This window comes from Stenotrophomonas sp. Steno-C18 (assembly GCF_056393195.1).
Map to the genome: position 1 here is coordinate 110,471 of NZ_JBWJOX010000006.1, position 54,300 is coordinate 164,770.

The following is a 54,300-nucleotide window of genomic DNA, read 5'->3' on the forward strand; positions in this document are numbered from 1 at the left end:
CGAGGAAGCGCCGGTACGTCAGGCCGCGCCGGCGGTTCCGGTGGCCCCGATCGCGCCAGCGCGCCCGAGCGGAATCGAGATCGCCCCGGCCGCCAGGCCGGCGGCCACCGGCGGTGGGCGCGCGCTGGACAGCGCCGAACAATGGCTGGACCTGATCGTCGACAGCGGCCTGTCCGGCCCGTCGCGCGAACTGGCGGCCAACGCGGCGTTCGTCAGCTTCCAGAACGGTGTGCTGAAGCTGGCGCTGCTGCCGGGCTTTGAGTACCTGCAGTCCGAGCGCGCGTTGGCGACGCTGGCGCAGGCCTTGTCGCAGGCCTTGGGCAGCACCCCGAAGATCGTGATTGAAACCGGCAACGTCCAGGCCGAGACGTTGCACGAGCGCGCTGATCGCCAGCGCGGTGAGCAGCAAACCGCGGCCGAAGCCGTTTTCATGGCCGACCCCCAGGTGCAGCAGCTGATCCAGCAGGGCGCCCGGGTCGTGGCCGACTCCATCCGTCCCTTCAAAGAGTAAGAACCATGCGCGGCAATATCGCCCAAATGATGCAGCAGGCCCAGAAGATGCAGGAGAACCTGCAGAAGGCCCAGGAAGAAATCGCCAAGCTGGAAGTCACCGGCAGCGCCGGTGGTGGCATGGTCAGCGTGACGCTGACCGGCACCAAGGAGTGCCGCAAGGTGCGCATCGATCCGTCGGTGCTGTCCGACCAGGAGATGGTGGAAGACCTGATCGCCGCCGCCTTCAATGATGCCTCCAACAAGATCGACGCAGAATCGCAGAGCCGCATGGGCTCGGCCACGGCCGGCATGAAGCTGCCGCCGGGCATGAAGCTGCCGTTCTGATGATGCTGGCGCCGGCCGGGCCGGCATCTGCGTTACCCGCGTCGCGAAGCCTCCGGGCTTCGCGCGCTTGTTTTGAAGAGAGCCTGTCGCGATGAGCCTGCCGCTGCTGGAACAACTGATCGAAGCCTTCCGTGTGTTGCCGGGCGTCGGCCAGAAGACGGCCCAGCGCATGGCTTACCACGTGCTGGAGCGCGCACGCGACGGCGGCCAGCGCTTGTCCGAGGTGCTGGCCGAGGCCATCGAGAAGATCGGCCACTGCGAGCAGTGCCGGGATTTCAGCGAAACCCCGGTGTGTGCGGTCTGCGCCAGCAGCAGTCGCGAGCGGCAGACGCTGTGCGTGGTTGAATCACCGGCCGATCGCCTGGCGATCGAACACGCCACCAGCTATCGCGGCGTGTACTACGTGCTGCAGGGGCGGCTGTCGCCGCTGGACGGCATTGGCCCGCGCGAGCTGGGGCTGGACAAGCTCGAAGCCCGGTTGGCGCAAGGCGAGGTCACCGAGCTGATCATCGCCACCAATTCCACCGTCGAAGGCGAGGCCACCGCGCACTACCTGGCGCAGCTGGCGCGCCGCAACAAGGTGCGGCCCAGCCGCCTGGCGCAGGGCCTGCCGCTGGGGGGCGAGCTGGAGTACGTGGACCGCGGCACCTTGTCGCACGCCTTTGGCAGCCGCAGCGAAATCAGCGAATAAGCCACGGCGGGGCGGTAAGCTGTAGGCCGTTCAACGCCAGTGAGCCGTCGCATGACCGATACGATTTTCGGCAAGATCATCCGTCGCGAGATTCCCGCCAACATCGTCTATGAAGATGACGAGGTGCTGGGCTTCAAGGACATCGCCCCGCAGGCGCCGGTGCATGTCCTGTTCATTCCCAAGAACGACGTCATCCCGACCCTGGATGACCTGCAGCCCTCGCAGGCGCACCTAGTGGGCAAGCTGGCCCTGGCTGCTGCCGAGTACGCGCGCAGTGAAGGCTTCGCGCAGAACGGCTACCGCATCGTCATGAACTGCCGCGAAGATGCCGGCCAGACGGTGTTCCACATCCACCTGCATCTGCTGGCCGGCGCGCCGCTGGGGCATTTCGGCGCGGCGTAAGCAGACATCGGGTGGGTTTGACGACGCGCGGAACACGGTTCCGCCATGAGGGGGTGTTCGGTGGCTGGAGGCATCTGCAGGCGCATTGGCCTGCTGTTCGTGTTGTTCCCGTCGGCAGCATTCGCACAGGGCTTGCCGGAGGCATCCGTCGCCAGCGCGGCCTTCCAGCGCATGCAGCAGCTGTGTACGGCCGATGATGGCAAGACCTGGGGCGTGAGCCTGTGCGGGCCGGTGCTGTTGGCCGATCCGGCCAGCCGCCAGTTCATTGCCAACATGGACGGCGTGGATGCCGCGCTGGAGCGCGAGGGCGCACTCTTCCGTGGCCGCTTGCCCGACAAGGTGCCGGTGGCCAACACCGCGGTGGATTGGAATGGGCGTACCTGGACGATGTTGATGCTGCCGCTGCCGGAAGATCCGGTGGCGCAGTCCATCCTCTTCATGCACGAGGCCTGGCACCGCATCCAGGCGCAGATCGGCCTGCCGGCCACCCATGCCGATCAGGACCAGCTGGAGACGGCGCAGGGGCGTACGGCGCTGCGGCTGGAGCTGCGTGCGTTGCGTGCCGCAATGGAGGCAACGGACGCGGCGCAGCGGCAACGGGCCAGCCGTGATGCCTTGACCTTCCGGGGCTGGCGGCAGGCGCGTTTCCCGGAGGCGCGTGCAGCCGAGGATGCGATGGAGCGCCATGAGGGCATCGCCGAGTACACCGGCCGCATCCTCGCGCAGGATGCGGCGCGGGAAGCGCACCTTGCCGAACACCTGCGCCGCGGCGACGGCGTGACCGCCTATGCCCGTTCCTTCGCCTACTACACCGGGCCTGCCTACGGTGTCCTGCTGGACCGGGCCGCGCTGGATTGGCGCATCCGTTGGAACCGGAAGGACGGATTGCCACAGCTGCTTGCGGTCGGCCTGGGGGTACCCATCGACGCCGATGAGGCCGCGTTCCGGCGTGCTGGCGCGCGCCATGGTCTGGCCGAGGTCGAGGCCGAGGAGGCCGCCCGTGCCAGGCAGCAGGCTGAGGTGGTGGCGGCCCTGCGCGCGCGGCTGGTCGATGGCCCGGTGCTGGGCGTACCGGTGAACGGTGCCAGCTTCAGTTTCGATCCGAACCGGGTGACGCCGTTGCCACCACAGGGTGCGGTGTACGGGGTGATTCGCGCGGCAGCCGAATGGGGCGTGCTGGACGTGCGTGGTGATGGGCTGTTGTCCAGCGACTGGAAGCGGCTGTCGGTGGCCCATGCCGGGGCACGGCAAACGGCCGAGGGCTGGGCGGGCGAGGGATGGGCGCTCACCCTCAAGCCTGGCTGGGTGCTGCGGCCTGATGCCCGCGAGGGCGACTGGACGATCCGCCGGCAGGAGTGAGTTCTCCTGCCGCCACGAAAAACGCCGCCCGGAGGCGGCGTTTCCTGTTTGCCGTGAGCGCTGGGCGTCTTACCACCAGCCGCCGCGCCAACCCCAGCCCCAGCCGGGACCCCAACCCGGGCCCCACGGGCCGTACGGGTAGGCAGGCACCACCTCCACCTCACGCTGCACCGGCCACAGGTAGACCACGTCGGCGTTGATCTTCGGCAGCGGGTAGTCGTACTCGCCGATCTTGGTGGTCTGGTAACCATCGATGCGGCCGATGAAGGTCACGTCGCGGCCTGGCTCGAATACCGCCGGGTCGTAGAAGCCGGCGCGGCAGGCGATGAAGCGGCCGTCGCTGGCGTCGGAGGAGGTGCTGCTCGGGCGACCGGTACCGGTGAGCGGACGGGCGATCATCTGGAAGCAGGTCTCGCCCTGGCTCGGCAGGGTTTCAATGATGCGACCACCCCAGCGCACCGGCGTACCGGTCTGCTTCTGCGCCACCGAATCACGCGGGGAAACCGTGCTGAACTGCCCCTGCAGCGGCTTGGGAGCGGTGGCACAGGCGGCCAGCGTGAGGCTGGCGGCGACAATCAGGGCAATGCGGGTGTTCATGGTGATGCTCCGGGTTTCGGGCGGTGCCTGCGCAGGTCCCGCAATAATGAAACGTGGTCGGACAGGACGCCAGCGTAGCGTGCGTCGGCGAAACGTTTGCTGAGTGCCATCAGACCGCTGCCCGGGTAGCGGAGTTCCACCCGGCGCGCCCAATCGCCGGCCGGCTCGTGGGGCTCGCGGGCCAGGCCGAGGCGGGCATAGCGCCGGCCCAGCCGGTGCCAGGCGCGCAGCAGCGGGTCGCGCTGGCGCTCGCCGCGTGCCAGCAGCCAGGCCATGGCCCCCACCGCGATCACGGCGAAGCCGGCGAACAGTACGACCAACTGCGAGGGCGACAGCTCTCCGACGCCGAAGGGGCTGAGCAGGCGTTGCTGGCGCTTGGCATCGAAGGAGAGGAAGGCGGTGTTCCAGCCACGGCGCATCCAGTCACCGAACTGCACGATGCTGTCCCAGCGGCCGGCCAGGTCCAGCCCACCGGCGGCGGTGCCGCCCTGCTGGGCAAGCCGGTCTTCCAGGGTGTCATAGATGCGCTCCGGGGCGACCGCTGCGGTGGGGTCCACCCGCACCCAGCCGCGTTCGGGCAGCCACACTTCGGCCCACGCATGGGCATCCATCCGCCGGACCACCCAGTAGTCGCCGAAGCGGTTGCGCACGCCGCCCGCGTAGCCGGTGACCACGCGGGCCGGGATGCCGGCACCGCGCATCAGCACGACGAATGCGGAGCTGAAGTGCTCGCAGAAGCCTTCCTTCTGGTCGAACAGGAACTCGTCGGCACCATGGCGACCGGGCAGGGGCGTGGACAGCGTGTAGGCGAACTCGCGGTGGATCCAGTCCAGGCTGCGTTGGACGATGGCCGCGTCGTCCGTGCCGGCCTCGCTGCGCCACTTCCGGGCCAGGGCAAGGGTGCGCGGGTTGAAGCCGTCGGGGAGCTGCAGGGCCTGTTGACGGAGTGCAGGGGGCAGCTCCAGCTGGAATCGTTGCGGCGCAGCCGACTGCATCCGCCAACGTGTCAACGCGGTCAATGGCTGTGGGCTGAGCAGGGAGTAGTCGGCATCGAGGAACGTGCCAGGTGGGTTGTTCAGCGGCAGGTCCAGTGAGACCAGCTGGCGATCGTCGGTGGGCTCGTACTCGATCTGGTAGTCCCATTGGGCCGCGCCTGGTTCGAAGTGGGGGCGCGGCGTGGTGCGCTGGTAGTCCAGCCGGGTCCAGCGCCGGCCGTCGAAACGGGTGAGCACCGGGCCGCGCCAGTAACGCTGGTTCTGCGCTGGCGGCGGGCCAAAGAACTGCACGCGCAGCGCGGGGCTGTCGTCCACCATCAGGTCCAGCCATTGGCCGGCCTGCATGCTGTCGGACAGGCCGGGCCGCCCGATGGCCCGTTCCGGGATCCCCCACAGTGGACTTCCCAGGCGCGGCACCAGCCAGAACGCAGCCATGGCCAAGGGCAAGGCCAGCAGCATCAGGCGTCCGACGGTGCGTAGTTGCAGGCCGACAGCCAGTGGCCGGATGCCGGCGTCCTCGTCGGCGATCCGCTGGAGTGCGAGCAGCGCGCAGATCACCGCCGCGGCGGCCAGCAGCAGGGTGGTTGGACCCTGGTCGAGCAGGAACGCGGCAAAGGGCGCGAACAGGGCGAAGCCAATCAGGCTGCGCGCATCGCGCAGGCTGCGTAGTTCGCTGGACTTGATCGCCAGCATTGCCGCCAGCAATGCACAGCCGGTGTCGCGTCCGGGATGGGCTCCCATCTGCCAGTAGATGGCGGCCAACATGACGGCGACGAGCAACAGCCGCAGTGGCATCGACGGCACCTTCCGCCAGGAAAGCAGTGCGACCAGCATGGCGGCCGCGGCGATCATGCCTGCCAGCACGCCAGGCAACTGCAGCAACAGTGGCAACAGGGCCAGGGCGGTGGTCAGCATCGCCCCGCTGCGTGCGGTGTTGCTGGCGTCAGGAGCGTTGTCGCGCTTCATGCGGGCGGTAGCAGGGCAAGGGCGCGCAGGCACAGGTGGCGATGGGCATCGCCGCTGGCCGGGCCGATCGGTGGGGTGCCGGGCAGGCGCAACTGGTAACGGCGGCCCTCGCGTTCGGCATCGTCCACCCAGCGCGCGAGGCGGGAGATGCGGCGCTCATGGGGCAGTGCGTGCAGCTGTTGCCAGTCCAGTACCAGTTCGGTGCCGGCCGGGCGCTCGTACTCGCGCACCAGCAGCGTGTCGCGGCGTGCGGAGTGCTTCCAGGCGATGGTCCGGCGTGCATCACCGGCACGATAGGGCCGCAACTGCTGCAGTTCGTCGCCTAGTGGATGCACCCGGGTACGCGTGGAATGGCTGCCGGTATCCGGCAGGGGCGGCGGGTTGGCTTCGGGCGTGGGATAGACCAGCAGCGGTGCTTCCGGCCAGAACCAGCTCCACGCACGTACCAGGCCAAGCGGTTGGGTGGTGGAGACGCGGATGCGCGACAGGTCCATCCAGCCGCGCGCGGTGGTGGGCAGCCACAGGTCGGCCTCGGCCTGGCTGTCCTGGGCCAGGCTGGCGTTGCCGTGGACCTGTTCGTGGTCGAGCTGCAGCGCACGTCGGCTGCGGCTGTCGCTGCGTGACAGCGCGAGCCGCAACTGGATGGGGGTGCCGGCCGCCACCGGCTCGGCGGACATCGCCTCCAGGCGGAGGCCGGACAACTGCAGGTGGGCGTACACGGCACTGGCCATGGCGGTGGTGGCCAGCACCAGGGCCAGCAGCAACGCGGGGTTGTTGTTGTAGTTCAGTGCGCCCAGCAGCATCACCGCCAGCAGTGCGGCCAGGAACAATCCGAAGCGGGTCGGCAGCACGTAGATGCGGCGCCGGTCCAGTTGCACCGGCAGCGCTTCGGGGTGGCGTGGGCGCGCCAGCCATTGCAGTGACTGCAGGCGTTGCCGCAGGCGGTCGATCATTCAATCGACCTTGACGCTGTGCAGGATGGCGCGTGCCAAGGTCGGGCCGGACGAGGACTCGGCCTCGGCGACCAGCCGGTGCCCGGCCACGGCGATGAACAAGGCCTGCACATCCTCGGGCACCACATGCCTGCGGCCCAGCAGCAGCGCATGCGCCTTGGCCGCGCGCAACAACGCGATGCCGGCGCGCGGCGACAGGCCGACCTTCACCCCCGGATGCTGGCGACTGCGGGTCAGCAGCGCCTGCACGTAGTCGATCAGTGCGTCGCTGGCGTGCACCTGTTCCACCGCCTCGCGCAGTTGCAGGATGTCCTGGTCGGACAGGCGGGGCGTGGTGCGCGCGATCAGGTCACGGCGGCTGCCGCCACTGAGCAGCGCGCGTTCGGCCTGGGCATTCGGGTAGCCCAGGGTCAGGCGCAGCAGGAAGCGGTCCAACTGCGAGTCGGGCAGCGGGAAGGTGCCGGACAGGTCCACCGGGTTCTGCGTGGCGATCACGAAGAAGGGATCCGGCAATGCATGCGTGACGCCGTCCAGGGTGACCTGCTGCTCGGCCATCGCTTCGAGCAGCGCGCTCTGGGTGCGCGGCGGCGCGCGATTGATCTCATCGGCCAGCAGGACGTTGCAGAACACCGGCCCGGGATGGAACTGGAAGCTGCGGCTCTGCGCGTCGTAGACCGAGATGCCCAGCACGTCGGCCGGCAGCAGGTCCGAGGTGAACTGCACGCGCTGGAACTGCAGGCCGAGCGTGGAGGCCATGGCGTGGGCCAGCGTGGTCTTGCCGAGCCCGGGCAGATCCTCGATCAGCAGGTGTCCCCCGGACAACAGGGCGACAAACGCCAGCCGTACTTCCTGCGCCTTGCCCAGCAGCAGGGCGTTGACCTGTTCCTGCGCCTTGTGCAGGGAGGGCAACGTGACATCGGTTAGCATTCCAGGTGTGGCCAGACTCATGGTCATCTCTCGATTCTTGCAACTTTGAGGAAGTGTAAGTGCCTATCAGGGGGGAGCGCCGCGCCTACATCATGTTCCTGACGTTGTGGGTGTTGGCCACGGCGGTCAAGGTCCTGGTGGCGTCACGGTTGCCGTTGTTCGTCGACGAAGCGTTCTATTGGCAGGAAGGCCAGCATCTTGCGGCGGCCTATTCGGACCTGCCGGGGTTGACGGCCTGGTTGACGCGACTGGGCGTGGAAGTGGCCGGCGGGCATCGTCTCGGCGTGCGCCTGCCATTCCTGGCGCTGGGTGCATTGCTGCCGTGGATGGTGGCGTGGATCACCGGGCGTTGGTTCGGCGGGCGGATCGGCTGGCAGGCCGGTTGCCTGGCGTTGCTGATGCCGATGTCGGCCACGCTGGGCATCCTGGCGGTGCCGGACGTGCCGATGGCCATCGCGGCATTGCTCTGCCTCGGGGCGGGTGCACGGCTGTTGCGCGGCGTGGATGCCGGCGGTGCGCTGCTGCTCGCGCTGGGCCTGGTGGTGGGGGCCCTGAGCCACTATCGGTTCCTCGGCGTGATCATCGTGGGATTCATTGCCCTGGTGCTGTTGCCGGAAGGGCGGCGTGTATTGCGTGATCCCCGGATCTGGATCGCGCTGGCCACCGGCATCGTGGCATGGCTGCCATTGATGGCGTGGAACCTGGAAAACCAGGACGCTGGCCTGAAGTTCCAGATCATCGAGCGCCACCCTTGGGTGTTCAGCAGCGAGGGTCTGCTGTTCCTGCTGATACAGCCGCTGATGGTCACGCCGGTGCTGTTCGTGGCCATGGTGATGGTGGGCATCAGCGGCGTACGCAAGGCTGCGGGTGGGTTCCATCACGTGCAGTGGCGCTACTTCGCGTTGGTGGGCGCCGCCTCGACGGCGTTGATCTTCCTGCTGGGCTTCTTCACCGATGCCGAGCGGATCAGCTTCCATTGGCCGCTGCCCGGATATCTGGCCCTGCTGGTCGGGGTGCCGGTGCTGCTGACGCATTGGCCGAAGGCATGGCGGCGCGCGGTATGGGTGACGGCGGCGATCGGCCTGGTCGTCGCGCTGGGGTATTACCTGGTCGTGTCCATGCCCGGCCTGCGCCAGGAGATGGCGGGCAGCAAGTACTACCCGCGCAATTTCGCCGGCTGGTCACCGCTGGCCGCGGCCGTGCGCGAAGAGTTGCAGCACATGCCGGCCGACACCACGGTCCTGGCCGGCAGTTTCAAGGTGGGTTCCGAGCTGGGGTTCCGCCTGGACGATCCGTCCGTCCAGGTGCTGCCGCATCCGCTCAATGATCGTCATGGGCGTACCGCGCAGCTGGCCCTGTGGGGCCTGGTCAGCGATGGTCATCGCGACAACCCGCAATTGCTGGTGCTGGCTCCCAGTGACCAGCGCTACCGCGACCTGCTGGCCCGCTATCACGCGGTCTGCGAACTGGTCGGGCCGCTGCCGCCGCCTCGGGTGGTGTCGTTGGACCATGGTTTCCAGCGGTTCCTGCTGTTCCGGCTACCGGCAACCCGGCAGGAGGGGCCGTGCGTCACCCCGGCGATGGCCTGGGTGGATGTGCCGGCGGCCGGTGCGTCGGTCGCGCGCGGCGTGGTCGACGTGCAGGGGTGGGCATTCAAGGACGGTGTCGGGCTGGACCGCGTGGAGCTGCTGGTGGACGGGCACAGTGTCGGTGATGCCGTCTATGGACGGGTCTTCGACATCCGCCAGGCGTGGCCGGGCACGAATGACCCGCACCATCCGGCGGTGGGCTTCGACGCCAGGGTGGATACCCGCGCGCTGGCGCCGGGCCGGCATTGGCTGGGCATGCGCCTGCACGGCAAGGACGGCAGCGTCGAGGAGTGGGCCGAACAGCCGTTCGTGGTGGAGTAGGGCGCTCTCCCGGGTGCTTGCGCTGCCGGCGATCAGGGCAGCGCGTAGCCGGCGCGCCGCAGCAACTGTGACAGGGCGATCAGCGGCAGGCCGACCAGTGCGGTCGGGTCGCTGCAATGGATGGCCTCGAACAGGCTGATGCCCAATCCCTCGCACTTGAAGCTGCCGGCACAGTCCAATGGTTGCTCGGCGTCGACGTAGCGGCGGATTTCCTCGCGGTTCAAGGCACGGAACCGGACCCGGGTGACGTCCATGGCCTGCAGTTGCTCGCGGCCATTGTCCAGGCACAGCGCGGTATGGAAGCGCGCCTCCTGGCCGGACATGGCGGCCAGTTGCGCGCAGGCGGCTTCGACGGTGCCCGGCTTGCCCAGCGGCGCCCCATTCAGTTCGGCGACCTGGTCCGAGCCGATCACCCAGTCGCCCGGGTGTCCGGCCGCCACGGCCTGCGCCTTGGCCGCCGCCAGACGGGCGGCCAGCGCAGCCGGCGCCTCCCCGGCCAGCGGGGCTTCATCGACCTGGGGGGCGATGGAGCTGAACGGCAGCCGCAGCCGGGACAGCAATTCGGCCCGGTAGCGGGAAGTGGAGGCGAGGATCAGGTCGGTCATGTGGGAAAATGGCGGATCCGGGCGTGGCAGTCTGCTGCGACCAGCCCGTGGTGACAATGATTCCTTGCCACCGGGTTTGACAGCGGCGGGCCTGGTCCTTAACATTCTGCAGCTTATGTCCGCGAACGTGCCCGAATTGCTGGATGCTTGGCGGATGGTCGCAGCACGCAGGTGCTTCGACGGCCAGGTGCCCTTGTCCGATTTGCCCCGCCTGCAGGGCCTTGTTGCCGATGCCGAAGGGCAGTGCCATTACGCACTGGAATTTGGGCGCGACGAGGTGTTGAAGGTAGCCTATGTCGAGTTGACCATCGATACCGAGCTGCCGCTGATCTGTCAGCGCAGCATGCAGCGTTTCCTGCTGCCGGTGGCGATCCGCCAGCGACTGGGCCTGATCCGCGACGAGGAAGAGGAATCGGCGCTTCCGCCGGATTACGAAGCGCTGCTGGTGCCGGAAGATGGCAACCTGCAGCCGCTGGAACTGGTCGAGGATGAATTGGTGTTGGCGGTGCCGGTGGTGGCGCTGGCACCGGGGAGCGAGGCGGTCGAACGTGACTGGCCGGCGACCGAAGAGGAACAGAGCAAGGCCAATCCGTTCGCGGCATTGGCGGCGCTGAAGAAACAATAGCGGCCGGTTATCGTCGGCGGCTGCGGCGAAAGCGAGTAGTGCAGGACGCTGGCGTCCCGTGCAATTAAACGACGAAGCAAACGAACCGAGTTTGGAGCAATCCCATGGCTGTGCAGAAATCCCGTGTTACCCCGTCCCGCCGCGGCCAGCGTCGTGCGCACGACGCCCTGAGCGCCAAGCAGCTGTCCACCGACCCGACCACGGGTGAAGTGCACCTGCGCCACCACATCACCGCCGACGGTTTCTACCGTGGCAAGAAGGTGATCACGACCAAGTCGTCCTCGGTCGTCGAAGAAGATTGATTCGTGACTGCCGCCACGTGCGCGTGGCGGCGGTTGCACCGATTCTTCCGGGGCCGCCTTCGGGCGGCTTCGCGCAACAGGAAACAGCATGAGCAAGCGGATCTACTCGAGGATCGCGGGCACTGGTAGTTACTTGCCCGAGAAAGTGTTGACCAACGACGATCTGACCAAGATCGTGGACACGACCGATGAGTGGATTCAGTCGCGAACGGGTATCCGTGAGCGACATATCGCTGCCGAAGGCGAAACCACCAGCGATCTCGGCTATCACGCCGCGGTACGTGCGCTGGAGGCGGCCGGCATCGAGGCTTCGCAGCTGGACATGATCGTCGTGGGGACCACCACGCCGGACATCATTTTCCCGTCCACCGCCTGCCTGATCCAGGCGCGCCTCGGCGCGGCCGGCTCGGCGGCGTTTGACGTCAATGCGGCATGTTCGGGCTTCCTGTTTGCCCTGAGCGTGGCCGATAAATTCATCCGCAGCGGCGACGCCAGGCATGTGCTGGTGATCGGTGCGGAAACCCTGACCCGCATCGTCGACTGGAACGACCGCACCACCTGCGTGTTGTTCGGCGATGGCGCGGGCGCCGTCGTGCTCAAGGCCGACGAAGACACCGGTATTCTCAGCACCCACCTGCATGCCGACGGCAGCAAGAAGGAGCTGCTGTGGAACCCGATCGGCGTGTCGGTCGGCCTGGACAAGCCCGGCAAGATCAACATGAAGGGCAACGACGTGTTCAAGTACGCCGTCAAGGCGCTGGACTCGGTCGTCGATGAAACCCTACAGGCCAACGGCCTGGACAAGTCCGACCTGGACTGGCTGATCCCGCACCAGGCCAACCTGCGCATCATCGAAGCCACGGCCAGGCGCCTGGACATGTCGATGGATCAGGTGGTGGTGACCGTGGACAAGCATGGCAACACCTCGGCCGGCTCGGTGCCGCTGGCACTGGATGCGGCGATCCGCTCCGGCCGGGTCGAGCGTGGCCAGCTGCTGCTGCTGGAAGCCTTCGGCGGCGGCTTCACCTGGGGTTCGGCGTTGCTGCGTTACTGATCACGGTTTGTGTGCCGGCCGCGGCGTGAGGCGGCGGCACGGGTGATCCGGGAGGTTGCGTCATGGCAGAAGCCATTCTTATCGAGGGCCAGCGTGCATGGCTCAAGTACTACGGTGAAGGCAGCCGGGCATTCGCCCTTGGCCTGCTGGACCTTGTCGCCCATCGTTTCGGCATGGACGCGTTGCGGCCGCCGCCGCACCGGGGTGGCGAGCAGGCGCGTGACATCGAGGCGCGCCGCCTGGCCGAGTTGCGCGAGCAGGGCGTGAACGTCCCGGCCGTCATCGGCGAGGGGCGGGCGGCCCTGTTGCTGGAGCATACCGGCGACTCCTTCAACCAATGCATGCGCGATGCCGATGATGCCGGCCGCGACCGGCTGGTGAAGGCGGCCATGGCCACCCTTGCCGACGCGCATGCGCGCGGGGCCTACCTGGGCCAGCCGCTGCCGCGCAACATGACCTGGGACGGCGAGAACGTCGGTTTCCTCGATTTCGAGGAGGACCCGCTGGAAGTGATGGACCTGCCCACGGCGCAGGCGCGCGACTGGCTGATGTTCGGCTACGGAGTGGCCAAGTACTACGACCACCGCGGCGAGGTCCTGCAGGACCTGCTGATCGAGGCGATGGAGCGGGCGCAGGGGCCGGTGGTCGAGCAGGCCAACGAGGTGACCACGCGGCTGCAGTCACTGGCGCGCCTGTTGAAGCGGGCGGGCCGGTCCGGCCGGGTGCTGGCGCAGGCCATTTTCGCCCTGCACGCGGCCACTTCGCTGGGCCTGGTGCTGCTGACGGTGGTCTGCGTGGACTGGCTGATCGACGGCCAGGTCGACCTGCTGGGCATGCTCGGCTGAGCGCCCTGCATACGCTTCAGTACAGACGAGCGGGCAGGTTCGCGCTTATGATGCCCCGCTTCGAAGTGCAGCAGATGACCGCGTGACTGATTCCCGACTCGCTTTCGTGTTCCCCGGCCAGGGCTCCCAGTCCCTGGGCATGTTGGCCGAACTGGCTGAATTGCACCCGCAGATCCGCGAAACCTTCGCCGAGGCGTCCGATGGCGCCGGCGTGGACCTGTGGGCGTTGTCGCAGGGCGGCCCGGAAGAGCAGCTCAACCGCACCGAGTTCACCCAGCCGGCACTGCTGGCGGCGAGCATCGCGGTGTGGCGCCTGTGGAACGCACAGGGCGGTGCCAAGCCGGCCGTGCTGGCCGGGCACAGCCTGGGTGAATACACCGCGCTGGTCGCTGCCGGTGCCTTGTCGCTGCGTGAAGGCGCACACCTGGTGCGTCTGCGCGGCCAGCTGATGCAGGACGCGGCCCCGGCCGGCGTCGGCGCCATGGCGGCCGTGCTCGGTGCCGAGGACGCTATGGTGCTGGAGGTCTGTGCCGAAGCGGCGGGCAGCCAGGTCGTGGTACCGGCCAATTTCAATTCCCCGGGCCAGATCGTCATTGGTGGCGATGCCGACGCGGTCGACCGCGCGCTGGCGCTGCTGGCCGAGAAGGGCGTGCGCAAGGCGGTGAAGCTGGCCGTCAGCGTGCCCTCGCACACCCCCTTGATGCGCGAAGCCGCCAACCGCCTGGCTGAAGTGATGGCTGGGCTGGACTGGCGCGCGCCGCAGCTGCCGGTGGTGCAGAACGTCGATGCCAAGGTGCATGACGGCGTGGATGCCATCCGCCAGGCGCTGGTGCAGCAGCTGTACCAGCCGGTGCAGTGGACCGGTTGCGTGCAGGCGCTGGCCGCCCGTGGCGTGAGCCGCGTGGCCGAGTGCGGCCCGGGCAAGGTGCTGACCGGCCTGGTCAAGCGCATCGACAAGACCATCGAAGGCCGCTCGCTGGCGACCCCGGCCGATTTCGCCGGTGCGCTGGAAGAGTGGGCCAACTGATCCCATGGGCATGAGGGCGGGCGCAACCTGCGTCCGGCCGTGAACGGCTGCCGCCACCGCGGCGCCGCCTGAAGAAGAGAGAAACCGCATGAGCAAGCCATTGCAGGGTGAAATCGCGCTCGTCACCGGCGCCAGCCGCGGCATCGGTGCCGCCATCGCCGACGAACTGGCCGCCCAGGGCGCCACCGTCATCGGCACCGCCACCACCGAGTCCGGCGCCGCCGCCATCGGCGAACGCCTGGCCGCGCAGGGCGGCCACGGCCGCGCCCTGAACGTGACCGAGCCCGGCGCGGTGGACGCGCTGATCGAGGCGGTCAGCAAGGAGTTCGGCGCCATCACCATCCTGGTGAACAACGCCGGCATCACCCGCGACAACCTGCTGATGCGCATGAAGGACGAGGACTGGCAGGCCATCCTCGACACCAACCTGACCAGCGTCTACCGCACCTCCAAGGCGGTGATGCGCGGCATGATGAAGGCGCGCAAGGGCCGCATCATCAACATCGCCTCGGTGATCGGCGTGACCGGCAATGCCGGCCAGGCCAACTACGCCGCGGCCAAGGCCGGCATCATTGCCTTCTCCAAGTCGCTGGCCAAGGAAATCGGCAGCCGTGGCGTGACCGTGAACGTGGTCGCCCCGGGCTTCATCGATACCGACATGACCAAGGACCTGCCCGAGGACGCCAAGGCGGCGATGCTCGGCCAGGTCGCGCTGGGCCGCCTCGGCGAGCCGGCGGACATCGCCAAGGCGGTGGGCTTCCTGGCCGGCCCGTCGGCCAGCTACATCACCGGCGAAACCCTCCACGTCAACGGCGGGCTGTACATGCCGTAAGCGTGTGGTGCAGGGACTGCACCCAAGTGGTTGATCGCCGGGGTTTTTTGCCAGAATGCATCGGCCCGGCGCTTTCCACTACACTATCCCACGGCCATCACCACGTGGTGGCGTCTTTTGAACCACTACTCCATCTGGAGCGATATCCAATGAGCACCATCGAAGAACGCGTCAAGAAGATTGTTGTCGAGCAGCTTGGCGTCAAGGAAGAAGAAGTCACCAACAGCGCATCGTTCGTCGATGACCTGGGTGCAGACTCGCTGGACACCGTCGAGCTGGTGATGGCGCTGGAAGAAGAGTTCGAGTGCGAAATCCCGGACGAGGAAGCCGAGAAGATCGGTACCGTCCAGGCTGCCATCGACTACGTCAAGGCGCACGTCAAGGCGTAATCCACGCCTGACAGAACGCGGCCGGCATGAACTTCCGCCCGCGTTGCAAATCCATGGGGCCGCGGATGCGGCCCTGTGCTTTTCACCGCTTCAACCCCCGCCCCCGTGAACGGGGCCAGGAGAATCCGCAATGAGTCGTCGCGTCGTCGTTACCGGCATGGGCATGGTGTCGCCGCTGGGCAATGATCTGGCCAGCAGCTGGGAAGGCATCATCAATGGCCGCTCGGGCATTGGCCCGCTGACGAACGTTGCAGATGCCTATCTGGAACGTTTCACCACCAAGATCGCAGGTGAGGTCAAGGATTTCGACATCACCGCCGACAACCCGTTGTTCGGCAAGTTCAGGGTCAGTGGCAAGGATGCCAAGAAGATGGACCCGTTCATCCACTACGGCCTGGGTGCCGCCTTCATGGCGCTGCATGACTCGGGCCTGGAAATCACCGAGGCCAATGCCGAGCGCATCGGCGCCATCGTCGGCGCCGGCATCGGTGGCCTGCTGGGCATCGAGGAACAGACCATCGAGTTCCACGAGGGCAAGAAGATCTCGCCCTTCTACGTGCCCAAGACCATCATCAACATGCTGCCGGGCCAGCTGAGCATCATCACCGGCCTGAAGGGACCGTCGTTCTCGGCGGTGTCGGCCTGCGCCACGTCCAACCATTCCATCGGCACGGCGATGCGCATGATCCAGTACGGTGATGCCGACGTGATGGTCGCAGGTGGCGCCGAGCGGGGTTCCTCGCCGACCGCCCTGGGCGGCTTCTGCGCGATGAAGGCCATGTCCACCCGCAACGACGCGCCGGAAAAGGCCTCGCGCCCGTGGGACAAGGAGCGCGACGGCTTCGTGCTGGGCGACGGTGCCGGCATCCTGATCCTGGAAGAGTACGAGCACGCCAAGGCGCGCGGCGCACGCATCTACTGCGAGCTGGCCGGCTTCGGCGCAAGCTCCGACGCGTACCACATGACTGCGCCGAGCGAGAACGGCGAAGGCGCCGCCCGCTGCATGGTCGCGGCGATGAAGGACGCCGGCGTCACCCCGGAGCAGGTGGGCTACCTCAACGCGCACGGCACCTCCACGCCGCTGGGCGACCTGGGCGAGACCATGGCGATGAAGACCGCCTTCGGCGAGCATGCCTACAAGCTGCTGGTGAGCTCGACCAAGTCGATGACCGGCCACCTGCTCGGCGCGGCCGGCGGCGTGGAAGCCATCTTCTCGGTGATGGCGCTGGAGACCGGCATCATCCCGCCGACGATCAATCTGGAAGATCCGAGCGAAGGCTGCGACCTGGATTACGTGCCGAACGTGGCCCGCAAGGCACAGGTGGACGTGGTGATGTCCAACGGCTTCGGCTTCGGCGGCACCAACGGCACGCTGGTGTTCAAGCGCATCTAAGCTTTAAGCCCCTCTCCCGCAAGCGGGAGAGAGGTTGGGGTGAGGGCGGCTTTTTTAAGGGCTTTAGCAGCTCCCCCTCATCCGCCCTCCGGGCACCTTCTCCCGCAGACGGGAGAAGGGAACAGCCTGCATTTCTGACATTTCGGGCCCACGATGCACATCCTCCCCCTGCACGCCGACACCGACCTGCTGGGGCTGCATCGGCTCGCGCCGCATCGCTATCCCGTCCTGCTGGAATCCACCGCTGCCGGCAAGCAGGGCCAGTGGGACATGCTGCTGATCGCCGACGGCGGGCAGCTGCGGCTGGAGGCCGATGGCCAGGTGCATCGTGAAGACGGCAGCGTACTGGCCGGCACCTTCCTCGACGTCCTCGACCAGCACTGGCAGGCGCTGCGCACCGCACGCGCGCCGTTGTTCGCTGAATTCCCGTTCCGCGGCGGCTGGGCGCTGCTGCTGGATTACGAACTGGCCGGGCAGGTCGAGCCGGTCCTGAACCTGCCGGCGCGCGCCGATGGCCTGCCGTCCGCCGTGGCCCTGCGTTGCCCCGCCGCGATCCTGCGCGAGCGCGACAGCGGTCGCTGCGTGGCGGTGGCCGAGGAGGACCATGCCGGGCTGCTGGCCGACCTGCAGCAGCACCTGCAGGACGCCACCGCGCTGGCGCCGCTGCCGCGCTGGCAGGCCCCGGCGGACATCACCGAAGACGCCGGCCAGCGTTTCACCGATGGCGTGGGCCGGGTGATCGATTACCTGCATGCCGGTGACGTGTTCCAGGTGAACCTGTCGCGGCGCTGGCAGGCGCACTTCGACGCGGCACTGCCGCCGGAGGCGCTGTATGCGCGCCTGCGCACCGCCAACCCGGCGCCATTCGCCGGGCTGTTCGTCGCCGCCGGGCGGGCGGTGGTCAGCTCCTCGCCGGAGCGCCTGGTATCGGTGAGCGGTGACGTGGTGCAGACCCGGCCGATCGCCGGCACCCGCCCGCGGTTCGCCGGGGACGACGATGCCGCGCGCATCCAGGAGCTGGTCGGCCACCCGAAGGAACGTGCCGAGCACGTGATGCTGATCGACCTGGAGCGCAACGACTTGGGTCGCATCGCCGCGGCCGGCAGCGTCGAGGTCGATGAACTGATGACGGTGGAAAGCTACGCCCATGTCCACCACATCGTCAGCAACGTGCGCGCCCGCCTGCGTCCGGAGGTGACGCCGGGCGAGGTGATCGCCGCCACTTTCCCGGGCGGCACCATCACTGGCTGCCCGAAGGTGCGCTGCATGGAGATCATCGCCGAGCTGGAACAGACCGCGCGTGGGGCCTACACCGGTGCCTTCGGCTGGCTGAACCGGGACGGCGACATGGACCTGAACATCCTGATCCGCACCGCCGAGGTGCAGGGCGCGGTGGCGACGTTCCGCACCGGCGCCGGCATCGTGGTCGATTCGGACCCGGCCAAGGAACTGGACGAGACCCGGGCCAAGGCACGCGGCCTGCTGCGGGCGCTGGATCCGGTCGAATGAAGGCTGCCTTTGGCCGGCGTTGCCGGCCACGCGGTATCCTGCGCACCGGATTGAATTGATCGGGGTGACCATGGCGGGTGCCAAGCGCGGATGTCTGGCAGTGCTGGCGGTGGTGGTATTGCTGGTGGCACTGGCCGGCGCTGCGGGTGTAGCGCTGGTGTGGGTGCGGCAGGTGGATTTCGCCGTGACCCCGGTGACCCCGAGCCAGCCCAGCGTGGTGGTCGCTTCCGGCGATTCGTTCAGTACCGTGCTCGGCAAGCTGCGCGCGGCCGGCATCGACGAAGGCCATGACCTGCAATGGCAGTGGCTGGCGCGGGAGCTGGATGCGGCCGGCAAGATCAAGGTCGGCGAGTACGCACTGGAACCGGCGCCCACCCCGGAGGCCCTGCTGCGCAACATGCGCCAGGGCAAGGTGCTGCAGTACCGGGTGACCATCGTCGAGGGTTGGAACATCCGCCAGCTGCGCGCCGCGCTCAACCGCGCCGACCCGCTGCGGCACACCACCACCGAGATGAGCGACAGCGAGCTGATGGCGGCGCTGGGCTTCCCGGACCAGCACCCGGAAGGGCGCTTCCTGCCGGAAACCTACGTCTACCAGCGCGGTGACACCGACGTGGACGTGCTCAAGCGCGCCCATGCCGCGATGGAGAAGGAACTGGCCGCGGCCTGGGCCGACCGTGCCGATGACCTGCCGCTCAGCTCGCCGTACGAGCTGCTGACGCTGGCATCGATCATCGAGAAGGAAACCGGCCTGGCCAGCGAGCGCCCGCAGATTGCCGGGGTGTTCGCCCGTCGCCTGAAGATGGGCATGCGCCTGCAGACCGACCCGAGCGTGATCTACGGCATCGGCAGCGCCTATGACGGCAACATCCGCAAGGTGCACCTGACCACCGACACGCCCTACAACACCTACACGCGCGCCGGCCTGACGCCGACGCCGATCGCGATGCCGGGCCGTGATGCCCTGCACGCCGCCGCCCGGCCGGCGGCAGGGGATGCGCTGTACTTCGTCGCCGTGGGCGACGGCAGTGGCGCGCATGCGTTCTCGGCCACCTATGCCGAGCACAACGCCGCGGTCGCACGCTACCTGCAGCGGCTGCGCGGGAAGAACAACGAGGCAGTACAACAATGAACCAAGCGTTGCTCCGGCATCCGCGTTTCGTCAGCCTGGAAGGCGGCGAGGGTGCCGGCAAGACCACGGCGATCAACGCCATCCGCGACCTGCTGCGGGCACAGGGCCATGAAGTGGTGTTGACCCGCGAGCCGGGCGGCACGCCGTTGGCCGAGCGCATCCGCGGGCTGGTGCTGACGCCGGATGCGGAGATCGCCGGCGAGCCGCTGTCGCCGGAAGCCGAGCTGCTGCTGGTGTTCGCCGCGCGCGCCCAGCATGTGCGGCAGGTGATCCGGCCAGCCCTGCAACGCGGCGCGTTCGTGGTCAGCGACCGCTTCACCGATTCCAGCTACGCCTACCAGGGCGCCGGCCGCGGCCTGGACCCGCAATGGATCGCCGACCTGGAAAAGCGCGCCGTTGGCCTGCAGCCGGGGCTGACCCTGCTGCTGGACGTGGACGTGGCCGTCGGCCGCGCCCGCGCCAATGGCCGCGACCTGTGGCCGGACCGCATCGAGACCGAGCAGGACGACTTCTTCCAACGCGTGCGTGCGCAGTTCCGCCAGCGCGCCCAGAACGACCCGCAGCGTTTCAGCCTGATCGACGCCAGCCAGGACCAGGCCGGCGTCGCCGCCCAGGTGCGCGGCGCGGTCAGCCACTGGCTTGAACAGGAGCGCGTGCATGAGTGAGCCCTTCGCCCCCTGGCAGCAACGTGCCTATGACCAGACCGTGGCCGCGCTCGACGCCGGGCGGCTGGGCCATGGCCTGCTGATGTGCGGGCCGGCGGGCATGGGCAAGCGCGCGGTGGCCTTGAAGCTGGCCGAGCACGTGCTTGGGCATGGCGTCGATGTCGCCGCCCGGCAGCGCAATGCCCAGCTCATTGCCGCCGGCACCCACCCGGACCTGCAGCTGACCTCGTTCATCCCGAACAAGACCGGCGACAAGCTGCGCACCGAGATCGTCATCGAGCAGATCCGCGAGATCTCGCAGAAGCTGGCGCTGACCCCGCAATACGGGGTGGCGCAGGTGGTGATCGTCGACCCGGCCGATGCAATCAACCGCGCCGCCTGCAACGCCCTGCTCAAGACGCTGGAAGAGCCGGCGCCCGGCCGTTACCTGTGGCTGGTGAGCGCCGACCCGGCGCGGCTGCCGCAGACCATCCGCAGCCGCTGCCAGCGGCTGGAGTTCCGCCTGCCGCCGCGCGAGGAAGCGCTGGCCTGGCTGCAGGCACGGGGCTACACCGAGGGCGTCTCGCGCGAGGCGCTGGATGCCGCGCGCGGCCACCCGGCGCTGGCCGACCGGTGGCTGCAGGGCGAGGGCATGGCCCTGCGCCGGCAGGTGGCCAGCGAGCTGGAACAGCTGTCGTTGGGCAAGCTGGGCAGCGTCGAGCTGGCCCAGCGCTGGACCGGCGATGAGCACGCCGATCTGCGCCTGCGCCATGCCGCCGACCTGGCCCTGAAGAAGGCTGCCGACGGCTTGACCGATCCGGCGCGATTGAACAAGCTGGCCGCCTGGTTTGATGCGGCCAACCGCACCCGCGACCTGCTGCGCACCACGGTGCGCGCCGACCTCGCCGTGGTGGAGCTGCTGCTGGCGTGGAACGCGGCCAACCAGATGCAATCCAAGGGGACCAATCGATGAGTGCGATGAACGCACGCCAGGGCATCCTGTCGCTGGCAGTGAAGGACAAGGCCGCGCTGTACAGCGCCTACATGCCGTTCGTGAAGAACGGCGGCGTGTTCGTGCCCACGCCCAAGCGCTACTTCCTGGGCGACGAGGTGTTCCTGCTGCTGACCCTGCCGGACTCCAGCGAGCGCCTGCCGGTGGCCGGCAAGGTGGTCTGGGTGACCCCGCTGGGCGCGCAGGGCAACCGCCAGGCCGGCATCGGCGTGCAGCTGGCCGACGGCGTGGACGGCGAGGGCATCCGCAACAAGATTGAGACGCTGCTGGCCGGCACCTCGGGCTCGGACAAGCCCACGCAGACGATGTGAAGATTGTTTGTGAAAACCGTTGACGTGCTCGCTCAAGCCCCTATAATGAGCGGCTCGCAACACGGGCGGTTAGCTCAGCGGTAGAGCATTGCCTTCACACGGCAAGGGTCACAGGTTCGATCCCTGTACCGCCCACCAATAGAAACAACATGTTGCGGCCACTTTCGGTGTGTACAGCCCGGAAATGTGTACAAAAATGTTTACAGTGGTTTTGATTCCATCACTGTTCCACTGCGTCAAATCCTGATTCTGATTTCTAGCCTGGTCGATTGTTCGGCCAGGCTTCCGCGTGCATGGGAAGAACCCACAGCACGACGTCAGTGTAGCCGTCGTCCAGGCTCTCGTTGAACTTCTTGAATCGCCTTTTCAGAACGCGGCCTTGCTTGCATGCGGATGCGAGAAGGGATCCCGCGCTTTTGGAGTCGATGCCCGTTTCGATGCAGACTTCGGCCGTTGTGGCCGGTCCGTCAGCAAGCACGGCAAGACATGTTGCAGTTCTTCCGCCAGCGGCTTGCATCAGGCTTCCCCCGCGCCGTGGCTGGTGCTCAGTTGCTGCGCTTGTTCTGGAGTTGCTACTTCGAAATGCGGATGCTTCTGACCGTCTTCGGTGATGACTTCCAGCCTGTGAACCTGGAAGAGGCCGCCAAAGGTCCAGTTGCAGGGCTGACCGTCAGGTTCTTTGCGCGCGCTCCCGGCCCCGGTGAAGCGCCCGACACAAGAGAACCCGAGATAGCGCTGCACGCTATCGAAGTCAGTGCCGGCACCAGCGTCGATCAGGCTTCGCGTCGATTGCACTGTTCGGCACAGCGGACAGACGAATGCTGCATCGATGCGCTCAACACCCTGGGCGTGAACGGCGGCCTGGAATTCAGCAAGGCTCATGGTGATCACGACCCCACCTCGGCGCTGGTGGCCTGCAGGGCGGCGTCGATCAGGTCCAGCGCATCGCATGACAGGTTCAGATAGTCGTCTCCCATCGTGTCGCTGTTGATCTGCGTCAGAATTTCGCGCAGTCGTGGGATAAGGTCGATCCTCGGCGCTGCGGGGGTGCTGTCAGCGAACGCTAGTGGACGAACAGTTCCCGCGTTTGCCAAGGCCATGTTTTCGGCTGCGGCCTTGTCGAAAGTCAAACCCTGTTCGACGCGGCCGTCGATCATGTACGCGACAGCCGGCGCAGCTGGGGGGCGCGGCATCACCGGTTCAATGGTGCCACTCCACACCAGCATCAGCGGGTACGGTCCCGTTTCGTCCGCGACCTCGCAGACGTCCATCCCTGCATGCTTGATGGCCGCCTCCAGTTCGGGCGCCAGGCGTGAATCGACCGGCGCTGCGGTTGGCCGTGCAGCCGCGAACAACGGCTCGATGGTGCGGCCGAGCTGGCGCCAGTGGTCGACGGTATCGGGATCCAGCGTGACGCCCGGTCGGCTCCCGTCCTTCGGCGTTCCGATCCACGCCCGGGGTTGTGTGGCAATCACTGCGCACCCCCGGCCTGGTACATGGGTTGCGAGTTCACGAAGCGGCGCAGCTCGTCAGCTGCAATGATCGTGCGGCCGCCGATCTTCCGGGCTGCGAGCTTCTTTTCGCCGAGCAGGCTGTAAAGGCCACCACGGGAAATTCCGATGGCTTTGGCCGCGTCGGCGACGCTGTAGGCGATGGGTTGTTGATCGGTAGACATGCGGACCCTGGCGGTGATTGGTCCGCAAATGATCCGTCAGTATTTGACGTTAGTCAACACCTTTCATCACCTATCAGCACCGAACCGGGGGGGTAAACAAAAACCCCGCACGGGCGGGGTTTTGCTTCTTCTGTCACCCCTGCTGCTGAATCAGCATCGTGGCCCAGGTTCGCGCGCGCTGTAGATCGGCGTCGCTCAACTTGTCGCAGGCCGCCGACACATTGCTGACGTCGGATGCGTCCGCATCCTTGTGCCCGGCAGCGACGATGATTCCTCGCCACGCGCAAGCCTGGATACGCTCATCCAGCGAGCCCTTGCCCAGTATGTAGGCAGCATTTCTTTGCGCCTGGTAATCACCGCGCTTGGCGGCGACCAGCAGTTCCTCCAGGTTGGCCCGCTCATCGTCGGCCGGCTCATCATGCAGGGCGCTGTTGACTTCCGGCGCGGGCGCAGCCACAGGAGGTGGCGGAGCGGCAGCCGTCACCGGTTCGGCGGCCGGCTTGGGCTTGTCTGGCAGCACCATGCCAAGTACGGCCAGGGCGACAAAGATGCCGCCGGCAATCATGATCTTCGTGTTGCTGTTCAAGGTCGGAATCTGGACTGTAGGACGGTGGCAACCTATCAAATTGCCGGGCGCAAGGCCAACGGCTACAGCTCTACGCCCACCTGTTCCGACTCGCTGGCCTTTGCGCCGCTGGCGGCCTTCACGCCCTCCGCGCTATTCGGCTGCTCGCATTCGATCCTGGTGCGGTAGCCGTCGGGGCCGATGTAGTGTTCGGCGCGCGTCACAAGCCATTCGCCATTCACGCCCTCGCGGAACCCCTGCATGGTCACGATGGCTTCTGCCATGATCTCCGGGCGGCCGGGGAGGGTATAGACAAGCTGTCGCGTCTGCCGCGCGCGCTCGCGATGCCGGGCCTTTGCGGCGGCTTCTGCTGAAACGCGGTCGGCGTAGGCCATGCGCAGCCGCGTGACGGGCTCACCGGTGCCGACCTTGACTTCCTGTCGCGCGGCGGCCTTCATGTCGCGGTAGTACGCAACGGTCGTGCCGGCGTCATCGCGGGCGGCAATCGTGACCCGGTAGTCGCTGCCGTCGGCTGGCGTGAGGGTCACGCCCGGGATTGCCTGGCCGCTCGCAGTCGACGAATCGCCGCGCTTCACAAACAGCAGCTTGCCGCCGCCAGGCTTCGCGATCGCATCGTACTGCTTGCCGAGTCTCAGCAGTAGGTTCATGTCCGACTCTTGCGACTGCGTGGTCAGCGGCAGGGTGATCCCGGAAAGCGATTGCGACACGCCAGGCTGCAGGCCGTGTTCGCCCGCCATTCGCCTCACCATTTCGCCGATGGTCGTGCCCTTCTTCCACGACCGCGTTTTCTGAGATTGCAGGTCGTTCTTCCCGCCCTTGCTTGTCTCAAACGGCGCCGACCGTGCGCGTATGGTCATGCTGCAGGGGTATCCGGCGATTTCGATTTCGTCGCAGATGTACAGGCCCATCCGCCGTACGGCGCCATCGTAGCCGATGAATGCCTCCAGCTCGGCGCCCACTGGGGGCAACTTGATGGGGTCAGCGGAGTCATGGTCGGCCAGGTCAAGCTCCAGGGTGTCGGCCTGGTCGCCGGTTTCGTCGGTGATGCGCATCGACTTGAACCTGGTTCGCACCTTGTCCGTGATGTCCTGACTGTTCGCGACAACTCGCCAGGCGGGGGCGACACTCAGTCCCATAGTGCCAGCCCTGCATTCGTGGTGGCCGGCTTCTGTATTTCCGGCAGGTTGATCGTGACGCCCACGGGCAACACCGCGCCGCGCGCAGCTAAGCCCGGGTTAGCTTCGAATACGGCGCGCACGATGTCCGGTGATTGCTCGCCATAGTGTTCGAATGCGATGCGGTCGACGACATCGCCTTCGCGGGTGTTATACGTTCGCGCCATCGCTGAATTTCCGAATGGAGACAATGAACTCTTGCTTTCGCGGCTTGCCGTCCGGCGTGAACTCGCTTGCGGTTTCGTCGATCTTCTCGATTACCCACATTCCCAAGTTTGCCCCGCCGCCGGTCACAAGGCGCAACGGCTTGCCCTGCAGGCCAAGCGCGCGGAGCTGGTCAAGCTGGCCGACCCCGCCGCGAAACTCCGGGTAGATGACCCCGGGTAGAGCCACGCGCGGATTCTCCGGGCCGGTGTACTGCAGGGCATCCAGCTGGCCCACGCGCTCTTGCGCGCGCCACCGATAAGAGTCTGCGCGCTCGACACGCTGGAAAACTGCGGTATTCAGGCTGAACTTGAAGCCGCCAAGGGACAGGAACACGGGCATATTGCCCGTGTTGGTGCCAGTGAAGCGCGTCAGCAGCTTGTCGGCCATGCCGGTTGCAAATTCCCGCTGCATACTTACTTGTCCCCCAGGCCGCTACGTCCCGCGATAGCTTGACGTCGCTGCAGCTCGTCGGCAGTGCGGCGCGCAAGGGACTCGCTCGATTCGCCCGGCTGCTGGTGAATGACGATATGGTTTGTCTGCGACTGCTGGACCGGGCCGGCGCCGCTGCGCGCTACCGGCGCCGGAATTGCTGGCGCTGGGCGGCCGGATACGGGCGCCGGGAGCATCGGCGCCGCGAAGGAGGCGGCGCCGGTCAACACAGCCTGCTGCGCCCCGATGATCTTGCTAGCAGCGAATCCGAGACCGCCGCCGACCTTGTCCATCAGCCAGCCGATGCCGTCCAGCAAGGGCTGCAGCTTTGCCATGATCCAGTCGATCGCCGCGCCGGCCGGTCCTTTCACTTTGTCCCACACACTGCCAAGGCTGGTGACGATCCAGCCCGCTGCGGTGCCCAGGGCCTCGCCCAGCCAGACAACAGCCTTGATGACGGCGCCAATGACCTGAATGCCGATACGGAAGTTCACGAACAGCGATTGACCGACCAGCTTGCCGATTGCGGCCACGTTCGCCAGCTCGGCCCCGCTGTACTTCGCCGGCCCGATCAGATTGGACAGCCAACCCCATGCTTCCCGCAGCAGGCCGCCGACGGCCTCCCACGCCGGGCGCAACGGTTCGACCGCTGCAAGAAGTTCGCCCATTGCGACGCCCCCGGCCTCGGTCAGACCCTCCCAAACTCCACCCAGGAATGCCTTGATGGGTTCCCAATACTTGCGCACGACAAAGGCCGCAGCCGTGATTGCTGCAACTGCGATTGCGATCGGACCGCCACCAATTGCGGCGACGGCCACGCCGACCGTGCGGAACAGCGACGCCAGCCGAAGGGCAACCGGGCCGAACCGGCCGAGCTGCGCCATGATGGTTCCGGCGCGGAATGAGTGAAACAGCTTCATCGCGCCCAGGATCGGCCCACGAACGAAGGTCCACGCGAAGCGCAAGCCCAGGACCGCAGTGCGCATTGCGAGCATGCCGACGACAAGCTTTGTCGTGGTGGCGACCAGCTTCGGGTTCTCCTGCACGAACACGGTCATGCGGTCCATCATGCCGGCAAGACTGCCGGCCAGGCTCCCGATAGCCGGCGAAAGAGCGGTCCCGAACGCCTTTGAGAGATTGTCGGCCGCGATCTTCGCCGCCTTCATCTTCTCCGCGTCGGTTTCCATCATCAAAGCGAAATCACGGTCGGTAGTACCGGCCGACTGGTTCAGCGCCTTGTCCTTGATGCGCTGATACTCGTCCCAGTTCTGCATCATGGGGCGAAGGAAGTTCTGGACCTGCATGTCCTGGAACAGCTCGCCGATGGCCTTCTGATCGCCCTTCGTCGCTTCCATGATGGACGTCATTGCGGCCTCGAACGGATTTCCGCCCTTCGTCTGCGCGTCCTTGATGACCGTATACAGGTCCAGGCCGAATTTGCTTTCGGCCTTTTTCAGCGTTTCCGGCGATAGCACCTTCGCCAGAAAATTCTTCATGTTGTTGGCAGCTTCGTCCGGGTCGGCAGCGCCCTTGCGTGCGATCTCCAGCGCGGCGCCCATCGTGGCGGCAGCTTCGCGACCCTCCATTTTCAGCGCCACGAACGACGAACCGAGAACGGGCAGAACCTTCGCCATGTCCTTCAGCTCGACGTTTCCTTCCTTGCCCGCTACGGCCAGGATGTCCAGCGCCCCCTGCAGGTCGCCGGGCTTGATCTTGAAGGCGTCCTGCAGCGTGAAGGCGGCGCGCGACAGGTCTTCAATGTCGGCGCCGGCGGCAGTCGTGGTTCGGCCAATCGTGCGAATGCTGGCCTGGGCGGTCTGCGCATCCATGCCGGCAGCGACAAGGAACCCGATTGCACGCTGCAGCTCGTTCGACGCTTGATTCGTGACGCGCGATTCAGTGAGGATCGTCTTGCCAAGGGCTGCGACCTGCTGGCGTGTCATGTCGGCGGTGTTGCCGATCAGCTGGTTCTCGCGGTTGAACGCGGCTGCATTTCCGACCGTGCGGGACAGGGCGTAGCCGGTGCCGATCAGGGCGCCGACCGAGCCCATCAGCGCGCCACCAATATCGCGACGATTCGCCAGGTTGGCGGCGCGGGCCTTCTCGATACGGTCCAGCTGCGCATAGCTGTGCCGCAGGCGGTCCAGCTGCACGCCCAGCTGGGCATACTGCTGGCGCAGCTGGTCGATGTTCTTGACGCGCATCCCGCTGAACGACGCCAGGGTGCTGCCCAGCGCGCGTTGCTTCCGGGTCAGGTCGCCAATTGTGCTGCCAATGCGCTGCAGCCCGGTCTGCGTATCCAGTAGGCCGGATTTCAGCGACGACGAGATCGCGCCGCCAATAATCAGTGAAGCTTTGAGAATCTTACTCGCCATGCACCGGCAATCCCTGGATCCACCAGATGAACTTAGACACGCGCAGCGCGTGAATTTCCGCCAGCGACCAGCCGGTGTGACCGGCTAGTGCTAGCGTTCCCTGCCGAATCTGCGGCAGGGTCAGGTAGTAAAAAGCTGTGCTGCGGCCTGCATCCGGTGGTAGTCCCGCAGCGGGAACTTGCGCAGGTCGTCCGGGCTGATTTCGCACAGATTGGCAATCAGCGCGATCTCCCTGGACGAGTCGCTGCCCTTGCCATCCTGGTGGCGCTCCATGTCCTCGACGGTCGGTTCGCGCATGCGGACGACGGCCTGGTCGACGCCATCCAGCTTGCGCGGACGGGACAGGGTGATCTCGACATAGCCGTCACGCTCGGTGACGTAATCGGCGGGGGTCTTCTTCTCGGTCATGCTGAAATTCCGGCAATTGGGTGGGTTGTGCACAAAGTTTGGGGGCGCAATGCGCCCCCTTGAATTGCAGTCGTGTCGGGGCGCTTACAGGCCGAGCGCGCTACGGATCGGCGCAAGCATGTCGACGCCGTTCTGCTTTGCGACCATATTCACGACGTCGAGTTCCTGGACGACCGTCCCGCCGTGGGTCAGCTTGTAGTAGTTCAGCGAGAGCGACAGTTTGATCGTGGCCTTCTCGCCCGCCTTCGTTTCGCCGCGGTCGATCTCCTTCACCTTCCCGCGCATGTTGTGCACGACCGGGGTCACGGTCCCGTCGCCCGACTCCAGGGCTTCGCGCGCGGTGAACGGATACTCCTTCCCCTCCACGACGTTGAACTTACCCATCACCTCCGGGTCGTCGGAGATGAACACCATTTCAGCGTTCAGCTTTTCATGGCCGAAGGTGATTTCGGTCGGCGCGAACATGCCGCCGGCCTGGAAGTCTTCCGTTTTCAGGGTCAGCTTCGGGGCGGTGAAGGATTCCACGTTGCCGGCAAATCCCTTGCCGTCGACGTAGACATTGAAATTCTTGCGAACGTTCCGGGTACTGGACACGGTTAGATAACCTCTGCGATGTAGTCGTCGACCATGTGCATGCGGAACTGGAGCTGTTCGCCCGGATAGGTCGGAGTGAAGTCAAAGTCCCAATAGAACTTGCCCAGCGCGACATTGGCCGGCGTGTTCAGTTCCTTGTCGATCCAGCAGTCACCACCGAGGATGGCGCCCTGCGTTACCAGGCCGCGCAGGAATGCTGCGACGCCTTCGCGAACGTCATCAACGTAGGTTTTGGTGATGCCCCGGTCGACGGCCCACAGGTGCGCAGCTTCCAGGCTGTCGGCGATGATGTCGGCGGTCCGCAGCACGCACAGGAACTTCCACTTCGGATCAGTGCTGCAGGTACGGTTGCCCCACAGGAGGAAGCCGCCCTCACGCACGATGGTTGCGACGTTGGCCTGGTTCAGCAGGTTTGCGCGGCAGGTCGGGTCCGACAGGCCGAAGTCCACCGGTCGTGCCGTTCCCAGGACGCCGAACAGTTCCAGATTCGACGGAGACGCCCACCAGCCGTTCTCATTGTCGCTTCTGGCGATGGCGCCAGCCACGGCAGCGGATGCGTAACGGGTGACGATAGCAGCGCCCTCCTGGACCAAGACGGCGGGGTCCACGACGAAAACGCGCTTGCCGTAGTCCTTCGCGTCAGCGATGGCCGCTGCGTCGGTCGTGTTGGGGCCATCCTTGACGATGCACGCACGCAGCTTTTCCGCGATGCCTTCCAGTTCGGCGACTACCGGATTCTTCAGCGTGTCGTCGGGGGACTGGGGGTCGTTCGGGCGCTGATGGGTAAAGCCCGGCGCGATGAGGATGCGCGGCTTCAACCCGACAACCGATTTCGCCGCGAGAAGCGCGTGGACGCCCTCATACGCGCCGGTGTTCGCGTTGACGCCGCCCAGCACGTTGGCGATGGTCGCGTCGGCGGTTTCGCCTTCCTCGACGCGCAGCACGACGACGACGGCGCCGGCCTGGTCGAAGATCGAATCCAGTGCACCGGGCAGGGTGCCCACGGTCTTGCCGGCGGACGGGGGAACCGACGACAGCTTCGCAACCTGCGAACGAGACGTCACGACGGTCGGCGTGTTGATCGGGAAGGCAGCCGGGTCGGCAAGCGAGGCAGTTCCCACGATGCCGATGACGCTCGTTGAGGCGACGGCAATCGAACGGGAACCGGTATCGACGTTGACGACCTGCACGCCATGCAGGAATTCGGCCATGCGGTATTTGGTCCTTGGAGGGTGGTTTTGACCCGCACGCGCGGGGTACTCGCATGGTCGCGCCGGGGGCGTGGCTCGGTAATTGCAGCCGTGACGGCAGCGCCCCTTAGATGCCGAACGCCTCTGCCGAGAAACTGCACGTCGTCGTCGTGACGTTGCCCGTGCTGGTTCGGCGCAATCTGCAGGTGATCTCAGCCCGCGCGGAGTTTGGGCCATTGTTAATCATGAAGGCGGTAAGTCCGACGCTCCGCGAAGTTGTGGCGGCGACGTAGGAAGCCGCATCGTTGCTGACTGAACCACCTTCGCCGCCCGTTGCCAGAAACTGCACCTGGTAGTCGGATGCGGCGACCCCGGCGGGAAGCCATGATCCCGATGCAACAAGGGTTTCGGTGGTCAGCCTGATGCTGTAGATGTACCAGTTTCCGTCCTGCGAGATGGTCAGCTTTACGCCGCCAGAACGCGAGCCGCTTCCCGAGTAGCTCCCGCCCTGGAAGCCAAGCGAGTAGGTCGCCGTCCCCTTCGCCGCCCACAGGTTCGACAAGTCCAGCCCTGCGCTGGTGCGAAACTCCACGTTGGGGGCTTTGATCCCGAATGACAGCATCTCGTAACGGCGGGACAAGTCCACGCCGCTGGCATCCTTGAACCCGCTGTTCGGGGCAAATTGCCCCGATTTGTTCAGATCGAAGATGTCGTCGAAATCAGCGCCCGCGCGGTTGCGGTGGTTAGCAGCCATGACTCAGAGCCCCGCGATCTTCACGCGGTCCAGCAAATCGTCGATCTGCTGTTGCTGTTGTTGGATGACGTCAGCAAGCTGCTGGATGGACCTGGTGTGCACCGCCGACATCATATCGAGGGAGTAGGACGGGAACGTCTCCATCACCTCCCTGCCTTCAGCATCCAGCACGCGTTCGCCTTCAGCATCCAACACCGGCAGCTGCACGCCCGTGGGGTCCATCAGCTCGGGCATCACTTCGCCAACATTCTCGGCGATGTGGAAGATGCGAACCTTGCCGCCGCCGCCGTACTGTGGCTTGTAACGCCCAATGACAGTCTTCAAACGCATCACGTCATCCAGCCCATAGGGGTTTTCGCCGTCGATGTCCTTCAGACGGATGGACGAACCGGGCTGGAAGCCGTTTACGGCGAACGCAGTTCCAGTGAGGTAGCTGTTGCCATCGCTGCCGAAGCGCAGCATCCAGATGTTATTGCTCGAATCGTAGATACCGACGTTTGGGCTGATGTTGCTCACGAAGCGGACGTTCTTCACGCCAGCGACCGTTGATGAGATGTTGTAGGAATGCTCGTTTCCAGCGCCCTGCAAGAAGTAGTTGACCCGGGCAGTGACGCCCCCGTCGCTGGTGATGCTTGCGCCGCTTCGCGTGGATACGTTCTCGTAGAACGAGAACCCGCCACCTGCCGACATGATCGTTTGGTACGTTCCGGACACCATGCGCTGTATCAGCAGACCACCATCGACGGTATCGCTCACGTTGCTGTAGAAGCGATACGCGTTGGTGATGGACGGCGAAGTCAGTGCGAGAACCGGACCATTCTTGCTGATGAGAAAGTCGCCAGTCATCGTGTCGCCGGCCTTATTGACCTTGCTGCCCGGATCGAAGTTTCCGGCAGTCCAGATCGTGCCGCTAGACCCAAGGCGCGCGGTGAAATTGCCCTGTGGGTTTGCGAACGTGAAGTTGTCGCCGGCCTTGTAAATGTATGCATCCCCTGAACCGAAGTACACAATGCCATCCGTCGCAGTGCTGCCCCAGCCGGAAACGCGCAGGGACTGACTGCTAATCGTGACTGCACCGGTGAACGTCGCACCGGACAGGCTCGCCTTCGTATCCGGGTTGAAGTTTCCTGCGTTCCACAGAGTGCGGCCATTCCAACTGACGCCGGCTGTGGTTACCACCAGCTCGCCGGTGGTCGACGCTGCCCCGTCCGGCCGCAGCATCACCGTCCCGTTTCTGGCGCTCGGACTCAGAACCGCGTAGGCGTCCCCGCCGTAAAAGTGGTTTCCGCGCGCGGTCACGCCAGCTGCGGAAACGTCACCGGAGAACGATGCGCCGGTCAGGTCGGCCTTGGCATTCAGGGCACCCTGCAGGCCAGTCACGTCGCTGATTGCATGCTTGTGCCCGGCGGTCGCGAAGTCTCCGGCAAGCGCAAATTCTGATGCGTGCTTGCCATCCAGCATATCGGCGTCCAGTCCGTTGCCGTGGCCCATGTCTTTCAGCGCCGCGCCCTTGACGCCCAGGGCAGCGCGGAAGGCAATGTCGGTTGCGATTGCCAGAAGGTTCTTCGCGAACGTGGTCGGCGCACTGGCACCGAACCGCTTGTCGATGAACGCACGCAGGCCGCGCGGGGTTACGACCCGCTGCGAGTCGTTGCCATCCTCCGATTCGGCGGTCGTTGCCAGCTCCACGACGCCGCGCGTCTCGGTCGTGGCCGGTGGGTTCAGGAATTCAGTGCTTCCGAACTGGATCAGCGCCGTATCCACGTCCGCGAACTGAGCGTCAGCGGCAAGCAGCAGCATCGAAACGGCCGCCTTCGACATGATGGCGTCAGCTTGTCCGTAAGCTGCAAAAAGGGTTCCGTCGGCGAGATACAGACCGAACCCGCGCAGCTGGTAATCGTCGGCACTGTCGTCGCGAATTGTGACATGGATCGTGTCATCGCCCACGGCCTTGCCGCCAACGGTGTCCATCCGCTTGAACTCGCCCGGCAGCGACGTCATGGCCGACGTAGCCGTGAAGGCGGTGGGCGTCAAGCCGACATGCGTCACAAGTACGGAGTTCGTGCCGGTATTGGAGGCGTTCACCAGTGCGGCGCGCCCGGCGTTGGTCAGTTTCAATTTCATGCTTTCGGTTACTCTCCGGTCATCTGCAAGCGGCGATAGGTCGCGACGCGCGCGGCTGCGACCGTTGCGATAACCGCGTCGGCCTGCATGCCCTGGGTAAATGTGAAATGCGATCGCACGGGCTTCGTGCGGGAGATTTCGCCGATCACGTCATTGACGAACTCGGCCGTTGCTTGCTGCCCACCTTGGCCGGCAACGGTCATCACGACGTCGAAGGTGTGCGGTGCACCCCTTGGGGATGTCTCCCACCACTCGCGCACCAACAGCGAGCCGCCGAACGCGGCCACGACTTCGCGCACGCTGCCGACGGTGCCCTTTCGGCGCTGGATCGCGATTGCGGCCCCTACTCGGGCGCGCTTTACCGACTCCGGCCAGTAGGGCTTCCAGTCGTCCAGCGACAGCGCCCATGCGAGCCACGGCAGCAGGTCAGCCGGGCAGGTGTCTGCGTTCCATAGCGACGTGATGTCTACGGGCAGTGGGCGAACCGATACGGCCTCGACGAGCGCGCGTTCGCCGACCGTGGAGTTTGGCGGCAGCAGCCGCGCGTTACTCTGCGATGCCGCCATAGTTCAACGTCACGGATTGGCAATAGGTGGCCTGCGTGCGATCGACGACGACGTCGGCCTCAGGGCTCGCCAGCTCGACGCGCTGGATTCCTTCGGCGTGTAGGGCGGCGAACAGGCCTGATCGGGTGACGTCACGACCCAACCGGTGCGACTCTGCGATGTAGCGGTCCAGGCGTGCGCGAGCTTCCGCCATCACCACCTGCGAATCGGGGCCTGCGTAGCTGTACGCAGTGGCTTCAACGACGAATGGGACAATGTCGGCCGACTGCACGATCACTTCGTCTGTAAGGGGGCGGACGTTGTCGGCGTTGAGCTTTGCGGAGACTGCAGCAAGCAGGTCGGCCGGGGCCGTGCCGTCCCCCAGGCGCGACAGGACGGACACAACGACCTGCCCGGGTGTGGGGCTGGTGGCGCTTGCGTCCAGGGCGCGGGGATCGGCGCCAAGGGTGTGGAAGATGTACGCGCCTTCCGGGCCAGCAACGCTGAATCCCTCGGGCGCCAGCTGGATCCGGCGCCGGAAATCTTCGTCACCCTCGCGAGTGGGCGCGACTCCTTCTTCCGGCTTGCCCGGGTCCAGAATCAGACGCTCAACGCCGAAGATGGCGCCTAGGTGGTCCAGGTCGGAACCAACCGCGTAGGCCAGCATGACGCCGCGCGCAGCATCGTTTACGCGCTGCCGGTCCAGCTGGCGGAAGTACGTGCAAACTTCCAGAATCTTGTAGGCTGGATCAGACGGCAGCAGGGCGGAGAACGACGGGTCGATCTGCTGCAGGCGGGCCAGCATTTCGTCGAACATGACTTCGAAGTCGATCACTTCGACGATTGCCGGGGCCGGCAGCTGGGAGAGGTTGACGCTGGTAAACGAACCGGACACGGACTATCGAACCTCGATTCCGGCGATGGTGATTGCCTGGCCGTCTGGCAGGTAGATGCCAGTGACCGACAGAAGAACAACGCCAGGGGCGGGGATGGAAACGTCGATTTGCTCGACGTGTATGCGTGGCTCCCAGCGCGCAAGCGCGTCGACGGTCGCGGCGATCAGGTCCATGCGCAGCGACAGGTTTGTCGGCGCATCGACGAGTTCGAACAGGCGCGAACCGTACTCACGACGCAGCACCCGGGAGCCGATGGGCGTGGTCAGTACGTCGCGCACCGACTGACGCAGATGGTCGACGCCATCCAGAGCCTTGCCGGTGTTTGCATCCGTTCCACGCATGCCCGAAATCGTCGCGAAAACGACGTTTCGGGGTCACTGCAGACGTGTCGGATTCTCTACGCTTGCGCCGGGGTCGTCGGCGCGGTCGCACCCTGCGCGGTGTGCTTGTGGGCCTTCAATCCGATTCCTCCGGCCTTCACCTCGGCGGGCGTCGTGATGTCCGCGCCGGCCTCGATCTTGCCGTCGACCTTTAGGTCGCCCGTTGCGTGGGTGCGTGGCGTGTCGATCGTGACCGAATCGGTTGCGTGCACTTCGGCCGTCGCGCAGTTCACGACGACCCTTCCTGCGCCAACGTTGACCATCAAGGTGGTGGCCTCCCGGTCATACTCTACGACGCTGCCGTCGGCGTACTCGGTTCTGTGCACGGCCTTGGCGGTGGCAGGGGCTGGATATTGGTCGCGGTAGATGCTGCCGATAACGACGGCCTGCGCTGGATCGCCATAGGGGCAAGCGATGACAACCTGCTCGCCGACTTCGGGCGCGGACCAGGTGCGCACGCCTGGCCCTGCGCGACGCTCAGCCCAAGGTATCCAGTCCGTCAGCATGCCGTCGGCATCAACGCGCACCCGGGCTTCTGCCTCGTCCAGTTCAACCACCACACCGAGCATCACCAGGTTGGCAATCAGTCGGGAGTTTTCGGCGCTCACGTATCGTCACCGATCTGCCGATAGTCAGGTTCATGCGCGGCGCCGATCTTTGGGTCGAAGCTGTAGAGGGCTTCATTCACGATTGCGCCGTCGTTGGACCAGGCATCGACGCCGAGTAGGCCCGGCACCACCCATTCAACGCGCCACGCGCGGAACCCACCATGCGCGGGTAGCCAGTCGTCGGGCACTACCCCGACCACTTGAATTGAATCGGTGATCGCCCCGGGGAACCGCCCAAGCTGGTGCAGGAACGTCGCGAAAGCCGTCGCACACTTGCGCAACTCCATGGCCGCTCGCCGGTCGCGCACCTGCATGATGATGCGCGCTTCGAAGCGCAGAAGCGCCGGCAGTTTGCCGTTGCCGCCATCAGAGACCTCGCCCTGGGCGGGCTCGCATTCGGTCATCTCCAGCAGACAGGCGGGGGTCGGCATGCGCTCCGACTCGTCGTCGCGGTAGAACTCGACGGTGAGGAAGTCGGGGAAGTGCTTCCGTATCGCCCGCTCGGTCGCGTCATGCAGCACTTCAATCGTCAGGTCAGTGTTCGCGTCCGCCATTTCAGTTCGTGTTCCAAGGTCTTGAAGAATTGCGTATCAAACTCGGGCGATCCGACCAGGTTGTCTTCGATGTACGTCTGCGCCTTGTCGGCGATGTCGATCTGAACTTCATTGATCGGGAGTCGACCCTGTCCTGTCCGTTTAAACACCTTTCGACGCCCACCGCGCTCGACAATGAAAGCGCCCTCGAAGTACCTGCCGCCGTCGGTTCGAACGCCCTTTCCAGACTTGCGCGGCCGCAGGTGCGAAGCCATGATCGGGCGGAGGCCAAACCAAACCTTCGCCGCCCCGCCGCCATCAATCCCGTGCTGCATCCGGAAGTGCTGAACTCGTCGCCGTAGAATCTTCTGCTGGATGCCTACGGCTGGCGCCAGGCCGCGCACGGCGCGCGTCCTCGCCCACCGGCCCATCTTTGCGTAGGTCGACCGCATGGCGGCCTGCAGCTGGGCTTCGGTGGCGCCGACTTCGGCCTGCATCGCGCGCAAGCCGCTTTCGTCGATGTCAATCCAGATTCCACGCGCCACGGGTCAGAAGTCCTCGGCGAATTCCAGCACGCACCAGCCGGTGCCATCGGGTCGCGGGTCGTGCATCAGGGTGAAGTTGCGACCATCGACGACGGCCGCGTCACGCCGCCTGACCATTGCAACGGACGCATAAGTGCAGGTGAATCGCGGCACGCCTGCGGCCATTTCGTATTCGCCGGTCTGCTCGTTCATCACGGCATCGTCGAAGATGCCGGGCACGTCGCCGATAACCCGACCGTCGGCGAGGGTGAACGTGGCCGTGGTGCCGAAATCATCGGCCGACAGGAAGTCGGCCGGGTTCTCCCAGGCGGGGGCGGGCATTGGCTACTGCGCCTCGCGAATGAATGCTCCGCCAACCAATGCTGCCGGGGCGGTGCACGGTGGCTGACTCTCGGGCGGCGTGGCGGCATGGCTGCCGGCGCCGGTGTGACCGGGCGCCGAGTTCGCTGGCCTCTGCGCCGGCCGCGTGCTGCCGACAGCGCCAATGCGCGTGACGGGGGATTCGATCACTCCTGCACCTTTGCAGAGTTCGGCGGACGGCCGCGACGCTTCGGCGGCTCCGCTGGCGCTTCGGTGGCATCAGTCACGGCTGCAGCATCGGCGACCACGCCACCAGCATCACCCTCGCCATCGCCATCGCGATCGGCGTCGGCGTCGGCTGCGGCTGCGGCTGCGGCCTGGTCCTGCTGGAACTGCTCGATGGCAGGGTGCAGCGGGGCCGGCTGGGCTGCCGTTGCGGTCGCGACGGGCATGTCCGCCTCGCCTTTCACAGCGGTTGCCTTTCCGCGCCGCGTCAGGTCGCGCGCCTCGCTCGGGGTCACTTCCACCAGGTCGCCAGCACGGACGATCACCCCACCGACGACGAATGCGCTGTTTACTTTCAGCAGTTGCACTTTCATGCGATTTCCTTGGTTCTTGTGAAGATGGCCGCCGTCTGGCGGCCATCTTTGTGCCTAACCGCTTGACTTACGGGCCGGCCTTCTTGCCCAGCGCGAAGGACTCGACGCGGCGATGGGCGAAGTCGACGTCCTGGAACGCGGTCAGGCGGATGCGGCCGCGACGACTGTGCGTGTACGGATCGACCGCCAGTTCCAGGCCGCCCCACATGCCGACGATGGTGTCGCCGAAGTTGCCGAAGAAGACGTCGCCGTCCTTGATCTGGTTGGTGATCTCGGTGCGGTAGCCGTTGACCGTGTTGCCCGGCTCCCAAATGGTGCCGGCGACGCCTTCATGCTTCAGGGCGGTCTTGGCATAGCCGCGGAAGCGTGCGTTTGCCACCAGCGCCATCGAGTTCACGTCGGCGTTGCCTGCTGCGATCTCGGTTTCCATCTGCACCAGCTCGGCAAACGTCGGCTTGCCTTCGATGCCGAACGGCACCGCATGGATACCGGTCACGTTTGCGAGGCCCAGCGGCTGGCCGTTGGCGCCCGAGCCGTAGTAGCCGGCCAGGTCGATGCCCAGGCCCGCAGCGATTGCGAGATCGGCGCGCACCAGGGCTTCGGCGTCCAGGCTGGTCTGCATCAGCAGCTTGCGGGTGATCTCGCTGAACGAACCGATGGTCTTCGGCGACAGGGAAATCTGATCCAGGCCGATGCCGGTTTCATCCAGTTCCGCATCTTCCGAGCCCAGCCAGAACGACTGCGCGGCGGCGATCTGCCTGGGGATGTCGACATTGCCGACCAGGCCGCCCAGGATGCGCGACAGGGACAGGAAGGTCGAACGATTGCGCAGGATTTCGATGTACGACTGCGAGTGCAGGTCGGTCGCGATCGAGTAGCCGCCGGTTGCGGCGCCGCCGGTCTTGCCTGCGCTGAACGGTGCGCGCTCGCCGCCGTACACCGACTGGCGCAGGATATCGGTCGGGATCACGGCGCGGTCGGTGTCCTTGCCATAGGCCTGGCGCGCAGCGTGCGACACTTCCATTTCGAACGCCGCCGCCTTCTGCGCAGCCTTGTCGGTCGGGTCCAGCTGGGCGCGGACCAGGCGAAGCACGGAGTACTGGCGCTGTTCGCCTTCGCTCAGGCCGATGTCGTTGCGGGCGACCTGCTCGGCAATCGGCTTGCTGGCGCGTTCGTTCAACGCGGTCAACAGCGAACGCTGGAAGGCCGCTGCACTGGTGCCGCCGGCCAGTGCATCACGCAGCATGGTTTCGGCGCCATCGACGTTCGCGCCGTACTGGTTCGCCAGGTCGGTCAGCTCACGGACGCGGGTGCGCTCGGCGTTCTCGCCATTGCGGGTGGCCTGGGTGACGGCGTCACCGGCACGCTCCAGGACTTCCATGACTTCGACGATGGCACCGTCATCGTCCACCTTTGCGCGGACGAGATTGCCCGACGCGTCGCGCAGAATTTTCACGTTCATGCGGGTTGTGTTTTCCTCGGGGTTATTGATCTGCGCCCGCACGCGCGGGACATTCGCAGTTTGTTGCGCGTCGCCGATGGCGGTAATTGCAGTTGTGGCGGATTCGGGGAAGGCGGTGCGACCGATACCGACGGACGTGTCGGCCGGAACCGACACGATGCTGATTTCGTATGGCTCCCACGAAGTGACGGTGTACACGTCCACGCCGTCGTCGCGTTCCTCGGTCAGCTTCACTGCGCGGATGAAATAGCCGACGGAAACATGCCGCTTGATCTTGTCGGCGATGTCCACCAACAGCTCTTCGCCGGCGGGGTTCTTCGAAATCCGAACCAGGGCGCGCCCCTTGCCGTCGGTGTCGATCCACGCGCGCTCAACAACGCCGCGCTGGTCTTCCCAGATATGGTTCCACAGCAATGCGGCGCCATCGTTCAGGCGATTCAGGTCGCAGGCGCCCGGGGCGTGCGAGAGGACTTCGACGCCAAACCAGCGGGATACCTCGGCATCGCTGGAGAATGCCAGCTCGACTGTGCGAGCCTCCATGTCCACCGTGACGACTTCGGCGCTACGACGCAGCACGCCTTCGGCGCCACGCTCGGCGATGCCGCGCAGGACGTCGGCCGCACGCTGCTGTGCGGTCTTCTTTGCCTTTTGACTCACTCGGTTTTGCCCTCAGTGGCTTTTTCTTTCGTGGCCGCTGCCGGAGCCGGCGGCCGGCCCATCGATGCGGCAATCACTTCCAGCGGGATGCCGGCGTCCTGCATCGCCTTGATGTCCTGGCCGATCTCGGCGAAGACCTGGTCGGGGTCGCGCCCTTCCTCGCGGATCAGCTGCGATGGCGATTCCAGCAGGTTGTTCTTCCACTTCTCTGCGGCATTGACATCCGACTGGGGGTCAATCCACGTCCAGCGACGCGGCTGCCAGCGGCATGCCATCAGCGAATCACGGCGCGATGCCGGAAGCGCCATGCCCTTGTCATCCTTCACCAGTCCGGCCAACAGAAGGCGAGGGAACACCACTTCATGCACTCGTTCGTGGAAGCCCTCACGCATCCATTCCTGGCGTTCCTTGAATCCCTCGCGTTCTTCCAGGGTTCCATGCCGGATGCTGGAGAAGTTGACGCCCTCCAGGTCGCCAGAGACGCTGTGATACGACACGCCGCCGCCAGTGGCGAAGCTGCGGTGCATATGCTTGGTGAATGGCGCGAACTCGCCCTGGGGGTACTGAGGGTCAAACTTGTTCAGCTTTGCGCCGGATGGAAGGACCGGGAATGCGCCAGCTTCGGCATCAATGAAAAGATCGTCATCTTCTTCGTAGTCGGGGCCCTCGCCAGGGGCGAACTCGATAAACCCCATCTTCGCGGCGCCCATACGGGCGTTCACTACCGCCGCGTCTTCCATCGCCTGGGTATGCTTTGCGCGATACAGACCAGTAGCAGCCCAGGGCAGGCCGCGCTTTTGGTCGGGGAATTCCTGAACGAACAGGTGCACGATGTCGGCGGCTGCGATCTTGGTGTACTTCCGTCCGCCCAGGCTGTACCCGTACTCGCTGCTCTGCGCATCGTCGTCGACAAAGTGATAAGCCAACGGCTTGCCGTACCGGTTGAACTCGATTCCCTGTCGAATGAAACGGCCGTCCGGCAAGTCCTTGCGGTTGTACTCGACCGGGCAACGTTGCGGATCGATCATGCGGAGGGCGACGCCGGCCGGGCCTGCGTCTGCGCCGAAGACGAACTGGACGAATACTTCGCCGTCGCGGACCACCGTGTCGATCACTGCGCGCTGCATGTTCAGCCAGGACAGCTTGCCAGACACGTCGCAGTTTTCCTTGCGACTCCACCATTTCCATGCAGCGTTGACCGCTGCGCGCGCTCGCGTGTCCGGCTTGCCGGCCTGCAGCGCCTGCGAATAGAACTGGATTCCCTCAGGGCCGACGATGTTCAGTCGCATGATGCGCATGTACGCGCGCATGATGTCGTTGTTCACAGACTGCTCACGCGATCGCGCAACGAGAGCCCGCTGGTTACGCTCCACGATCCAGTCAGCACCAACCGGCGACGTCGGCCAGTCGCCAGTCAATCGCGACATTTCGCCCGACTGCATGAACATGCGAGTCAGGCGGGTAGCATTGACCGGGCCAGCGCGGTGCGAAGCGGAAGTCGGGCGCGACGGCTTGCCAGCGTTCTCTACCGCAGACGCGAGAGCGTTGCGGCGCGCGATGGTATTCGCGTCGGGTGCTACACCGCGCTTGCGGAAGTCAAGGATGCTCATCGGCTCGGCCCCACTCTGAATTTGACCTGGCGGCCCCAGCTCGACTTTCCTGCGGCCCTCATGCTTTCGAGGCGCACCAGTTCGACGTAGTGCGCGCGCAGGCGCAGCAGGTCGGCGATGTCGGTCCTATCCAGCTCGCGGTTGTTGATGCGATAACGCTTCTGATCCAGCGTTGCGCGTTTCGCAATCACCGCGTCGATGGCATCGAGCGCCTTACGAGCTTCCGAGCGTCCATCATGGCCGGCGCCCGCCGCTGCGATGTCGGGCGCAATGCGCAACGTGCCATGTTCGATCAGGTGCACGTCGGTTCCATTGGTCGCGCGAACGGTGTAAACGTAGGTGCCGGGAAGCCAGTCGGCCGTCTCGGCGCCGGCAACGTTGAACACATGGCGCGATTGATCGCGCTCGGCCTGGACATCCACTTGTGAAGGTCCGCGAAGGTTCAAGGTCAGCACCCACTCGGTGCCGCTGAATTCGCGGCACCATGCGGTTGCGCTGAAATTGAAACCCGCGTTGATGGTGGTCGGGATGATGCCTTGCACGCGTCCTATTTCCAGCCGTTTACCCAGTTCGCGCGGCGGGCTGCCGGCGAACGATGTACGCGACTAGTTTCTGGACGGGGGCGCTTTCGCTCTATTGCAGGGGTGGCGGCCCTTTCCACAGGAGGGCGAGCCGGCCGCTTCGCCGGTATCGGAGCCGGAGCCGGAGCCGGGGTAGGCGACGGGGTTTGCGTGGCAGCTCCTGGCGCCACCCGCTTCGCACCGGGCGCCTGCAATAGCGTTTGCGCGCGGGGGTGCGCCATCAGTCTTTCGGATTCGCGCCGCAGCGACGGCTGCATGATCTTCAACGCCGCCAACGCATAGACGCGGCAGTCCAGAGCTTCGTTTCGTGCCTTGTCCGGCTTATGCCAGGTCCGAACGGGCTGCCCCTTGACGTAGTGCGTCACCAGCTTTTCGGCCGTGACCTGCTTGCACCATTCGCCGATGTCGCGGTCATCGTTGCTCGGGATGTGGCAGTAGCCCGGCCCCGGCGTCTTGTTTGCAAGCCGGCGCATGACAACCTGCTTTGCTTCGTCGACGCCGACGACGAACAGGTCGATTTTGCGAGCGTTCTTACCCGACTGGCGACGCTGCATTTTCTCAACGATCGGGCGGCCGAAGCCGGCCACGCCCTTGATGCCGAACAGACGGCGGCCGGTCTTACCGCGCAGGTACTCATATGCGCATTGCGTGTAGCCGTTAGTGCCGCCAGTGTCCAGGCAGGCCGCCTTGATCCGCATAGGCGCACCGGTTTCGTGCTGGTATGCCCCGGCCAGCAGGTCGTCTAGGTCATCCCATACGTCACCGGCGAGCGGGTCGCCCCACAGGACGCGGTACTCGATGGACCACGACTGCTCCCCCTCGCCCCAGGCCACTACCTCGACCTCTAGGCGGTCGATCTGCATGTCGATTCCTGCGGTCAGATACACGCCACCCAGCGGCACTTGCGCCGCATAAGCCTCCGCGCGTGCCTGCAGCGAGTCAGGGTCGATGGCTTCGCCTGCGACTTCGTAAACCTCCGACAGCGATACGTTGACGAACGTCTGCAGGTCGTCGGTTTTCAGTTTGTCCAGGTAGTCGCGGACGATGTCGCCAAGCTTGCGGAACAGGCTGTACGCCTCCCACAAGTGGTAGGACGCGTGACCCTTGAACGGCTTGGATGCGCGCCACCCCGCGCCGCTCGCCTCTGCATTGCGGATAGCCGCAGCGCGCTGGCCGTCATTCCAGATTTCCCCGCAGCCTTCGCATGCGTATCCGGCAGTCTCCGGCCGGTGCGCTTCAAAGTCGGCAGAGTCCTTTTCGGCATCATCAGCACTGGTCGACTGGCGCCCGATCCACGTCACGTTCTCCCAGCGCAGCGCCTGTGCCAGTTCGCAATGCGGGCAGCGCACGAAGAAACGACGTTGGTCGCCAGCTTCGAACGATTCGTCGATGTAGCTCGCGCCCTTTACTGTCGGCGTGCTGATTTCGAAAAGGAATCGCTCGTCGCCGAACGTGGCCGAGCGTTGCCACAGAAGACCGACCGGATGGCCTTCCTCGGTTCGGGCGTAGCCGTCGACCTCATCGCAGCCGATCAACGGCGCGGAGCGGCCGCGCATCGTCTTCGGCGAGCCCGCCCACGCCATCATCAGGAAGCCGCCGGGGTAGGACTTCATGCGCTGGTTGTTGACGCCGTCGCGACCACGCGGCTTAGAAATTCGGCCGGCGATCGACGGCGACGAGTCCACCAGTGGGTTGAACTTCGTCTCCAACCAGGTTTGTACGTCGCCCTGGCTCGGCTGCATCATCATCTGCGACCGTGGCCGCATGCTGATTGCATAGCCTTGGATGCACAGCAGGGTCAGCGTTTTGCCAACCTGCGCACCCCATTTCAGCGTGACGCGGTAGCAGTCCGGGTTAACAAACTGGTCCATCGGCTCGCGCTGATACGGCGCGTTTGCCACGCGGTACGGGCCGGGCACGGCGTTGCCGGTTGGGATTCGCACGCCGTCTTTCGACTCGGCCCACTCCGAAACCGACAGGTCGGGCGGCGGCACAAGCATTGCCAGGCCGGCACGGATAGCGCGCGCGATACCCGTCGGATTCTTGAAGTACGCGGCGTCAAGCATCGTCGCCGCCCTCGTCATCGTCGACGTCGTCGGCAGCACTCACGTCCATTCCTGCCAGAACTTCCAGCGCGGAATCGACTTCGGAAAGCAGGATGCGTTTAAACGTCCGCTCGTCGGTTTCACCCAGCAGCTGCGATACAGCGCGCGTGACAAACGCGCCGCGCAGCTTGCCCTGCATTTCGGCCATGACGCGGGTAAGCGCCCGCTCCATGTCCGCGATCGGCGCCAGCTCGCCCATCTTCTGCAGGGCTTCCAGCTCGACGATTTTCGTGTCGGCGGCCAGCTTGCGCTTTTTCAACGCCGCCTCGTCCTGCACGTCGCTGCCGGCGGCTTCGTTCGCGGCGCGTTCTTCGCGCCACCGCGCGACTTCCGCCGTATCGAATGCCCATTCCTTGCCGCTGGCGCCTTTCACCAGGTACGGGGCGCCGGCCTTCACCCATGCGTCGACTGTCGGCAATGAGATGCCGAACACCGCCGCCAGCTGACTCCGGTTTACTCGCTGTCCCTGGCCCTTCGCCATGAATTACTGCGCTTCCGCTATCTGAACGTAAACAAAAAAATGGATTTCGAGCGGCAGCCACACCGCAAATGTCGCGGTGTTCGGGGCACCGCAGGCCCAGCCCGTCAAGGAGGACCCACGTTATCCACAGGTCTTAACATATCCTTAACATATCGTTCAGGTTGCGGGTCAGCGCGGATCGGGTTGGCCTTGCACCACTGCGGAGCCACAGGCGGCGCACCGTTGACGGTGAAGCCGGTCTGCGACATCAGTCCGCACACCAGTGCGATCACCTGGTCGGCCGTGCTGTGCGCGATGTGGGCGACGGCAACGTGGTTGCGCAGCAGCGCCACGTCATCCGTGCCGTCAAGGTCGGGCAGGGCCTGCGGCTCCTGCATCTGTGCCACCGGTATCGTGATGTCCGGCACTGCGTCCGGCGTTCGCTTCGCGCCAGATGCGCACGAACTCAGCATCAGCGTTGCCGCGATCGCGGCCAGGGTCTTGCGCATGCTTGTCGATGTCCTGTTGCAGCTTTTCGAAATGGGTGTCGCGCGTGGCCTTCAGGTCAATGCGCCGTTGTTCCGCCTGCGCGGCCTGCTGTGCGTTGGCATCGTCCCGGTCGCGGGAGGCCCGCAGGTCGGCGATGCGTTCGTTCTGTGCGTCCACCTGCGCAGCCAGCGCATCACGCTCGGTAATGACGCTGTGCAATCCCCAGCCGCCAAGGACGGCGGCCAGGAGAACCAGCAGGACGGCAACAACGCGGGCAGTAATGCCGCTCACCTGGACTCGCCGTAGGCCCAGCGGCGAAGCGGGGCGCCGATGTGGCGTGCGAATGGCGCGCACGCGGCATCGAGTGCGCTTTCAGATTTCGCAGCCAGCCATTGCAGGCCGTCACGGATCAGGATTGCGGTCATGACCGGCAGGCACGTCACTGCAACGACGCACCAGTAGATAGCTCTGCGCCAATGCGTGCCGACGTAGTCGCGCACCGACCTCCACCCGGAATGCAGGTATGCCACGATGTCGGCGCGGTACTTACGCAGGCGATCGGCGCAGGCTTGGCCGAAGGTCAGGCCCAGGTAGCGACGGTCGCGGTTGAACTCGCCCACGTTCCACGCGAACGAGACGGAGGCGGCCAGGACGCCATAGGCGATGCAGGTGCCGACGTGGAACAGAACGAATAGCGCGATGATCGGCAACGCCAGGGCGGTGACGATCGGGGTCAGGACGCGGGTCTTCTTGTTGCGCCAGGTGGCGGCAATGATGTCGAACGGGGTCATGCGGGCGGTATCTCCGTAGTTACTCGGTGACGCCGGCCAACAGGAGCCCGGCGCGGATGGTTGAATCGGTCCAGTAGTCGCCGCCGCTTTCGTGCTTGGCGATGGCCTTCGCCAGCGGCAGGCAGTGCGCCATGCGGCGAACGTCGATCGTGTCGTCAGCGCCGACGCCAACGGCGCGCGCCACTGCCGTGACATACGCCCCGGTGTCGTTCTCGGTCGGCGGCGCCCAGCGATTGATGATTCCGCGAACGGTGGTCAGGCGATGACGCTCGCGGTAGGTGTTGAGCGTGCGGGCCAGGGCGCGGAACCCGTACTCGGGTGACTTGAAGACACAGAAGCGCGGCTCATCGGCACGGGCTTGGAAGCTGCGGTCCTCGCCCTGCCAGACGACATCGGTGCGGTCGATGTTGCCGGGGTTGCAGTTGCGTACTGCACGCGGCGGCTTACGGGCGGCCTTCACTTCGCGCCCTCGCGCATGGCCTGCACCAGCTGCAGCAGCATCGCGATTTGCTGCCCCTGTGCTGCCACCTGCGAACGCAGGCCGGCGACTTCGCCGCGCAACTGGCCGATCTCGGTCGCCATCGCTTCGCGTTCGTGCATCAGGTCATCAGCGCGGGTGCGCTCGGCCGCAAGCTGTTCCTGCAGGGTGTTGATGGTGTTCGTGGTTGCTTCGTCGGCAGTGCGGTCGACCTTCGCCGACGACAGCCACTGACGCAGCCACAGGGTTGCAGCGATGACGAAGCCGGAAGCCCCGCCCAGGTACTTCATCCACGCCGGCACATCGGCCAGCAAATCGGTTTCGTTCATGCGCTCGCGCGGTTGGTTGTGTTCATGCGCGCATCATCAGCAGCGCCACCGCGATGAAACATTGCAGGCGTGGCGGTGCGCATCGCGCGCTCGACGGTCCGCTGGGAAACGCCGTAGTGCATCGCGACGCGATCACGGGGAAGGCCACTCATCACCGCTCGCGCAATCTGCTGGCGCCGTTCGTGCGCCGCGTGACGATGGGCAGACGCCAGGAACACCAGCTCACCGCCGAATCGCTGTACCAGCCGCCGCGCGCCATCCATGCCGATAACGTCGATCAACCGATGGGAGTCAGGAAGGACCGACGGAACGTAGACGATGACGCGGGATTCCTTCGCGCCGTTGCACGCGGTACGCGGCCATTCGCGAATCAGCTTCTGGACGGATGCTTCGCCGATGGTTTCGACCAGGGCGCGGGTGCTTTCGGGCAGTAGGGACATGCGCGACACGGCTGCAAGGGGATGCAGGCAACGATTGCCATCCCGTTTCGCGCGTCAACACCTTTCGGCACCTTTCCGGGGTGAGTTCAACCCGGAGCCTTAAACTCACCCTAAGTAATTGATTTACAACGCAGGTGAGTACAAGAGTACAAGTGAGTACGTAATTTCCTATATAGGCCCCGTATTCCCCCTATGGTCCTTCTTTCCCCTTTTTCCCTAATACTTGTACTCACTTGTACTCACTTAGTAGATAAGTAAGTAAATACAATGGGTTAGGGTGAGTTTAAGGGGTGAGTACAAGGTGAGTACAAGGTGAGTACAGGCACAAAAAAAGCCCCGCATTGGGCGGGGCTCTTGGGTGCCGCAGGAATTACAGGTCGAACAGCAGTTGTCCGCCGGTCTTGCGCGGCGCGTATCCGGCTTCTTTGAGCCAGCGAACTACGTTCACCGAATCCATGCGCTTGGCAGGGAAGCGCCCCGCGAGCATCAGGAAGCGGCCGACGGTTACGGCCTCGCCCTTGCCCTGGAGTTGTTCCAGGGTTGCGTTGAACCAATCGGCCGGCGGCTGCTCGCGACCCTTCACGACGCCTTGCGGCCGCGCAACTGGCGCCACCTGGGCGGAGTCCGCCGCCAGCGCCACGAAGATGGCGTCTAGGCTGACCTTGGTTTTGCTGTTCGCCGGCTGCAGCTTGAACAGCTCGACGGCGTTTTCCTGCAACTTCTTGAACCGATCCGCATCCATGAAAATCGTTCCTATGCTTTTTCGTTGAGTGACAACTGGTGACGAATAGTGTCAGGGATGAAAGTACACCATCTTTCATCCAACTTTAAGTATAGGGGCATAAGTCATTGATTTTTTGTGAACGAAAGCAAAAACCCGCCATATTCTGGCGGGTCCATTGCGCAAATAGCGGCTCACGGGCAGCTACGGCCGATTCTATCAGCCACTTCGGTCACTCCACCGGTTTACGTCTCATCACCTCATGACACGCCCCGGGCCTCCAGCGCCTGCAGGGCGCGACGGATCAGCTGCAACGGGCTGCCATCGTTGACGATCTCGATGTCGACCAGGTGCGCCGGCAGCGGCGTTTCGCTCACATGCGCGTCGCCCTGGCCGCATCCGGGCCTGGTGATGCGGATGATGATGCCGCCGCGATCCCGGATTGCCTGCGCCTCGTTCTCGAAACGCACGTCGGGGATGATGCCGCCGGCCGGCAGTCGCGCGAACAGCGAGCGCACCCACAGTTCAGGGTGAACCATCTGCCGGCCCCACTCGGTGCCCACCGTCTGCATCATCTGCCGCGCAGTCACCCCATCAAGCCACGGAATCGGGGTTTCCTTGTGCACTTCCAGAACGTCCAGGTTCCCGCCCATGCCGGCCAGGTCGGCGACGAACTTGCGCAGCGGCGCGGCGAAGCTGTCGACCGGTAGGTGCATGAAGTGTTCGGCCAGCGCGCGCGCCAGGGTGTCCTTGCCGGCGCGCTTCGGGCCGGCTATGCCGATGAACAGCGGCGGGCGATCGGCGGTAATGCGACGCGTACCGGTGCCGGCCGGGGCGTAACCCCCGGCGGCAGCGGCAAGCGCATCCGCGATCATGTCGTGCCCGGTGTCGGTGATCGTGGTCGTGAAGGTCATGCGGCTTTCAGCCTCTTGTCGATGACGCGCTGCGCGGAGATACGCAGGCGGGAGATTTCGCCGTAATCACGGCAGTACGTGATTACCTGGGCGTCGCGACCGGACAGCCAGCCGCCGCGCGAGGCATGCGCGTCCGGCGCGGCCAGCGTCCGGTGCTGCTCGACGATCATCAGGTTGGTTTCCTTGATGTCGACATGGTGAAGGTGGCCCATGTGGGCGTAGGCGTGCAGCGTGCGCCCGAACACCTTGCGGAACTTCGCGACGAACACGTCGTCGATGCCCTGTAGGCGCTTCTTGTGGCCGTGATGGAAGAACAGAGCCGTTTTGCCATGCTCGACGCAGTAGTACGGGTCAGGGCGCAGGTCGACGGTCACGCGCGGCTCGTCTTCGAACATGGCGGCGCACAGCTGGCGCATCCAAACGCTGCTTGTGAGGTCGTGATTGCCTTCGGCCATGATGACGTGCACCCGCTGGTGCTTGCGCAGCATCATGTGGATGATGCGTTTCAGCGCGCGCGCCGCGACTTGAACCAGGCGCGGGAAGCGGGTGTCGGCATCCAGTAGGTGCTTCGACGTCGGGGTCACCGCGTCCCAGCCATCCCAGTGCAGGAAGTCGCCCAACTGCGCCAGCACGCCGATTTCAGCATCGGGAGCCTGCGCCATTGCTTCGCGGAACCATGCCACCAGCAGGTCTTCCGCGATCTGCGTGTCCCAGTCGGCCCCGGTTTCATCCTTCCAGGCGAGCATGCCGAGGTGGTAGTCGGTGACCACGTAGCAGTTCAGCAGGCCGGCGGCGATACGCTTCGGCGCCCGGGTCGGCTTCTCGCGACGGACTTCGTCGCACAGGCCGGCCATCACTGCGTCGATCAGCCTGCGCGCGGCTTCTGCATCCTGCTGCGACTTCACCCATTGGCCGCGCGGCTTGCCGTCGGCGCCGTAGTACGTGGACACGCCCTTGACCGTGAAGCCGTCCGGCACGGTGCGGGTCATGTCGTGTTCCGGGCTGTAGCCCTTCAACGGCAGGCGTTCTTTGCGGCGCATCAGGGTGCGCACGTTGATGCCAAGGGCTTCGGCGGCCTTGCGGTTGCTGCCATGCTCACGCAGGGCGGCGACGATCTCGTCGTCGGAATGAATGCGGGTGGCCATCAGTACGACCAGGCCAGTGCCAGGAGGATGGCGGCGGTTAGCTTGTTTTGCTGCATGCGGGCTTTTCCCCGTTGTGGATTCATGGACGTCTCAGGGAGAGCGCGAGCGCAGCGCGCGCTGGGTGATACGGCCGCCGCGAGATGCGGCAGCAAGGGGGTCGAAGGACAGCATTGCGGCGCGGGTGCGGCGGCCGGCGGCCAGGTGATCGCGGATCGTGCGTTCGGAAAGCACGGGAACACGCTCGGCAATCTGGCGAACGGTAAGCCGCTCGCCTTCGAAGTCGTGGACGCTCGCCGCTCGGGTCATGCTTGGCGCCACCGCGCCGCGAAGTCCTGCACTCGGCGCCGCAGCGCGGTCGTGACATGGGGCTGGGAATACGCTGCATCCAGCGCCAGCCGTGCGCCCTGGTCAAGCGCGCGGAGCAACCGCGCACGTTCAGCGCGACTCAGCCAGAGGCCGCAGGCCGCCCCGACCAACAGCCCCAGCAGAACCCAGCTTGCCGCGCTCACGCCGGCACCTTCCCACCCGGCAGGGTGATCCACACGGTTACGAACGGCAGCGGGTTCACGCACAGACGGCGGTTGTACTTCGACCAGTGCGCGCCAATCCAGCCGGACGCCAAGCGGAACAGGATGCCCGCACGGATGCGCGCGACAGCTTCTGCGTGCACGACTTCCGAGAGGAACACCAGGACGGGGTCTTCGATGTGCGCAAACTGCACAAACAGGTCGCCGTCATGGTCGCGCTTGACGATGATGCCTTCGTGCCCGTTGCTGTAGCGGTGTTCGCCCGCGTCGCGTTCGACCACGCGCACGCGGTCGCCGATCTGGAAGGGGCGGCGGCTCACGCGGCCACCGCCTTGATGCGATTCCATGCGCGGCGCAGGAGGCGCGACAGTTTGGTCGCGACCGCCAAGCGGGCTGGCGCGGGGGCGATCAGTTCCAACTCATCAGGCCGGAACGCAAACCAATCCGTCTCTATGGAGAGCGGACCCTTGTCCGGCACCACACCGAACATGCGAGGGCCGAACTTCTGGGCAATGCGGCCGGTGTCGCCGACCTGCAAGCCGGTGGTAATCCTGTAGTCGGTGTGCGTGAACCGCACCCGATCCCCAACCCGGAAAGCGCGGCTCATGCCGCGCCCCCTTCGATGTGGGCCAGCGCGGCAGTGCGCGCAGCTTCCAGAGCCTGCGCCGCTTCGTCGCTCTTGCGCTTGGCGACACCCAGCGCATCACGCGCCGAATTGACTTCTTCGGTGGCCTGGTTGTTCGCTGCCACGGCATCCCGATAAGCCTGCAGCGGGCAGGGCAGGGCGGGCTTTGCCTGCTCGGGGATGAGGCGCTTGGGGAGTACAGTCCAGGTGCGGCCGCCCGTCTTGTCGAAGCGGCACTGGTAGCAGTCCCCGCTGTAGCCGACCACGACGCCGACGTCGCCAACGGACAGGCCGCCATCACGACCAACCTGCGCAACTGAAATCAGCTGCACACGGGCACCAGTTACGAAGATGTCGCAACCGCGTTTCACCAGTTCGGCGTTGGCCGAAAACCACAGCTCACCAGCGCGACCGTCCTTGTGGCTGCCGTCGTACTCCACCAGTGGGCATTCGTTGTACATGCCGACAACCGTTGCGATCTGACCGATCTTCGCGGCAATGCTGTTGTCGTAGTTGATCCGGCGCACGATGTCGCCGACGTTGAAAATGCAATTTCTGCTCATTCGGTCGATTCCCTTTCGAGGTTGATTACAGGCACAGCTGCGCGATGCGTTCCGGCAGAACGAACAGCGCGGTGGTAATGACGAACCCCCAGCCGAACAGCAGCGCATTGCGCTGTGCCGTGCTGGGGGTGTTGGTGTGGTTGGTCTTCATGAGGGCGCATCATCCGCCCCTATGTCGCTCTAGTCAACACCTTTCATCACCTTTCGGGTCGATGAAACCACATGCGTCGTCCGTACTCCTGCAGTTCCTCGCGGGCGGCTCGGCCGCGCTTGGCTTCGACGCGGTCCAGGTACTCGTTACGATGGCGCTTCGCGCTCACCTTCACCTGTCCGCCGCGCCCGTCGGGAATCCAATATCCGTTTAAACGCAGCAGGTGACGCGCCTCGCATTCAGCGCGCCACGCCTCGCTGTAGCTGTCGACCTCTCGGCCGTCGAATGTGATCGGCATCAGTACGGCCCCGCCGATTGCTCCATCACGGTGCGCGTGCGCGGGGGCATCATCCACACCTTCGACCTGGCTTTCCCGACAACCGCGGTGGTCACGCCGTGGCGCTTGACCACGTATGCCGCCGCCTCGTTCGCTTCGCGCTTCCCGGCCTTGTCGCCGACGGCCGCGATGGCGATTTCGGTCGCGCGGTACTGATTCGTCCACTCGCTCGCGGGGGTCGACCAGTTGAAGTTCCGGTCGATCATTTCAGCCACGTTCGAGATTTCTTCGTGCTCGGTGTTCTTCTCGTTCAGGGCTTCCAGCTCGTCCGGCGAGAGGTGCCAGGTTTCGCCGCCCTTGTAGATCGTGAACACTTCGGCCCACACCTGCTGCATGTCGATTTTGGCTGGCTCACCCATGGCGATTGCATGGATGGTCCACCAGCGCGTGTTACCCGTTGCATCGCGAAGGAACCGTTCATCGTTGACGCTGGCGAACATGACAGTGCGCCGTGCATAGCGGGACTCTGTGCGCGCGTATGGGCGGCGGATCTCGTCGTGGCTGCGCGAGATGAATGCCTTTAGGGCAGCGATGTCGGCCTTGCGGAACGTCGCATCGACTTCGCCAAGCTCTACGATCCACTTCGAAATCACCTGCTTGACGCTGTCCTTGTCCGACGGGTTCAGCACGATGCCGTCGGCGATAAGCTGCAGGTCGGGCGGAGCCAGCTGCTTGGCCCATCGCGTCTTGCCCAGGTTCTGCTTCGAAACGAACGTGAGTACGCCGCGTGCGACAACGCCGTCGGGCTCAAACGCAGCCGCCACGGCCGAGATCAGCCACTTGCGCATCAGGACTTCCTTCAAGATGCGGCCGTCAGCCATGCGTTTTGGCTCGGCCTCCTGCACCGTGTCGAAGAACGACTGCAGGCGGGATTCGCCGTCCCATGGCTTCGAACCAATCCATGTCGCGACGGGGTTGTACTGGTTCGCTTCCGCGATCTGGCACAGGTTGGTTTCAAAGCTGCCGGTCGCCATGCCGACGCGATGCAGGCAATCCAGCAACTCACCCGCTGCGACTTCCTTCGCGTTGTCGACGGTCGTCTGCAACCCGGGCACCAGGATTTCCAGTTCCTTCTTGATGACGTTGTAACGGACGACCACGCCGGTGCGGCGGCACAGCTCGGCGAGATTCCTGGCGGTAGGCAGGGGCTTACCCTTGCCGCTGAAATCAGGAAATGGGGTGAAGGTGTCAAATGCCGACAGATTGCCTGGGACGAAGTATTCGCCGGGCGATACTGCGATGCCCGGCACGTTGTCTTCCGGCACCGCTGGAACGGATGGGGGAGGGGGCATGGCCTGCTGCTGCAGGACTTCCACGCCCTCGCGCATATGCAGATCGTTGAAGTCGGTCGGACGATCGTCCGGCCCGTGAAGCTCGGCGAACACCGGCCACACCACGCGCGCGCGGATGTCTGCCGCAGCGCGCTGCGCGTAAGTCACGCCCGGGTTGTCGACGGGCGTTTTCGTCCATTGGTCGTTGTCGGCGCAGATGACGAAAGTCGCATCCGGCACGGATTCGCGCCAGACCTTGGCGACGTGCGGCACGTTGTAGGCATCCCAGCAGACGACAACGCACCATCCGGTTGCAATGTGAATGCTCGCGGCAGTGGCATAGCCTTCGGCCAGCGCGATCGGCTTGCCGGGCGATGGGCGGCCGATGACGTAGAAGCACCCTTGCTTCTTGCCTCCGGCTAGGAACGTCTTGTCCCGCCCGAAGGACGGCTCAACGCGCGGGAAGATGCCCTGCAACGAAACGATCTTCCCTGCCTTGTTGATGATCGGAATCAGCAGGGTGTTATCGATCGCGCGGATTACCTGGCCTTCGTCGCTGTAGATCGGCCATGAACAAACGCGCAGCCCATGTGCGGGCACACCTTTTCGCTGCAGGTACGGATGCGAATCATCGGCGAGCGCGGCGGCGTTCCACAGCATGTTCGCCTGGCGCGCGGCCTCGCCCTCGCGCTCGCGCTGCTGCCGCTCACGCTCGGCGCGCGCTGCATCCATGCGCTCTTGAATTGCGCGCAGCTCGTCCGGCGTCAACGTGGTCTGCGACTGCGCGCACCAATCCTGCTCGTAGCCGGTTTTCCAGCTGCCAAACGTGCCCGCCGGGATGTTATCGCAGAACAGAACGGCCCACCCGTTCCGGGTTCCCTTGCTGTCGCCGTCGATGTGGAATCGGACCAGCTTGCCTTCGCCATTGATGGCGTCGCGCCCCCGCGCGTCCGGCGTGATGCCGGCCGCGCGCATGGCGTCGATGAACTGGGTGATTACTTCCTGCTCTGCGTACTGCGTATTTGTCACGGTGTTGCCTTTATCCGTGTTGCGGTCAGGTCACTGCGGGCGACTGGTGAGATGCCAGCCGCCGCACCAATCGCACTCATAGGCGCGAACTGGGATGTGAGCGTGGGTTGCATGCACCTGAATCCGCCGCAGCTCTGCCTGCGCGGCCTCATCCGACCGGAACCGCTGTTTCAGGCATGCGACGCCGCCGCCTGGCATCCGATAGCCAACGATGTGGCCACGCGGTGCGATCATTGCCGCGTTGGCCCGCTTCACAAGCGCCCGCGCGGCCTTGCGCTGGAACGACTTGCCGCGCCGGGGGCCGGCAGGGCGCGGGATGTTGATGCGGGCCATTCGCCGCGAGAACTCACCGGCGCGCATGGCTCACCCCCTGCG

Annotated in this window: 68 protein-coding genes and 1 tRNA gene (2 of these 69 only partly in view); 21 read left to right on the top strand and 48 right to left on the bottom strand. The window is 65.4% G+C overall.

The window, feature by feature from the left end; genetic code table 11:
* From dnaX to AC06FE_RS13485, 5 genes are all read left to right on the top strand, one after another.
* Positions 1-511, top strand: the end of a protein-coding gene (dnaX, locus tag AC06FE_RS13465) for a DNA polymerase III subunit gamma/tau (protein WP_478073294.1). 1,421 nt of this gene lie to the left of the window's left edge; the window shows 511 of its 1,932 coding nt (coding positions 1,422-1,932); its start codon lies beyond the left edge, outside the window; the stop codon is at positions 509-511.
* 5 nt (positions 512-516) lie between these two features.
* A complete protein-coding gene (locus AC06FE_RS13470; protein ID WP_132864806.1) occupies positions 517-837 on the top strand; it encodes a YbaB/EbfC family nucleoid-associated protein in 321 nt (106 codons plus the stop codon).
* Between the two features lie 91 nt (positions 838-928).
* Complete coding sequence (recR, locus tag AC06FE_RS13475; RefSeq protein ID WP_132864805.1) at positions 929-1,528, top strand: recombination mediator RecR; 600 nt, start codon at positions 929-931, stop codon at positions 1,526-1,528.
* A 51-nt stretch (positions 1,529-1,579) separates the two neighbouring features.
* Positions 1,580-1,930 (top strand): histidine triad nucleotide-binding protein, encoded by a 351-nt coding sequence (locus tag AC06FE_RS13480; protein ID WP_478073295.1) that lies wholly within the window; start codon positions 1,580-1,582, stop codon positions 1,928-1,930.
* Between the two features lie 60 nt (positions 1,931-1,990).
* Positions 1,991-3,289 (top strand): hypothetical protein, encoded by a 1,299-nt coding sequence (locus AC06FE_RS13485; protein ID WP_478073296.1) that lies wholly within the window; start codon positions 1,991-1,993, stop codon positions 3,287-3,289.
* 69 nt (positions 3,290-3,358) lie between these two features.
* On the opposite strand, the gene AC06FE_RS13490 is transcribed toward AC06FE_RS13485, so the two are convergent.
* Genes AC06FE_RS13490 through AC06FE_RS13505 form a run of 4 tightly spaced genes read right to left on the bottom strand, consistent with a single transcriptional unit; the run spans position 3,359 to position 7,754 of the window.
* Entirely contained in the window at positions 3,359-3,886 is a 528-nt protein-coding gene (locus AC06FE_RS13490) for a Slp family lipoprotein (RefSeq protein ID WP_132864802.1), read from the bottom strand.
* Positions 3,883-5,847: a transglutaminase TgpA family protein gene (locus tag AC06FE_RS13495; protein WP_478073297.1), complete on the bottom strand. Its 1,965-nt coding sequence runs from the start codon at positions 5,845-5,847 to the stop codon at positions 3,883-3,885. Before AC06FE_RS13495 ends, AC06FE_RS13490 begins: the two co-directional genes overlap by 4 nt.
* The gene (locus AC06FE_RS13500) at positions 5,844-6,800 is read right to left on the bottom strand and encodes a DUF58 domain-containing protein (protein WP_313254002.1); all 957 of its coding nucleotides are present in this window, start codon (positions 6,798-6,800) and stop codon (positions 5,844-5,846) included. Before AC06FE_RS13500 ends, AC06FE_RS13495 begins: the two co-directional genes overlap by 4 nt.
* The gene (locus tag AC06FE_RS13505; protein WP_478073298.1) at positions 6,801-7,754 is read right to left on the bottom strand and encodes an AAA family ATPase; all 954 of its coding nucleotides are present in this window, start codon (positions 7,752-7,754) and stop codon (positions 6,801-6,803) included.
* A 38-nt stretch (positions 7,755-7,792) separates the two neighbouring features.
* Here AC06FE_RS13505 and AC06FE_RS13510 point away from each other — a divergent pair, with 38 nt between their 5' ends.
* A complete protein-coding gene (locus AC06FE_RS13510) occupies positions 7,793-9,637 on the top strand; it encodes a glycosyltransferase family 39 protein (RefSeq protein ID WP_478073437.1) in 1,845 nt (614 codons plus the stop codon).
* A 32-nt stretch (positions 9,638-9,669) separates the two neighbouring features.
* Here the strand turns inward: AC06FE_RS13510 and AC06FE_RS13515 are convergent, their stop codons facing one another.
* Positions 9,670-10,242 carry a Maf family protein gene (locus AC06FE_RS13515; protein ID WP_478073299.1) on the bottom strand — a complete coding sequence of 191 codons (573 nt, stop codon included), beginning with the start codon at positions 10,240-10,242 and terminating at the stop codon, positions 9,670-9,672.
* A 115-nt stretch (positions 10,243-10,357) separates the two neighbouring features.
* Here AC06FE_RS13515 and AC06FE_RS13520 point away from each other — a divergent pair, with 115 nt between their 5' ends.
* The 14 genes from AC06FE_RS13520 (at position 10,358) to AC06FE_RS13585 (ending at position 21,455) form a co-directional block, all read left to right on the top strand.
* Entirely contained in the window at positions 10,358-10,867 is a 510-nt protein-coding gene (locus AC06FE_RS13520) for a YceD family protein (protein ID WP_313254264.1), read from the top strand.
* A gap of 104 nt (positions 10,868-10,971) precedes the next feature.
* Positions 10,972-11,169, top strand: a complete 198-nt coding sequence (rpmF, locus tag AC06FE_RS13525) for a 50S ribosomal protein L32 (protein ID WP_132864798.1) — start codon at positions 10,972-10,974, stop codon at positions 11,167-11,169.
* A gap of 88 nt (positions 11,170-11,257) precedes the next feature.
* Positions 11,258-12,223, top strand: coding sequence for a beta-ketoacyl-ACP synthase III (locus AC06FE_RS13530; RefSeq protein WP_132864797.1), 966 nt, complete (start codon positions 11,258-11,260; stop codon positions 12,221-12,223).
* Between the two features lie 62 nt (positions 12,224-12,285).
* Complete coding sequence (locus tag AC06FE_RS13535; protein WP_478073300.1) at positions 12,286-13,068, top strand: BUD32 family EKC/KEOPS complex subunit; 783 nt, start codon at positions 12,286-12,288, stop codon at positions 13,066-13,068.
* 82 nt (positions 13,069-13,150) lie between these two features.
* On the top strand, positions 13,151-14,095 hold the full coding sequence (gene fabD / locus AC06FE_RS13540; protein WP_192286527.1) for an ACP S-malonyltransferase: 945 nt from the start codon (positions 13,151-13,153) through the stop codon (positions 14,093-14,095).
* Positions 14,096-14,183: 88 nt separating this feature from the next.
* A complete protein-coding gene (fabG, locus tag AC06FE_RS13545; RefSeq protein WP_132864794.1) occupies positions 14,184-14,927 on the top strand; it encodes a 3-oxoacyl-ACP reductase FabG in 744 nt (247 codons plus the stop codon).
* Between the two features lie 149 nt (positions 14,928-15,076).
* A complete protein-coding gene (gene acpP / locus AC06FE_RS13550) occupies positions 15,077-15,316 on the top strand; it encodes an acyl carrier protein (protein WP_132864793.1) in 240 nt (79 codons plus the stop codon).
* A gap of 130 nt (positions 15,317-15,446) precedes the next feature.
* The gene (fabF, locus tag AC06FE_RS13555) at positions 15,447-16,709 is read left to right on the top strand and encodes a beta-ketoacyl-ACP synthase II (protein ID WP_478073301.1); all 1,263 of its coding nucleotides are present in this window, start codon (positions 15,447-15,449) and stop codon (positions 16,707-16,709) included.
* A 153-nt stretch (positions 16,710-16,862) separates the two neighbouring features.
* Positions 16,863-18,218 (top strand): aminodeoxychorismate synthase component I, encoded by a 1,356-nt coding sequence (locus AC06FE_RS13560; protein ID WP_478073302.1) that lies wholly within the window; start codon positions 16,863-16,865, stop codon positions 18,216-18,218.
* Between the two features lie 70 nt (positions 18,219-18,288).
* Positions 18,289-19,350, top strand: a complete 1,062-nt coding sequence (mltG, locus tag AC06FE_RS13565) for an endolytic transglycosylase MltG (RefSeq protein WP_323438500.1) — start codon at positions 18,289-18,291, stop codon at positions 19,348-19,350.
* Entirely contained in the window at positions 19,347-20,015 is a 669-nt protein-coding gene (gene tmk / locus AC06FE_RS13570) for a dTMP kinase (protein ID WP_192286523.1), read from the top strand. Before mltG ends, tmk begins: the two co-directional genes overlap by 4 nt.
* Complete coding sequence (locus tag AC06FE_RS13575) at positions 20,008-20,967, top strand: DNA polymerase III subunit delta' (RefSeq protein ID WP_478073303.1); 960 nt, start codon at positions 20,008-20,010, stop codon at positions 20,965-20,967. The genes tmk and AC06FE_RS13575 overlap by 8 nt, the downstream gene beginning before the upstream one ends.
* Complete coding sequence (locus AC06FE_RS13580; RefSeq protein ID WP_192286521.1) at positions 20,964-21,317, top strand: PilZ domain-containing protein; 354 nt, start codon at positions 20,964-20,966, stop codon at positions 21,315-21,317. Before AC06FE_RS13575 ends, AC06FE_RS13580 begins: the two co-directional genes overlap by 4 nt.
* Before the next feature lie 63 nt (positions 21,318-21,380).
* Positions 21,381-21,455, top strand: a tRNA-Val gene (locus AC06FE_RS13585).
* Between the two features lie 378 nt (positions 21,456-21,833).
* On the opposite strand, the gene AC06FE_RS13590 is transcribed toward AC06FE_RS13585, so the two are convergent.
* The 27 genes from AC06FE_RS13590 to AC06FE_RS13720 all read right to left on the bottom strand — a co-directional run bounded on the left by AC06FE_RS13590 (position 21,834) and on the right by AC06FE_RS13720 (position 44,624).
* On the bottom strand, positions 21,834-22,199 hold the full coding sequence (locus AC06FE_RS13590) for a VVA0879 family protein (RefSeq protein WP_478073438.1): 366 nt from the start codon (positions 22,197-22,199) through the stop codon (positions 21,834-21,836).
* 5 nt (positions 22,200-22,204) lie between these two features.
* Positions 22,205-22,792: a hypothetical protein gene (locus tag AC06FE_RS13595; RefSeq protein WP_478073304.1), complete on the bottom strand. Its 588-nt coding sequence runs from the start codon at positions 22,790-22,792 to the stop codon at positions 22,205-22,207.
* On the bottom strand, positions 22,789-22,992 hold the full coding sequence (locus AC06FE_RS13600) for a helix-turn-helix domain-containing protein (protein WP_478073305.1): 204 nt from the start codon (positions 22,990-22,992) through the stop codon (positions 22,789-22,791). Before AC06FE_RS13600 ends, AC06FE_RS13595 begins: the two co-directional genes overlap by 4 nt.
* 133 nt (positions 22,993-23,125) lie before the next feature.
* A complete protein-coding gene (locus tag AC06FE_RS13605; RefSeq protein WP_478073306.1) occupies positions 23,126-23,578 on the bottom strand; it encodes a hypothetical protein in 453 nt (150 codons plus the stop codon).
* A 62-nt stretch (positions 23,579-23,640) separates the two neighbouring features.
* Entirely contained in the window at positions 23,641-24,714 is a 1,074-nt protein-coding gene (locus AC06FE_RS13610; protein WP_478073307.1) for a phage late control D family protein, read from the bottom strand.
* Positions 24,705-24,920 carry a tail protein X gene (locus AC06FE_RS13615; RefSeq protein ID WP_478073308.1) on the bottom strand — a complete coding sequence of 72 codons (216 nt, stop codon included), beginning with the start codon at positions 24,918-24,920 and terminating at the stop codon, positions 24,705-24,707. Before AC06FE_RS13615 ends, AC06FE_RS13610 begins: the two co-directional genes overlap by 10 nt.
* Positions 24,904-25,347, bottom strand: a complete 444-nt coding sequence (locus AC06FE_RS13620; protein WP_478073309.1) for a phage tail protein — start codon at positions 25,345-25,347, stop codon at positions 24,904-24,906. Before AC06FE_RS13620 ends, AC06FE_RS13615 begins: the two co-directional genes overlap by 17 nt.
* 26 nt (positions 25,348-25,373) lie before the next feature.
* Positions 25,374-27,764, bottom strand: a complete 2,391-nt coding sequence (locus AC06FE_RS13625) for a phage tail tape measure protein (RefSeq protein ID WP_478073310.1) — start codon at positions 27,762-27,764, stop codon at positions 25,374-25,376.
* A gap of 120 nt (positions 27,765-27,884) precedes the next feature.
* Positions 27,885-28,172, bottom strand: coding sequence for a phage tail assembly protein (locus tag AC06FE_RS13630; RefSeq protein WP_478073311.1), 288 nt, complete (start codon positions 28,170-28,172; stop codon positions 27,885-27,887).
* 84 nt (positions 28,173-28,256) lie between these two features.
* On the bottom strand, positions 28,257-28,766 hold the full coding sequence (locus AC06FE_RS13635) for a phage major tail tube protein (protein ID WP_478073312.1): 510 nt from the start codon (positions 28,764-28,766) through the stop codon (positions 28,257-28,259).
* Positions 28,767-28,768: 2 nt separating this feature from the next.
* Positions 28,769-29,977, bottom strand: a complete 1,209-nt coding sequence (locus AC06FE_RS13640) for a phage tail sheath subtilisin-like domain-containing protein (protein ID WP_478073313.1) — start codon at positions 29,975-29,977, stop codon at positions 28,769-28,771.
* A 106-nt stretch (positions 29,978-30,083) separates the two neighbouring features.
* On the bottom strand, positions 30,084-30,710 hold the full coding sequence (locus tag AC06FE_RS13645) for a hypothetical protein (protein WP_478073314.1): 627 nt from the start codon (positions 30,708-30,710) through the stop codon (positions 30,084-30,086).
* Between the two features lie 3 nt (positions 30,711-30,713).
* Positions 30,714-32,834: a tail fiber domain-containing protein gene (locus AC06FE_RS13650; RefSeq protein WP_478073315.1), complete on the bottom strand. Its 2,121-nt coding sequence runs from the start codon at positions 32,832-32,834 to the stop codon at positions 30,714-30,716.
* Positions 32,835-32,842: 8 nt separating this feature from the next.
* Positions 32,843-33,400, bottom strand: coding sequence for a phage tail protein I (locus AC06FE_RS13655; RefSeq protein ID WP_478073316.1), 558 nt, complete (start codon positions 33,398-33,400; stop codon positions 32,843-32,845).
* Complete coding sequence (locus tag AC06FE_RS13660; RefSeq protein WP_478073317.1) at positions 33,381-34,274, bottom strand: baseplate assembly protein; 894 nt, start codon at positions 34,272-34,274, stop codon at positions 33,381-33,383. Before AC06FE_RS13660 ends, AC06FE_RS13655 begins: the two co-directional genes overlap by 20 nt.
* Before the next feature lie 3 nt (positions 34,275-34,277).
* Positions 34,278-34,616 (bottom strand): GPW/gp25 family protein, encoded by a 339-nt coding sequence (locus tag AC06FE_RS13665; protein WP_478073318.1) that lies wholly within the window; start codon positions 34,614-34,616, stop codon positions 34,278-34,280.
* Between the two features lie 56 nt (positions 34,617-34,672).
* Positions 34,673-35,263: a phage baseplate assembly protein V gene (locus tag AC06FE_RS13670; protein WP_478073319.1), complete on the bottom strand. Its 591-nt coding sequence runs from the start codon at positions 35,261-35,263 to the stop codon at positions 34,673-34,675.
* The gene (locus AC06FE_RS13675) at positions 35,260-35,817 is read right to left on the bottom strand and encodes a hypothetical protein (protein WP_478073320.1); all 558 of its coding nucleotides are present in this window, start codon (positions 35,815-35,817) and stop codon (positions 35,260-35,262) included. The genes AC06FE_RS13670 and AC06FE_RS13675 overlap by 4 nt, the downstream gene beginning before the upstream one ends.
* Positions 35,793-36,341: a phage tail protein gene (locus AC06FE_RS13680; RefSeq protein ID WP_478073321.1), complete on the bottom strand. Its 549-nt coding sequence runs from the start codon at positions 36,339-36,341 to the stop codon at positions 35,793-35,795. The genes AC06FE_RS13675 and AC06FE_RS13680 overlap by 25 nt, the downstream gene beginning before the upstream one ends.
* A 3-nt stretch (positions 36,342-36,344) precedes the next feature.
* On the bottom strand, positions 36,345-36,662 hold the full coding sequence (locus AC06FE_RS13685) for a head-tail joining protein (RefSeq protein ID WP_478073322.1): 318 nt from the start codon (positions 36,660-36,662) through the stop codon (positions 36,345-36,347).
* A gap of 185 nt (positions 36,663-36,847) precedes the next feature.
* A complete protein-coding gene (locus AC06FE_RS13690; RefSeq protein WP_478073323.1) occupies positions 36,848-37,240 on the bottom strand; it encodes a hypothetical protein in 393 nt (130 codons plus the stop codon).
* Between the two features lie 67 nt (positions 37,241-37,307).
* Positions 37,308-39,359, bottom strand: a complete 2,052-nt coding sequence (locus AC06FE_RS13695; protein WP_478073324.1) for a phage major capsid protein — start codon at positions 39,357-39,359, stop codon at positions 37,308-37,310.
* On the bottom strand, positions 39,356-40,969 hold the full coding sequence (locus AC06FE_RS13700) for a phage portal protein (RefSeq protein ID WP_478073325.1): 1,614 nt from the start codon (positions 40,967-40,969) through the stop codon (positions 39,356-39,358). Before AC06FE_RS13700 ends, AC06FE_RS13695 begins: the two co-directional genes overlap by 4 nt.
* Complete coding sequence (locus AC06FE_RS13705) at positions 40,966-41,511, bottom strand: hypothetical protein (protein WP_478073326.1); 546 nt, start codon at positions 41,509-41,511, stop codon at positions 40,966-40,968. Before AC06FE_RS13705 ends, AC06FE_RS13700 begins: the two co-directional genes overlap by 4 nt.
* 5 nt (positions 41,512-41,516) lie before the next feature.
* The gene (locus AC06FE_RS13710) at positions 41,517-43,655 is read right to left on the bottom strand and encodes a phage terminase large subunit family protein (RefSeq protein WP_478073327.1); all 2,139 of its coding nucleotides are present in this window, start codon (positions 43,653-43,655) and stop codon (positions 41,517-41,519) included.
* Positions 43,609-44,136 (bottom strand): terminase small subunit, encoded by a 528-nt coding sequence (locus AC06FE_RS13715; RefSeq protein WP_478073328.1) that lies wholly within the window; start codon positions 44,134-44,136, stop codon positions 43,609-43,611. The genes AC06FE_RS13710 and AC06FE_RS13715 overlap by 47 nt, the downstream gene beginning before the upstream one ends.
* 104 nt (positions 44,137-44,240) lie before the next feature.
* Positions 44,241-44,624 carry a hypothetical protein gene (locus tag AC06FE_RS13720; protein WP_478073329.1) on the bottom strand — a complete coding sequence of 128 codons (384 nt, stop codon included), beginning with the start codon at positions 44,622-44,624 and terminating at the stop codon, positions 44,241-44,243.
* On the opposite strand from AC06FE_RS13720, the gene AC06FE_RS13725 reads away from it, so the two are divergent.
* On the top strand, positions 44,623-44,910 hold the full coding sequence (locus AC06FE_RS13725) for a hypothetical protein (RefSeq protein ID WP_478073330.1): 288 nt from the start codon (positions 44,623-44,625) through the stop codon (positions 44,908-44,910). The two genes, AC06FE_RS13720 and AC06FE_RS13725, sit on opposite strands and share 2 nt — an antisense overlap.
* Here the strand turns inward: AC06FE_RS13725 and AC06FE_RS13730 are convergent.
* The 16 genes from AC06FE_RS13730 to AC06FE_RS13805 all read right to left on the bottom strand — a co-directional run.
* Positions 44,892-45,395, bottom strand: coding sequence for a hypothetical protein (locus AC06FE_RS13730; RefSeq protein ID WP_478073331.1), 504 nt, complete (start codon positions 45,393-45,395; stop codon positions 44,892-44,894). The genes AC06FE_RS13725 and AC06FE_RS13730 overlap by 19 nt on opposite strands.
* A 19-nt stretch (positions 45,396-45,414) precedes the next feature.
* Positions 45,415-45,855: a structural protein P5 gene (locus AC06FE_RS13735; RefSeq protein WP_478073332.1), complete on the bottom strand. Its 441-nt coding sequence runs from the start codon at positions 45,853-45,855 to the stop codon at positions 45,415-45,417.
* Complete coding sequence (locus tag AC06FE_RS13740; RefSeq protein WP_478073333.1) at positions 45,852-46,202, bottom strand: hypothetical protein; 351 nt, start codon at positions 46,200-46,202, stop codon at positions 45,852-45,854. Before AC06FE_RS13740 ends, AC06FE_RS13735 begins: the two co-directional genes overlap by 4 nt.
* Positions 46,199-46,642, bottom strand: coding sequence for a hypothetical protein (locus tag AC06FE_RS13745; protein ID WP_478073334.1), 444 nt, complete (start codon positions 46,640-46,642; stop codon positions 46,199-46,201). The genes AC06FE_RS13740 and AC06FE_RS13745 overlap by 4 nt, the downstream gene beginning before the upstream one ends.
* Before the next feature lie 370 nt (positions 46,643-47,012).
* Positions 47,013-47,384 (bottom strand): hypothetical protein, encoded by a 372-nt coding sequence (locus tag AC06FE_RS13750; RefSeq protein WP_478073335.1) that lies wholly within the window; start codon positions 47,382-47,384, stop codon positions 47,013-47,015.
* A 239-nt stretch (positions 47,385-47,623) separates the two neighbouring features.
* Entirely contained in the window at positions 47,624-48,277 is a 654-nt protein-coding gene (locus tag AC06FE_RS13755) for a deoxynucleotide monophosphate kinase family protein (protein ID WP_478073336.1), read from the bottom strand.
* Entirely contained in the window at positions 48,274-49,422 is a 1,149-nt protein-coding gene (locus AC06FE_RS13760) for a metallophosphoesterase family protein (protein ID WP_478073337.1), read from the bottom strand. Before AC06FE_RS13760 ends, AC06FE_RS13755 begins: the two co-directional genes overlap by 4 nt.
* Before the next feature lie 90 nt (positions 49,423-49,512).
* Positions 49,513-49,728 (bottom strand): hypothetical protein, encoded by a 216-nt coding sequence (locus tag AC06FE_RS13765; RefSeq protein ID WP_478073338.1) that lies wholly within the window; start codon positions 49,726-49,728, stop codon positions 49,513-49,515.
* A 199-nt stretch (positions 49,729-49,927) separates the two neighbouring features.
* On the bottom strand, positions 49,928-50,269 hold the full coding sequence (locus tag AC06FE_RS13770; RefSeq protein WP_478073339.1) for a hypothetical protein: 342 nt from the start codon (positions 50,267-50,269) through the stop codon (positions 49,928-49,930).
* Complete coding sequence (locus tag AC06FE_RS13775; RefSeq protein WP_478073340.1) at positions 50,266-50,556, bottom strand: hypothetical protein; 291 nt, start codon at positions 50,554-50,556, stop codon at positions 50,266-50,268. Before AC06FE_RS13775 ends, AC06FE_RS13770 begins: the two co-directional genes overlap by 4 nt.
* Positions 50,553-51,137, bottom strand: coding sequence for a hypothetical protein (locus AC06FE_RS13780; protein ID WP_478073341.1), 585 nt, complete (start codon positions 51,135-51,137; stop codon positions 50,553-50,555). Before AC06FE_RS13780 ends, AC06FE_RS13775 begins: the two co-directional genes overlap by 4 nt.
* 25 nt (positions 51,138-51,162) lie before the next feature.
* On the bottom strand, positions 51,163-51,288 hold the full coding sequence (locus AC06FE_RS13785) for a hypothetical protein (RefSeq protein ID WP_478073342.1): 126 nt from the start codon (positions 51,286-51,288) through the stop codon (positions 51,163-51,165).
* 46 nt (positions 51,289-51,334) lie between these two features.
* Complete coding sequence (locus AC06FE_RS13790; protein ID WP_478073343.1) at positions 51,335-51,586, bottom strand: DUF7696 family protein; 252 nt, start codon at positions 51,584-51,586, stop codon at positions 51,335-51,337.
* Positions 51,586-53,925, bottom strand: coding sequence for a VapE domain-containing protein (locus AC06FE_RS13795; protein WP_478073344.1), 2,340 nt, complete (start codon positions 53,923-53,925; stop codon positions 51,586-51,588). The genes AC06FE_RS13790 and AC06FE_RS13795 overlap by 1 nt, the downstream gene beginning before the upstream one ends.
* 30 nt (positions 53,926-53,955) lie before the next feature.
* Complete coding sequence (locus AC06FE_RS13800; protein WP_478073345.1) at positions 53,956-54,285, bottom strand: hypothetical protein; 330 nt, start codon at positions 54,283-54,285, stop codon at positions 53,956-53,958.
* Positions 54,272-54,300, bottom strand: partial view of a hypothetical protein gene (locus tag AC06FE_RS13805; RefSeq protein WP_478073346.1) — the 3' end only. The gene runs 412 nt beyond the window's last position; the window shows 29 of its 441 coding nt (coding positions 413-441); the start codon falls outside the window, past its right edge; the stop codon is at positions 54,272-54,274. The genes AC06FE_RS13800 and AC06FE_RS13805 overlap by 14 nt, the downstream gene beginning before the upstream one ends.

Bases quoted from the DNA above. Each gene is read 5' to 3' on its own strand.
- AC06FE_RS13690 (WP_478073323.1), bottom strand. From the start codon at position 37,240: ATGAAAGTGCAACTGCTGAAAGTAAACAGCGCATTCGTCGTCGGTGGG.
- AC06FE_RS13580 (WP_192286521.1), top strand. From the start codon at position 20,964: ATGAGTGCGATGAACGCACGCCAGGGCATCCTGTCGCTGGCAGTGAAG.
- AC06FE_RS13500 (WP_313254002.1), bottom strand. From the start codon at position 6,800: ATGATCGACCGCCTGCGGCAACGCCTGCAGTCACTGCAATGGCTGGCG.
- AC06FE_RS13800 (WP_478073345.1), bottom strand. From the start codon at position 54,285: ATGCGCGCCGGTGAGTTCTCGCGGCGAATGGCCCGCATCAACATCCCG.
- AC06FE_RS13730 (WP_478073331.1), bottom strand. From the start codon at position 45,395: ATGACCCCGTTCGACATCATTGCCGCCACCTGGCGCAACAAGAAGACC.
- AC06FE_RS13715 (WP_478073328.1), bottom strand. From the start codon at position 44,136: ATGGCGAAGGGCCAGGGACAGCGAGTAAACCGGAGTCAGCTGGCGGCG.
- fabF (WP_478073301.1), top strand. From the start codon at position 15,447: ATGAGTCGTCGCGTCGTCGTTACCGGCATGGGCATGGTGTCGCCGCTG.
- AC06FE_RS13630 (WP_478073311.1), bottom strand. From the start codon at position 28,172: ATGACCGAGAAGAAGACCCCCGCCGATTACGTCACCGAGCGTGACGGC.
- AC06FE_RS13505 (WP_478073298.1), bottom strand. From the start codon at position 7,754: ATGACCATGAGTCTGGCCACACCTGGAATGCTAACCGATGTCACGTTG.
- fabG (WP_132864794.1), top strand. From the start codon at position 14,184: ATGAGCAAGCCATTGCAGGGTGAAATCGCGCTCGTCACCGGCGCCAGC.
- AC06FE_RS13780 (WP_478073341.1), bottom strand. From the start codon at position 51,137: ATGAGCAGAAATTGCATTTTCAACGTCGGCGACATCGTGCGCCGGATC.
- AC06FE_RS13750 (WP_478073335.1), bottom strand. From the start codon at position 47,384: ATGGATGCGGATCGGTTCAAGAAGTTGCAGGAAAACGCCGTCGAGCTG.
- AC06FE_RS13755 (WP_478073336.1), bottom strand. From the start codon at position 48,277: ATGACCTTCACGACCACGATCACCGACACCGGGCACGACATGATCGCG.
- AC06FE_RS13645 (WP_478073314.1), bottom strand. From the start codon at position 30,710: ATGGCTGCTAACCACCGCAACCGCGCGGGCGCTGATTTCGACGACATC.
- AC06FE_RS13725 (WP_478073330.1), top strand. From the start codon at position 44,623: ATGCTTGTCGATGTCCTGTTGCAGCTTTTCGAAATGGGTGTCGCGCGT.
- AC06FE_RS13610 (WP_478073307.1), bottom strand. From the start codon at position 24,714: ATGGGACTGAGTGTCGCCCCCGCCTGGCGAGTTGTCGCGAACAGTCAG.
- AC06FE_RS13470 (WP_132864806.1), top strand. From the start codon at position 517: ATGCGCGGCAATATCGCCCAAATGATGCAGCAGGCCCAGAAGATGCAG.
- AC06FE_RS13765 (WP_478073338.1), bottom strand. From the start codon at position 49,728: ATGACCCGAGCGGCGAGCGTCCACGACTTCGAAGGCGAGCGGCTTACC.
- AC06FE_RS13740 (WP_478073333.1), bottom strand. From the start codon at position 46,202: ATGAACGAAACCGATTTGCTGGCCGATGTGCCGGCGTGGATGAAGTAC.
- AC06FE_RS13685 (WP_478073322.1), bottom strand. From the start codon at position 36,662: ATGCCCGCCCCCGCCTGGGAGAACCCGGCCGACTTCCTGTCGGCCGAT.
- AC06FE_RS13775 (WP_478073340.1), bottom strand. From the start codon at position 50,556: ATGAGCCGCGCTTTCCGGGTTGGGGATCGGGTGCGGTTCACGCACACC.
- mltG (WP_323438500.1), top strand. From the start codon at position 18,289: ATGGCGGGTGCCAAGCGCGGATGTCTGGCAGTGCTGGCGGTGGTGGTA.
- AC06FE_RS13575 (WP_478073303.1), top strand. From the start codon at position 20,008: ATGAGTGAGCCCTTCGCCCCCTGGCAGCAACGTGCCTATGACCAGACC.
- AC06FE_RS13760 (WP_478073337.1), bottom strand. From the start codon at position 49,422: ATGGCCACCCGCATTCATTCCGACGACGAGATCGTCGCCGCCCTGCGT.
- acpP (WP_132864793.1), top strand. From the start codon at position 15,077: ATGAGCACCATCGAAGAACGCGTCAAGAAGATTGTTGTCGAGCAGCTT.
- AC06FE_RS13620 (WP_478073309.1), bottom strand. From the start codon at position 25,347: ATGGCCGACAAGCTGCTGACGCGCTTCACTGGCACCAACACGGGCAAT.
- AC06FE_RS13590 (WP_478073438.1), bottom strand. From the start codon at position 22,199: ATGAGCCTTGCTGAATTCCAGGCCGCCGTTCACGCCCAGGGTGTTGAG.
- rpmF (WP_132864798.1), top strand. From the start codon at position 10,972: ATGGCTGTGCAGAAATCCCGTGTTACCCCGTCCCGCCGCGGCCAGCGT.
- AC06FE_RS13745 (WP_478073334.1), bottom strand. From the start codon at position 46,642: ATGTCCCTACTGCCCGAAAGCACCCGCGCCCTGGTCGAAACCATCGGC.
- AC06FE_RS13535 (WP_478073300.1), top strand. From the start codon at position 12,286: ATGGCAGAAGCCATTCTTATCGAGGGCCAGCGTGCATGGCTCAAGTAC.
- tmk (WP_192286523.1), top strand. From the start codon at position 19,347: ATGAACCAAGCGTTGCTCCGGCATCCGCGTTTCGTCAGCCTGGAAGGC.
- AC06FE_RS13640 (WP_478073313.1), bottom strand. From the start codon at position 29,977: ATGGCCGAATTCCTGCATGGCGTGCAGGTCGTCAACGTCGATACCGGT.
- AC06FE_RS13615 (WP_478073308.1), bottom strand. From the start codon at position 24,920: ATGGCGCGAACGTATAACACCCGCGAAGGCGATGTCGTCGACCGCATC.
- recR (WP_132864805.1), top strand. From the start codon at position 929: ATGAGCCTGCCGCTGCTGGAACAACTGATCGAAGCCTTCCGTGTGTTG.
- AC06FE_RS13530 (WP_132864797.1), top strand. From the start codon at position 11,258: ATGAGCAAGCGGATCTACTCGAGGATCGCGGGCACTGGTAGTTACTTG.
- AC06FE_RS13490 (WP_132864802.1), bottom strand. From the start codon at position 3,886: ATGAACACCCGCATTGCCCTGATTGTCGCCGCCAGCCTCACGCTGGCC.
- AC06FE_RS13515 (WP_478073299.1), bottom strand. From the start codon at position 10,242: ATGACCGACCTGATCCTCGCCTCCACTTCCCGCTACCGGGCCGAATTG.
- AC06FE_RS13520 (WP_313254264.1), top strand. From the start codon at position 10,358: ATGTCCGCGAACGTGCCCGAATTGCTGGATGCTTGGCGGATGGTCGCA.
- AC06FE_RS13560 (WP_478073302.1), top strand. From the start codon at position 16,863: ATGCACATCCTCCCCCTGCACGCCGACACCGACCTGCTGGGGCTGCAT.
- AC06FE_RS13790 (WP_478073343.1), bottom strand. From the start codon at position 51,586: ATGCCGATCACATTCGACGGCCGAGAGGTCGACAGCTACAGCGAGGCG.
- AC06FE_RS13665 (WP_478073318.1), bottom strand. From the start codon at position 34,616: ATGCGTGGAACGGATGCAAACACCGGCAAGGCTCTGGATGGCGTCGAC.
- AC06FE_RS13700 (WP_478073325.1), bottom strand. From the start codon at position 40,969: ATGAGCATCCTTGACTTCCGCAAGCGCGGTGTAGCACCCGACGCGAAT.
- AC06FE_RS13625 (WP_478073310.1), bottom strand. From the start codon at position 27,764: ATGGCGAGTAAGATTCTCAAAGCTTCACTGATTATTGGCGGCGCGATC.
- AC06FE_RS13720 (WP_478073329.1), bottom strand. From the start codon at position 44,624: ATGCGCAAGACCCTGGCCGCGATCGCGGCAACGCTGATGCTGAGTTCG.
- AC06FE_RS13600 (WP_478073305.1), bottom strand. From the start codon at position 22,992: ATGTCTACCGATCAACAACCCATCGCCTACAGCGTCGCCGACGCGGCC.
- AC06FE_RS13480 (WP_478073295.1), top strand. From the start codon at position 1,580: ATGACCGATACGATTTTCGGCAAGATCATCCGTCGCGAGATTCCCGCC.
- AC06FE_RS13495 (WP_478073297.1), bottom strand. From the start codon at position 5,847: ATGAAGCGCGACAACGCTCCTGACGCCAGCAACACCGCACGCAGCGGG.
- AC06FE_RS13785 (WP_478073342.1), bottom strand. From the start codon at position 51,288: ATGAAGACCAACCACACCAACACCCCCAGCACGGCACAGCGCAATGCG.
- AC06FE_RS13675 (WP_478073320.1), bottom strand. From the start codon at position 35,817: ATGGCGGACGCGAACACTGACCTGACGATTGAAGTGCTGCATGACGCG.
- AC06FE_RS13650 (WP_478073315.1), bottom strand. From the start codon at position 32,834: ATGAAATTGAAACTGACCAACGCCGGGCGCGCCGCACTGGTGAACGCC.
- AC06FE_RS13655 (WP_478073316.1), bottom strand. From the start codon at position 33,400: ATGGCGGCATCGCAGAGTAACGCGCGGCTGCTGCCGCCAAACTCCACG.